The sequence below is a fragment of the Lacisediminimonas sp. genome (assembly GCF_030645335.1).
Classification (GTDB): Bacteria; Pseudomonadota; Gammaproteobacteria; order Burkholderiales; family Burkholderiaceae_D; genus Lacisediminimonas.
In genome coordinates, this window is the sequence record NZ_JAUSNH010000176.1 from 1 (window position 1) to 45,088 (window position 45,088).

Consider the following 45,088-nt stretch of genomic DNA (forward strand, 5'->3'; position numbering starts at 1 on the left):
GCGGCCACAAGCTCTCGGTGGGCATTTCCGACCCGACCAACACGCATGCGCTGGAACAGATCAAGTTCCAGACCGAAATGAGCGTGGAGCCGGTCATCCTCGAACATCCGGCGCTGGTCCAATTGATCGAGCGGCTTTCCCAGAGCGCCGAACAGAACCTGAAGGACCTGATCGGCGACGATCTCGATGGCATCGAATTTGGCGGCGACGACCTGCCGACGCCGGCCGCCGACGGGCCCGCCAGCGGCGAAATCGACGATGCCCCCGTCGTCAGGTTCCTGCAAAAAATCCTGACTGATGCGATCAACATGGGTGCGTCGGACCTGCATTTCGAACCCTTCGAAAAGTTTTACCGGATTCGCTTCCGGGTCGACGGCATCCTGAAGGAAATCGCCCAGCCGCCGCTGGCGATCAAGGAAAAGCTCGCTTCGCGCATCAAGGTGATTTCCAAGCTCGACATTTCCGAGAAACGGGTGCCGCAGGACGGCCGCATGAAGCTGGCCATCTCCAAGACCAAGTCGATCGATTTTCGCGTCAGCACGCTGCCGACCCTGTTCGGCGAAAAAATCGTCATGCGTATCCTTGACGCGACGCAGGCGCAAATGGGGATCGACGCGCTTGGCTACGACCCCGACCAGAAAGAAATCCTGATGGAGGCGATACAGCGCCCCTACGGCATGGTCCTGGTGACCGGGCCGACCGGTTCCGGCAAGACCGTATCGCTGTACACCTGCCTCAATATCCTGAACAAGCCCGGCATCAACATCTCGACCGCCGAAGATCCGGCCGAGATCAACCTGCCAGGCGTCAACCAGGTCAACGTCAATGACCGCGCCGGCCTGTCGTTTCCGGTCGCGCTGAAAGCCTTCCTGCGGCAGGATCCGGACATCATCATGGTGGGCGAGATTCGCGACCTGGAAACCGCGGACATCGCGATCAAGGCTGCCCAGACCGGCCACATGGTGTTTTCGACACTGCACACCAACGACGCACCGGCCACCATCACGCGGATGATGAACATGGGGGTGGCGCCATTCAACATCGCGTCCGCCATCATACTGATCACCGCGCAGCGGCTGGCGCGACGGCTGTGCCACTGCAAGCAACCGACCTCGATACCCGATGAAGCCTTGCTGTCCGCCGGCTTCCGCGAAGACGACCTCGACGGCAGCTGGACGCCCTACAAGCCGGTGGGCTGCGAGCGCTGCAGCGGCAGCGGCTACAAGGGCCGGGTCGGCATCTACCAGATCATGCCGATTTCCGAGGCGATTGAAACCATCATCCTCGCCCACGGCACTGCACTGCAGATTGAAGAACAAGCCAGGAAAGACGGCGTCAAGACACTGCGCGAAGCAGGCCTGGTCAAGGTCAAGCAAGGCATGACGAGCCTCGAAGAAGTGCTCGGCTGCACCAATGAATAGGGAGAACACGGATGGCTACAGCAGCCCGCGCCGGCCAGACCGCTGACCAGATGTTTTCGTGGGAAGGCAAGGACAAGGCCGGCAAGACCGTGCGCGGTGAATTGCGCGCCAGCGGCTCGGCCGTGGTCAGCGCCACGCTGCGCCGCCAGGGAATACTGGTCACCAAGGTCAAGAAGAAAAGCCTGCGCGGCGGCAAGAAAGTCAGTGACAAGGACATCACCCTGTTCACCCGCCAGTTGGCAACGATGATGAAAGCGGGCGTGCCGCTGCTGCAATCGTTCGACATCGTCTCCAAGGGCAATTCCAACGCCGCCGTCTCCAAGCTGATCCAGGACATCCGCGGCGATGTGGAAACCGGCACCAGCCTGAACCAGGCCTTCCGCAAATACCCGCTGTACTTCGATCCGCTGTTCTGCAACCTGGTCGCTGCCGGCGAGCAGGCCGGTATCCTTGAAGACTTGCTCGACCGCCTGGCCATCTACAAGGAAAAGACCCAGGCGATCAAGGGCAAGATCAAGTCCGCCCTGTTCTATCCGGTGTCGATCATGGGCGTTGCCGTGATCGTTACCGCCGTGATCATGATCTGGGTGGTGCCGGCGTTCAAGCAGGTGTTTGCGAGCTTTGGCGCAGACTTGCCGGCGCCGACGCTGTTCGTGATGACGCTGTCGGACTTCACCGTCAAATACTGGTACCTGATTTTCGGCAGCATGTTCGCCACGCTGTACCTGTTCTTCCAGGCCTGGCGACGCTCGGTTCCCGTGCAAAGGGCGATGGACCGCATCATGCTGAAGCTGCCGATTTTCGGCGACGTGATCCGCAAGGCCACCATTGCCCGCTGGACCCGCACGCTGGCGACCATGTTTGCAGCCGGCGTGCCGCTGGTGGAGTCGCTCGATTCAGTGGGCGGCGCATCGGGCAACAGCGTCTATGTCGACGCCACCAAGCGCATCCAGACCGATGTCGCAACCGGCACCAGCCTGACCACATCGATGCAATCGGCCAACGTCTTCCCCAATATGGTGATCCAGATGGTGTCGATCGGCGAGGAATCCGGCGCACTCGACTCGATGCTGAGCAAGGTGGCCGACTTTTACGAAGGCGAAGTCGATGACGCCGTCGAATCGCTGTCGAGCCTGATGGAACCGATCATCATGGTGATCCTGGGCGTGCTGATCGGCGGGCTGGTGGTGGCGATGTACTTGCCTATCTTCAAGCTGGGTTCGGTGGTTTGATGCAAGGCTGGGTGCTTCCCGGATAGCCGGCTCAACTTTGAGCCGGCAGATCTGCCGCGACGCACCGCCATTGCTGTAGGGCTTACTTCGCCCCCAGGCTGAAGTCCACCCGGCTCTGCGGCAGCTTGTCCTCCCCTGCCTTCACCTGCCGGGGAGCGACGATGTAAATCCGCTCCGATTCCACCGCTGTGGTCTTGACCAGGTAATCCTTCACGTCCAGTGCGCGACGATTGGCAAGCCCGCGCAAATCTTCTTCGTCCACCTTGATGTGGGCCAGCATCAGCGCCTCCATTTCCGCCACCGGCAGCTTCTTCGCCAGCCCGATCAGGTTGCGCGGCTTGCCGGGAATTTTTTCCTGGTCGTAGGCGGCGGCAAGATATTTCGGATACTCATCAGCGGCAATGTTTACCGCGTCCAGGGTCGGCGCGGATTCGCCTTGCCTGAGCAATTCCTTTTGCTTTTGCAGCTTCACCTTGCGCACCAACGCCAACTGCTTCAAGCCTGCGGCATCCTTGACCGGATCGGCACGGCCGGCGATGTCGAGCTTCAGGCTGGGGCGGTCGTTCAGGGCATTGGCCAGCGACTTCAATTTGGCTTCGCCCTTGGCGCCCAATGCGACGCTGCCAGCATCGAATTCCAGGTGACTCCCCTCATCCGCGCCACCGAACAGACCGGCAATCAGGCTGAAGGGGGCAGTGACCACCCGGACCAGCAAGTTGACGATCGCCTTGCCGATAACGCCGGCCATGCTGAACTGCGGATCATCCAGCGAACCGGAGACGGGCAATTCAAGTTCGATGTTGCCATTGCGGTCCTTGAGGAGGGCAACTGCAAACAAGACCGGCAATTTGGTTGCGGTCGGACTGTCGACGCGCTCGCCAAAGGTCAAGCGGTTTAAAACCAGCCGGTTCTCGGCGGTCAGCTTACGGTCTTTTACCTGGTATCTCACATCAAAAGAAAGCTTTCCTTTCTCAATACCGTAGCCCGCATACTTTGCCGCGTAGGGCGTCAGTGGCGACAGTTCAAAGTCCGCGAGCTTGGCTAATACATCCAGCGTCAGCTTGCCCGAAAGCGGGTCGATCTTGCCGGTGATGTCGAGCCGTCCCTGGTTATCCACGCTTCCCTTCAAGGCAATATCCGCCAGTGTGCCGGGCGCCGACGACAGTCCCGCCACTGACCCACTGAGCCCCGTGATTTGTGCGGAATAATTGGGCTGGATGAAGTTGTCGCGGAAGTTCACATTCCCGCCTTGAAGCAGCACTTGCCCAATATTAATCTGCGCAACAGGCCCCGGGCGCTCTGCCACCGCCACCGGCGCCATGGTCGTGCGCTTCTTGCTTGCCTGGACCGGTACCCCGTCCGTAGCCAGCGCGGCAGCACCCTTTCCCGCTGCCTCTTCCTCCCTGGCCACCACATCACTGAGATTGAAGCTGCCGTCCCGATTGATCACCAGGCGCGTATAGAAATCAGTCAGCGCAATTTCGTCGATACCGAGCCGCAATACCGGTTGTGTTGCCGCCTTTACCCGGTGCAGGCGCAGTGAGCGCCATTTCAATAGATCCTCCGAGCTCGCACGGTCGATGGTGGCCAGGTTGTCGATGCCGGCATCGCCCACAAAGCTGGCATTGAATCCACCACCCAGGGCCATACCCAGCTCAAGCGCGCCTTTGGCATTGACGGTGCCGTCGGTGACGGCCAGATGGACCTTGTCCGGGAGCCAGGCTTGCAGCGGAACCAGCGCCAGTCCCCGCAAGTCCAGCTTCAGATTGGCGGCAAGCGGCGCCAGCACCACAGCGCCGCTTGCCCGCAGCAGGCCCGTCTTGCCGAGCCTGGCCTGCAAATCGAGCTTTGCCCTGCTCGACTTACGGGTGGATATATTTTCCGAACGCAACCTGATGGCGTCAGCCGACAGCGTGGAAACCTTGCCATGCGCGGTGGATTGCAGGCGCGCAGAGTAGCTGTCCACAGCCAAATTTTTCACGCTGAATTGCCATGGGATGTTCCCGGCATTTTTTGCACTCGGCGCCGACTTCGAAGCCTTCAAAGCCTTGTCGCCGGCAACAGTCCTGGCTGGCCCGGCCCCGGCCGGACTGGCCGCCAGCTTTGCCAGGTCAACCTGGCCGTTTGCATCGACTGCGGCTTGCAGCGCGCCGTCCCTGGTCGTGAGTTGCTCCAGGCTGAAGCTGCGCTTGGCCAGATCGAGTTCGCCGCCATTGATGGACAAGGTGCCGATCTTCAGGAATTCCGACTTTTGATCGCGCTGGCGCAGACGCAATTGGTCGAGCTTGCCGGTCAGGCCGGACAAGGCTAGCTGCAATTCCCGGCCGGCGTCGATCCGGTAGCGCGTGGACAGGTCCACTGTCCCCTGCGCCAGCTCGACTGGCAACAGGCCGGCGTAATAGGGGCTGTAGCGTTTCAGGTCGAGGCGGCTCAGTTCGGCGCTGCCTTCGGCCGAGAATGGCGCGAGCTTCACTGTGCCGATATGCTTGAATCGTTCGCCTGCATCCGACGCGAACGATGCATCCACCGACAGGGCCTGGCCCGCTGTCGTGGAAAAATTCTTCACATTGAGGTCGAGTTCCTGCACGCGCGCCTTGAATGGCCTGGCCAATGCCTTGTCAACGAAATGCACCAGCCCGCCTGACAGCCTGATCTCGGCCGCCTCCACCGACAAAGCCGGCCCGTCCGCAGGACCGGCAGCCGGCGCCGGCGCGGCCGCCTTGGGCGAGCCGGGCAGCAACGTTGACAGGTTCAGGCTACCGTTTTTTTCGCGTGCGAGATGCAGCTCAGGGCTTTCCAGCGAGACAGTGCGCAGCAGGATCTTGCGCGAGGCCAGGTCAGCCGAAGCGAGATCCACCGACAAGCGCGGAAAGGCCAGCAAAGGCGTCTTGTCCATGGCCAGCAGGGACACGCCATTGAGCGTCGCCGTGCCGGACAGGCCGATCGCCGGCGCCTGCTGCGGCGACTGCTTGAGCGTGAGCGCCAGCCGCGCATCCAGCCTGCCGGAGGCAAGCTCGCCATTGAGTTTGGCGGGCAGGTATTTCAGGTAAGCGGGGATATCCACTTCCTTCAATTCGATCTGCGCAACGGTTTCGCTCGGGACGCCAAACGGCCTGGACTGCACTGTCACACGCAATTGCGCGCCGTTCACATTGGCCGCCATGACGGGTTCAACGCTGGCCTGCGTGTCACCCGGCAAATTGGACACGAAGGGCAAGCTGAAGTCGAGGTCGGCAACTGTATGCCGGGCATTCTGCAACTGGTCATCCAGCACCAGCCGGCCGCCGCGCAGACGGACGTTATTCAGCACAAACCGCGCCGGTGGCGAATCGGACGGCTTCTGCAATTGCGCCAGGATATCGGCAATATTGAGGCTGCCGTCGGGCTTGCGCACCAGGTTGACCTGCGGCCCGGTGACGATCAATTCCTCGATCACCGGGGCGCGTTCCCACAGCGAGCGCGCCTGCAGATTGACAGTCAGTTCCTCGACGCTGGCGAAATCACCCGTTCCTTCACGCTCACCAAGCCTGAAGCCTTGCACGCGCGCGACCAGGCTGATGGGATTGAAATGAATCGCGCGAATCGACACCGGCCGGTGCAAGGCGTTTGCCAGGCCGTTTTCAAGAAGCGGCTTGACGACTTGCGGCAGCAAAAGGAAACCGAGAGCCCACAGGACCAGCAGGACGATGACCGACCAAACAAACACCTTCTTGATGACAGGAAAGCGAGAAAGTATTGGCAGCGCCGGAAGCGTCAGAAGTCGCACGTTGTCGTTTATTTTGGTTCTGGCCAGGATGCTCGATCAGCGCTGGCTCGCAGTTCGTAGTTTGCACGATTATCGGCGAGTTGGGCATATTCGGGCGACGTGCCCTCAGCGCAGCAGTCAGCCGCTTGGGCCTTCTGCAATCCGGCGCCAGTAAGACGCATGCGCAGCGCTTGCCGGCGGCCATTGCGCCAGGAACGCCGCTTGCCATGCCGCATTGTCATAATCGATCGGTACGGTATCGATGAACAGGTGCTCCAGCCGCGCACTGTCAACCGACCTTCCGCCCTGGTAGCGGGTGGTGGCAATGCGCGTGAGCAGTCCGCAGCTTTCACCCGCAGAATTGGGCATGCCGGCTGCGCCATTATTGGCCACCAGGCAAGGGCGGCCCTGCCCGTCGACTGTGCCATGCAGCACCGGCAAACAGGTATGGCTACTGGCGAACATGCGCACGCCGGCGCGGTCGAACCAGGCCTGCACTTGCGGCGCATGGGAAGGCGCAGCCAGGCATTCCCGCGCAAAGCCCCATCCGGCCAGCGACTCGGCGTCGCCATGCACGACAGCCACGGCGACGCCGCCGACATCGATGCGCCGCCACATCGGCAATGCCGCCAGCCGCTGTTGCCAATGAGGAAAACCGGCAGCCGTCGCAGCCAGTTGCCTGATGATCGCGTTGGAGCGTTCGACCACCGCATCGTCCACCCAGTCGGGATAGCCGCAGCCGCAACCGGCCTGTTCGCCGCCTGGTAGCGGACCAAGCTCGGTCTCGACATTGCCGCGGAGGGCGTCGAACGCCAGTACCCGTTCATTGATGCGCGCAAACGATGCCGGCGCGACATTGAACCAGTTGAAGTCGCCATTGAAAACCAGATGCTTGCGGCCCGGCTCGGCAGCGAACATGTCCAATACCGACTCGAGCGCCTGCTCGTTGCCGTACAGGCCGCCGACCACGTACAGCGTGTCGGTGCTGGCCGATGCCGCCGCTGCAAACACCTCCGGCGCGTAGCGATAGGAGAGCGGGCAACTGCGTCCGGCACTCATGCGCGCTGCTCCAGCGGCAGGTCGAACCGGCTGAAGCGGGCCATCCAGCGGCCACTGTCGGGCTGCTTGCGATACAGCCATGCCAGGCAGTCGTCGTTCACCTCGCGCTGCGGCAAGTCGAACGCAATGCGGCCGTGCCGCACACCGATCACCCGCCCGGCCAGCGCCGGCAGCAAGCCAGGATCATGCACCACGCTCACCAGCGTCATGCCGTGCTGCGTCGCCAGCGAGGCCAGTAAGCTGGCAATTTCGGCCGCTGCCAGCGGATCAAGCGCAGCCGTCGGCTCATCGGCCAGGACCAGGCGCGGCGCCTGCATCAGCAGGCGCGCGATCGCCGTCTTCTGACGTTCGCCGCCGGATAGCTGGTCCGCGCGCACGCTGGACTTTCCCGGCAAGCCGACCGCCTGCAAGGCTGCTTCTCCGCGGGCAATCTCGGTACCGGGAAACAGGCGCGCCCAGCTGCGCCACGAAGGGTTGCGCGCCAGTGCGCCGAGCAGCACATTTTCCAGCGTGCTCAATCGCTGCACCAGGTGCAGCCCCTGGAAAACCTGGCCGACCTCGGTGCGCAGGCTGCGCAATTCGCGCCCGGCAAGCTGTTTGTCGATGACACGGCCAAGTACTTCCACCCGGCCGTCGGATGCCTGCATGATGCCGGTCATCAGCTTGAGCAAGGTCGACTTGCCGGCGCCATTGGGCCCCACCAGCGCAATGCGTTCTCCCTGCTGCACGCAGAGATCGATACCGTCCAGGATGCGGCGCGCGCCGATGCGCACCGTGACCTGTTGCAGGCGCACGGCCGGCTCGCTCATGACAGCACCCGCCGCACCCGGCGGCTCAAGCCGTCGAACGACCACACCAGCAGCACCACCACCAGCAACACCGTTGCCAGCCGGTCCCACTGGAACAGGGACACCGCCTCCGAAATCAACAGGCCGAGCCCGCCGGCGCCGATCATGCCGAGGATCGTCGAGTCGCGGATATTGAATTCCCACACATACAGATGACTGGAGACCAGTTGCGGCAGCACCGCCGGCCAGATCGCGGTAAAGAATACCTGCGCCGGATCGGCGCCGACCGCGCGCACGGCATCGACGGCGGCCATGTCCAGCGACTCGACCGCCTCGGCGTAGAGCTTGCCGTAGGTGCCCAGCGAGTGGGCTGCAATCGCCAGTATTCCTGCGGTCGGCCCAAGCCCGAAGATGCCCACGAAAATCAGGCCGAACACCAGCGTGTGAATGGAACGGGAGACATCGAGCAGCAATTTGACCGCAAACCGCACAAGCCGCGGCGCATGCAGGTTGCGGGCGCTGAGCACGCCCAGCGGCAGCGCCGCGATGGCGGCGATCAATGAACCCAATGTGCCGATCTTGATCGTGACCCAGGTCGCTTCCAGCAATCCCCACAGATAGGCTTGCTCTACCAATTGCCGGTTCTCCACCCGCAATACGGTGCCGTCGTCACTCTTGTATTCAAGCCGGGCATTGCCGAACCAGGCATCGAGAAAGCTGGGGTGCGCGAATTCAGCAAAGGTCTTTTGCAGGTTCGCCCACGGGTTGCGCCCAAACGACAAGTCGCCGGCCGACTGCAAACTCCACAGGCATGCCAGCACCAGCAAGCCATACACGGCGACCCAGGCCAGGAAGCGCAAGCGCGCGGCAGCAATCGGCATCATCTATCGTGGCCGCAGCTTTCCGGTGGCCAGGCCTGCATCGCGGATCGGCTTGTAAAAGGCGTCGTCCTTGTCGACGAAGCCGGTGTAGTGCGGCGGCAGCAAGGCGGGATTGCGCTTTTGCAGCGGCCCGACCTCACGCAGCGCCGCTTGCACCGCCAGCACGAATTTCCGGTCCTGCATCAGCGGCTTGCTGAGCGCGAACGCGTCGTTGGGCAATGGCGCAGATTGCCAGATCACCACCGAGCGCTCCGCCTTGATCAATCCGGCTTCAATCATCGCATTGCGATTGCGGTTGTAATCGGCGCCGGCGTCGAGCTGCCCGGCCGCGACCTGGGTTTCAATTGCCTGGTGCCGGGTGTACAGCACGCGGCTGAAGTATTTTTCCGGGTCGATTCCCTGCTGGACAAAGTAATGCAGCGGGATCAGGTAGCCCGACGTCGAACCCTTGTCGCCGAATGCAAATGTCCGCCCCTTCAAGTCCGCCATGGTCTTGATGCCGGACTCCGGATGGGTGACGATGATCGAAAAATATTCGGGCTTGCCGTCGTACAGGATGGTGGACACGACTTGCGCGCCGGATTCCTGGTTGGCCAGCACATAGCCCCAGGGCCCCAGGAGCGCCATGTCGGTTTCTCCGTTGGCGAGCGATTTTGCCAGCCCTTCCCAGCTATCGACCGTGCGCAGTTCTACCGGGCGGCCAAGCTTTTGCGCCAGGTATTGCGCCAGCGGACGATAAGTCGCGTCGTTTTTTTCCCGATCCGGCTGGAACAGGCCCACGCCGAACTTGAGTGCAGGCAGCGCAGGCGCAGCCGCCGCGCCAGCCAGCGCCGACATGCCAAGCACCAATGAAACCACTAACTTTTTCAGCATCATCGCTTCCCGTAGAACATGCCGGCTGGCCGGCGCACAGAATAATCCAAGCCGATTTTTGTTGCAGGCAGCGCCGCCAGCCAAGCGAGCCGCCGCCGGTGTCGCAGCGTCACTTCGGCGCCGGCAGGAATTCGATATCGCCATACCAGGCCAGCGCCGACTCACCGGTATTGTCGGTATCGGTGGCCAGTGCCACGGCCACCACGTCGGGCGCATCCTCGCCAAAGGCGGCGCGGAAATCGGCAGCGAGGTCGCGGGTTTCCGTGATCCACGTGCCGGCCTGCGCGGCGCCGCTGCGCACGACGATCATGCGCGCCCGATCGGTATAGGTATTGGCCTGGATCGTGCCGACTGGCTGGCGGTTGTCCCAGACATAATTGAGCGCAGCCGTCGGCAGCTCCTGGCCGTACAGCGCCGCACCGAGCTTGAGCTTGGCGCGGGTGCCAAACGACAGCTTCTCGACCGGATAATCGAACATCACATAAATGCGCGCCGCATAATCGTCCCCGGCCTTTTTTGTCATGTCGGCAGCCACCAGTGGCGCGGCAATCTTCCAGCGCCAGCGCAGCAGCGGCGTGCGCCTGATGTCCACCCGCAGCGCGTGGCTAAGCCCGGACATCGAGGCCCTGGCCTGTGCCATCAGCACGGTGCGCCCAGCATCTTGCGTGACGGTGTAAAGGGTATCGGGCGCATTCGGAGCGGGCCGCAGCGGCAGCCATCCCGTGACCGGTGCGCCTGGCGTCATTTTTGAAAACGCCGGCACTGCAGGCACCACCGGCGCGACCTGTGCAGCAGCCCGGAGGGCGGTGCCCGCCATCGCCATCGACAGCAGCAAGGCGATCACTGTTGAACGAGTCGCTTTCATTCGTGCGTCCCTCCCGCTGCGGCTGACGGTGCGGGCGCAGCAGCGCCGCCGCGGCGCCAGGCGTGATACCGGCCGACCCACTCCAGCAGCCGCTGCGGCGCATGGGCGCGCTTCCATTCGCCGGCAACATACTTGTTGGCCTCCGCCAGCGTCGGATAGGTATGGATGGTGCCCAATATCTTGTTCAGGCCCAGGCCATGCTTCATGGCCAGTACGTATTCGGCCAGCAGGTCGCCGGCATGCTCGCCGACGATGGTCACGCCGAGTATCTTGTCCTTGCCCGGCACGGTCAGCACCTTGATGAATCCCTCGGTCGTTCCATCGGCAATCGCGCGGTCCAGCTCGTGCAAGGCAAAGCGCGTCACTTCAACGCCGACCTGCTGCTCCCTGGCCTCGGTCTCCGACAGGCCGACCCGCGCCACCTCGGGCGAGGTGAACGTGCACCACGGGATTACGCTGTAGTCCACACGGAAACGCCGGAACTGGCCGAATAGCGCATTGACTGCCGCATACCAGGCCTGGTGCGCGGCGGTGTGCGTGAACTGATAGGGGCCAGCCACATCGCCGCAAGCATAAATATTGGGATACAGCGTCTGCAGGAAGCCATCGGTCTGGATGGTCTTGCGTGGGGTGAGCGCAATGCCGAGCTCTTCCAGGCCGTAGCCCTCGGTGCGCGCAACCCGGCCCACGGCGCACAGCAGCAAGTCAAATTCAATCGCGGCTTCGGTGCCATCGGCGTCATTGCGCACAACCAGGCGCTTGTTCTCACCATCGCGCTCGCAACGAATCGCCTCGTGCCCGGTCATCAGCACGATGTCATCGCGCTTCAGGGACTGCGCCACGAGTGAAGAGACATCGGGATCTTCGCGGCCGAGCACGCGCGGCGCTTTTTCGACCTGGGTGACGGCAACGCCAAAGCGGGCAAACGCCTGGGCCAGTTCGCAGCCGATCGGCCCGCCGCCCAGCACCACCATGCGGCGCGGCAATTCGCGCAGCGACCACAGCGTGTCCGACGTCAGGTAGCCGACCTCTTCAATTCCCGGGATCGGCGGCACGAAAGGGCGGGCGCCGGCAGCGATCACGATAGCGCGCGTACTCAGGCGACGCCCGTCTATCTCCACTTCCCAGGGCGACACGATTTTGGCGGTGCCCTGGACCACATCCACGCCCAGCTTGGTATAGCGCTCCACCGAATCATGCGGTTCGATGTCGCCTATCACGCGATGGATGCGCGCCATCACATCGGCAAAATCGAATACAAGATCGGCGCGGGCAATGCCCAGCGACTGCGCATCACGCGCCTGCCGCACGAAGTTGGCCGAACGGATCAATGCCTTGGAAGGCACGCAGCCGAAATTCAGGCAATCGCCGCCCATCTTGTGGCCTTCAACCAGCGTGACTTTCGCCTTCACCACGGCAGCGATATAGGATGTCACCAGGCCCGCCGCGCCCGCGCCGATCACGATCAGGTTGCGGTCGAAGCGCGCCGGCCTGGTCCACTTGCGATAAACCTGGCGCGCCTGTATCGCCTGCAGCAGCTTGCGCGCCAGCAGCGGGAACAGACCAAGCAGGACGAAAGAGCCAATCACGCCCGGCGACAGGATGCCGCGCGCACTGTCGATCTGCGCCAGTTGGGTGCCGGCATTGACGTAGGCCACCGTGCCGGCCAGCATGCCGACCTGGCTGACCCAATAGAAAGTCCAGGTCCGGATCGCGGTCAGGCCCATCAGCAGGTTGATCACGAAAAACGGGAACAGCGGCACCAGCCTGAGCGAAAACAAATAGAACGCGCCGTCGCGCACGATACCGGCGTCAATCGCCTCGAGCTTGCCGCGAAAGCGTTCCCGCACCCACGAGCGCAACAAATGGCGCGAGGTCAGGAACGCCAGCGTCGCACCGATCGACGCCGCAAACGACACGATCAGGGTGCCGGTCACCACGCCAAACAGTGCGCCGCCGGCCAGGGTCAGCACGCTGGCGCCGGGCAGCGACAGTGCCGTTGCAGCGATATAAATCAGCGTGTACAGGGCAATCGCCTGTGCCGGCTGGGTTTCGTAGTAATGCCGGAATGCCTGCTGGCTGCTCTTCAGGTAGGCCAGGTTCAGGTACTGGCCAAGATCGAAGAAAACATAGGCTGCAATTGCCGCCAGCAATAGCAGGAAAACGACTGTCTTCCTGGTTTTCATGAGGCCGCCATGACGTGATCCAAGGGTGGGCTGCCGGCGCGGTTCATGCCGCCAGTGCGCCACCGCAACTGCTGCCCTGCCCTGCCGTGCAGCCGTAGCAGTGGTCGGCAATCGCAATGGGCAAGCCTTCTACCGGTTGCGCCAGCAAATCGCGCAGGTGCGGCCGCGGATGCTGGCCCAGCCTGGCCGGCATGTGCAGCATCTGGTTGAAATCGCAGTCGTACAAATAGCCTTCCCAGTCCACGCTGATCATCGTGCGGCACATCACGCTGTCCAGGTTGACGGCGCGGAAATTGTCTTTCAGCAGCTTCATGTAACTGGCGAATTCGCCTTTTGACACCAGCATGCTGCCAAAGCGCTGGATCGGCATATTGGCCAATACATACAACTGCGTGAATTCGATGCCGAACTGTTCGGCCAGCTCGCGCTTGTAATCCGCCTCCAGTGCCTGCTGGCCTGGCGGCAGGGACGGGCCTTGCGGGTTATAGACCAGGCCCAGCGACAGCGCGCTGCCGGCTTGCCCGTATCCCAGCGCATTCAAGGCCCGCAGCGCCGCGATACTGCGCCCGAAAACACCGCCGCCGCGCTGGCGGTCGACGTTGTCCTGCGAATAGCACGGCAGCGAGGCCACGATTTCCACGCCCTGTCCGGCCAGGAATTGCGCCAGGTCCTCATGGCCGGGCTCGGACAGGATGGTCAGGTTGCAGCGGTCGATCACGCGCACGCCCAAGACGCGGGCCTGGGTCACCAGGTGCCGGAAATGCGGATTCATTTCGGGCGCACCGCCGGTCAGGTCCAGCGTCGTCAGGCGCCAGGTACGCAGCGCCTCGAGCACCAGTTCCACGGTTGGCGCATCCATCGCCTCGGTTCTGGTCGGACCGGCGTTGACATGGCAATGCTGGCAAGTCTGGTTGCATCGATAGCCAAGATTGACTTGCAGCGTATCCAGCGCCTTGCGCCGGATCGGCGGGAAATCGGTCTTGCGCAGCAGGTGCAGGGTTTCATGCATGGGCCAGCTCTCCGTGTGAAAACAGTATTTTCCATTAATCGGAGATTAGAGGGATTCCTTACAGTTGACCGGGAAATAATTTTCCCGGTCAATCCGTGACCCAGCTTGGTGCATTGCCCGAAATGGTGGGCTTGATATGGAACAGGAGCCCGGTTTCTTATGGCGGGACAATCTGGCGCCCAGGGACTCGCGCAAGCAATGCGCTGGACCATTGCGGTTCAGGCGGCCGAGCGCATGCCCTGTACGAAGGGCAAATCGCCTGGGGCGGACTGTGGCGCAGGCATCACGTGCAATGTCCGGGTCGGATAGGCGATCGACACTTGCGCCTGGCGCAGCTCGCGCAGGATCGTCAGGTGCACTGCCTGCTGGATATCCATGTGCTGGTTGAAATCCGGGCTGAGGACGAAATACACGACCTCATACAGCAAGGCGCTGTCGCCGAAACCCTTGAGGTGGGCGCGATCGAAGCGGGCCTCGTCTGGCATCGACTCGATCGCTGCCTTGACCATTGCCGGAATGCGCTCGATCTGCGGCATCGCGGTTTCATGCGCAATGCCAAACTCCAGCACCACCCGGCGTTCCTGCATGCGCTTGTAATTGCGGATCCGGTTCTTGAGCAGCTCGGCGTTGGAAAAGATGATCTGCTCGCCGCCGAGACTGCGCAAGCGCGTGGTCTTCATGCCGATATATTCCACCGTGCCCATGTAACTGTCGACCACGATGAAGTCGCCGATCACGAACGGCTTGTCCAGCGCGATTGATATGGAAGAAAAGACATCCCCCAGGATATTCTGCACCGCCAGCGCCACCGCAATGCCGCCGATGCCAAGGCTGGCCATCAAGGTCGTGACATTAAAGCCCAGGTTGTCCAGCACCACCAGCGTCGCCACCACCCACACCAGCATGCGGCCCGCCAGCCCGACCAGCATCAGGTGCGTGGCGCTGCCCGGATCGGTCTGCCGCTGCCGATCGAATGCACGCTGTACGGCAACTTCGATCAGGCGCGCTCCCCACATTGCACACTGCGTCACCAGTATCAGTATCCAGCCGTAATGCAGTCGCTTGTCCCAGGCACCGGGCAAATCGATGAAGCTCAGTCCGGCCAGCAGCGACACGCCAAACAGGAATGGCGGCCGGGTCGCGTCAAGTATCTGCCCGGGATAATTCAGGAACTGCAAATGGCCTCCGGCGGTCAGCCGGTGCAGTTGGCGCGCCACGAATGCCTTCAGCAGCAATAAAGCCATGAAGACGCATAGCGTGATGGCGCCGGCCAGGGTCGCATCGTAATGTATGTTTTCAAGAAATTTCAAAGACAATTCCTCCCACGGCGTAACGAGCGGTTTGGAGAATTCCCCGTGTACCGCTTGCTGCGGGTGGGGAGCGAAAGACCCATGAAGGTCAGTGGCGCAACGAGGCGCAATGCAGACGAAAAGCGAGATGGGCTACAGAGATGAAATCCCAGGATGGACTACCCGAGCACTATCCGCTGTCGTTGCTGCGGATGTGAAATGCAAACGGCTGGGCGTGGCTCGTGTCCTGCTTGTTGTCACAGCGTTAATCGGTGCCGGCCTTGCGCGGCAAGCGACAATGTCGTGCCATGCAGGAACAGCGGACCGCGAGAGCAATGATGCAGCAAAACATCGATCGGGACAATGTTTTTTGAATTCAATTGACGTCAATTGAATCACCATGTAAGCACTACGGCATCGGCATGCGCGCTCTCAATTGCAAGGCCGCCAATGCCGCATCGATATGTCCCACGCGAGAAAATCGGCAGCCACGGCGCCGCGCACTATCGCATGGCTGCGAGCTACGCTGGCGCAAAGCAATCGTTGGCGCTGCCATCGCGGCTACAATCACCAGTGCTCTGCGCAGTCCCGTCAGCAAGCAGAACACTGCGCGCTGCGCGTCCAGGCTGGTCGTGCATCTGAAAAACCATTCCCGAGGAACAATGAGCACGCAGTCATCGCCTCCGCCGCCCCCTGCCTCCTCCGATCCGAACTGGCACGCATTATCCATCGATGAAGTCGCCGCACTGCTGCGCACCCACACAGACCAGGGACTGAGCGCGGCAGAAGCAGCGCATCGCTTGCAGCAATCGGGGCCCAACACCTTGCCCCAACAGAAACGGCCGGGCCCGCTACGGCGCTTTCTTGCGCAGTTCCACAACATATTGATCTACATCCTGCTGCTTGCCGGCCTGATCACGGCGTTGCTCGGACATGTTGTCGACAGCGCCGTCATCGTCGTCGTGGTGCTGGTCAATGCGGTGATCGGATTCATCCAGGAAGGCAAGGCAGAGGACGCGCTGGCTGCGATCCGCAAGATGTTGTCGTCAAGGGCCACGGTGCTGCGCGATGCGCGCCAGTTCGACATACCGGCCGACGAGCTGGTGGCCGGCGACCTGGTGCTGCTGGCATCCGGCGACAAGGTGCCCGCCGACTTGCGATTGATCCAGGCGCCGGGCCTGCAAATCGACGAAGCCATACTCACCGGCGAATCGCTGACCGCCGACAAGCAAATCGACGCCGTGGCAGCGACATCCGGCCTGGGTGACCGTTTTTCGATGGCCTATTCCGGCACCGTGGTGACCCACGGCCGCGCGCTGGGCTGCGTCGTTGCTACCGGCGCGCGCACAGAGATCGGCCGCATCGGCCGGGTGGTCGGCAACATACAGGAAGTGCCGACGCCCTTGCTGCGCAAAATGGCGACTTTCGGCCAGGTGCTGACCTGGAGCATCGTCGGCGCCGGCATCCTGTTGTTTGCGTTTGGCGTGCTGGTGCATGGCTACCCGGCGCGCGACATGTTCATGGCGGTAGTCGGCCTGGCCGTGGCAGCGATACCGGAAGGTTTGCCGGCAATCGTGACGATTGCGCTGGCCATCGGCGTCAAGCGCATGGCGCGGCGCAATGCAATCGTGCGCAGGCTTCCTGCGGTGGAAGCGCTCGGTTCCGTCACCGTGATCTGCACGGACAAGACCGGCACGCTCACCCGCAATGAAATGACCGCACAACAAGTCCTCACTGCCGACACCAGCTTGCAGGTCACCGGCGCCGGTTATGAACCCAAGGGCGAATTCCTGCGCGATGGTCGCATGGCCGGCCCCGATGAAATTGCCTTGCTCGATCTGGTCTGCCGTGCCGCGTTACTCTGTAACGATGCCAGCCTGCGCGAGGAGGGCGCAAGCTGGCGGGTAACCGGCGACCCGACCGAAATCGCACTGCTGACGCTGGCCGTCAAGGCCGGGCTGGAGCAGGACGACGAGCGCCGTAGCCATCCGCGCGACGATGTCATTCCGTTCGAGTCTGAACACCGGTTCATGGCGACGCTGCATCACGATCACCAGGGCCGCAGCACCACATTCCTGAAAGGCGCACCCGAGCGCGTGCTTGCCTTGTGCAGCACGCAGGCTGTCGCCGGCGGCACGGCCGCACTCGTGTCCGGACAATGGCAGGCGCGGCTGGACCAGACCGCTGCGGCCGGCATGCGCCTGCTCGCCATTGCCATGCGGACCGAATCCGACCATCAGCGCGAACTGCTGTTCGCCGATGTGGAACGCGGCGGCTTCACGCTATTGGCCGTGCTCGGACTAAGCGACCCGCCGCGCGAAGAAGCGATCCGTTCGATCGCCGCGTGCCGCAAGGCCGGCATTCGCGTCAAGATGATCACCGGAGACCATCCTGTCACCGCCACGGCAATCGGCCAGCAGTTGGGGCTGGCCGATGATATCCGCAGCTTGCGCGGCGAAGACCTGGACGCCATGTCCGACAGCGAACTGCGGCAAGCCGCTGTCAGCACGGCGATTTTTGCGCGCGCCAGTCCGGAGCACAAGCTGCGCCTGGTACGCGCACTGCAGGACCAGGGCGAAGTGGTCGCCATGACCGGTGACGGCGTCAACGACTCGCCCGCGCTCAAGAGCGCAGACGTGGGCGTGGCAATGGGCGGCAAGGGCACCGAGGCGGCCAAGGACTCGGCCGAAATCGTGCTGGCTGATGACAACTTTGCGTCCATCGTGGCCGCCGTGGAAGAAGGCCGCACCGTCTATGACAATATCCGCAAGGCCATCATCTTCATCCTGCCCACCAACGGCGGCGAGGCCGGCATGGTCGTGCTGGCGATCCTGCTCGGCATGACGCTGCCGATTACGCCGGTGCAGATATTGTGGGTGAACATGGTCACTGAAATCACCTTGTCGCTGTCAATTGCGTTCGAGAAGCCCGAGGCCAATGTGATGTCGCGCCCGCCGCGCGATCCGCGCGAGCCGCTGCTGTCGGCCTTCCTGCTATGGCGCATCGCCTTCGTGTCCGTGCTGTTGATGGCCGGCTGCACCGGGCTTTTCCTGTGGGAAATCGACCAGGGGGAATCGCTCGAATTCGCGCGGTCTGTCGCCATCAATGCGCTGGTCACGGCGGAGATGCTGTACCTGCTCAATTGCCGGCATCTGCATCAATCCTGGTTCAGCCGCGAAGGTGTCTTTGGCAATCCTTACGTCTTGCTGGCAATCGGCGTGCTGGTTGTGTTGCAGTTGATTTTCACCTACCACCCGCAGATGCAGGCGCTGTTCGGCACCGCCGCCATCGATTGGGCGGCGTGGGGCAGGATCATGCTGTTTGCCATGCTGCTGAGCCTGGTGCTGGAAGCCGAGAAACTGATCATGCGGCGCTGGGCGCTGCGCGCCGTGTCAGCGGCCCGTACGCAGCCGGCATGACCTGGCGCAAACCCGATAGTGCACAAAGCCTTACTGTGCCGGGATGGGCCAACCAGACCATGCAGGCCAGCCATGACCGCCGCCCCGCCCTTTGGCAGCGTGCGCAGTTTTGCCGACCGCGCCGATGCCGGCCGGCAGTTGGCTGCGCAACTGATGCAATACCGCGGCCGGGCGCCGCTGATCCTCGCCATTCCGCGTGGCGCGCTGCCGATCGGGCAGATCCTGGCCGAGCAACTGCACGGCGATCTCGACGTGGTGCTGGTGCACAAGCTCAGCCTGCCCTATAACCCCGAATTTTCAATCGGCGCAATCGACGAGTCGGGGTGGACCTATCTGTCGCCCGGCTACGAAGACTTCGAGCGCGACACAGCACTGGTCCAGGCTAAGGCAGCCCAACTGTCTGCACTCAGGCAGCGGCGCCAGCGTTATTCACCACTGGCGCCGCCGCTCGATCCGCATGGCCGCATCGTGATCGTGGTCGATGACGGCCTGGCCACCGGCGCCACCATGATTGCGGCGCTGCACGCAGTCCGGGCCAAGCAACCGGCACAACTGATCTGCGCCGTGCCGGTCGCAGCAAAGGACAGCCTGGCGCTGGTCGAGCAATTCGCCGACGATGTCGTCTGCCTGCATGCGCCGGCCAATTTCCATGCGGTCAGCCAGTTTTACCTGCGCTTTGGCCAGGTTGAAGATGAACAGGCGGCTGCCATCCTGCAAGACGCTGCGGCCAGCCGGGCACAGAAGGCGCCGCCGATGCCACCGTCGCAATCACCTCCGCCATAGGCATCGAGCCGACGGGCGCCGGCAAGGGCGCACGCGATGTTGCCGCGCCCGCCATGCGCCACGCCAATCGCCGATGGCTAGTGATGCTGGCGCTGTCCGATCGCCTCTTTTTCAAGGAACAGCCGCCAGATCTTGCGCCAGGTTCGCCAGTCGTGGCCGCCTGCAACGGCAAACACCTGCGCCGGCGGCAAGGCGTCCGCCAGCAATCCATTTGCCTGCGCAAATTTGTCGCCCGTGCCATAGCCAAGATAGATGGGCGGCCGCGGTTCGCCGTGCGCCACATGTTGCTGGAGCCATTGCCACAGCCCGCGCACGAAATCATGGCCGGCAGCAGGCCCGGCGTCCCAGCGTGCCACGCCGCCGGCATCTGCAATTTCCGTTGCGATGGACTTCTCGCCGAGATACGGCGCCAGCAACACCAGGCCACTGACGCGTTCATGATGTAGCGCGGCATAGCAAGCAGCGCCGAAGCCGCCGAGCGAAACGCCGACCAGCCAGATCTCGTGGTAGCCCGCTTCAGTTGCCGCCGCCAGCACATCTTCGGTGATGCGCTCGAACAGCATGCGCGTGGCGTAATAGCCAAAATGGGCGTCAATGGCGACAGCGTCGGCCGCCACATGATGCCGCTGCAAGTCGTGGATGAAGCCCTGCCGCTCGAAGTCTTCCGCAAGGTCGCCAATGCCCGGCAGGAACACGATCAGTGCCTTGCTGTCGATGCGGCCCGGATACTCGATCTTCAGCACCGGTTGCGCCGCACTCAGCAAGCGGTCGCTGCCCGGGCGCAGCAAGGACAGCCGCGCACGCAGGCCGCGGTTCAAGCGGCGCAGGCGGTAGGAAAGCGTCGGAATCATTTCAGATGAGCCAAATGAAGGTCACTCCGGGATCTGGACGGTTTGTGCGCATTGCCTGTTGCCTGATATCTGTTGCCTGTGTTTGCGACCTGGCAGCCGGCTACCGTCACACAGCTTGCGCGGCAGAGCAGACAATGTTCACACATCGCCGCCGCTGCATGCGCGCCGCTGGCAAGAGCTTGAGCCCAGTCAAATGCACCCCGACATGATTGATGTCTAGTAAAAAGTCCGCGCTATTCGTACCGGCGCTGCCCGCAGCAACATCGAACCTGCCCCGACCATGCCCGCATCCGAGCCCCGCCCACAGGACCCGCCCAATGCGGCCAGGCAGCGCCTGGCGCACGTCCAGCAGGCGCTGCTCGCTTGCTACGCCTGGAGCATATTTGTCGTATTCATACTGGCATTCTTCATCGTCACGCTGCCGCTCGCACGGCCGCGCATGCCGCGCCGGCTGGCGCGATGGACGACGCGCCTTTTATGTCGGCTGGTCGGGATCCGGATCACCGGCATCGGCCTGGAACAGCTGCCGGCAACGCCGCACATGCTGTTGGTCAACCATGCCAGCTTCCTGGATCCGATCCTGCTGACGGCCTTGCTTCCCGCAGACCCGGGCTACACCTTCACCACACGCCAGGAATTGCGTGCCCAGACTTTGTTATGCCCCTTGTTGAACAGCGTAAGCACGCTGGTGCTTTACCCGTCTGGCGGTCGCTACGGCCTCAATATCGCGCTGATGAAACGCGCCTTGCGCCAGGGCCAGAACCTGGTGGTGTTCCCGGAAGGTCGATTTACCAGCAAGCCCGGCCTGCTGCCCTTCCATTCAGGCGCATTCGTAGTTGCCGCCGCAGCCCAGGTACCGGTCGTGGTGGCCGGCTTGCGCGGCACCCGTCGCGCACTCCCGATGGGACACTGGATGCTGCGCCGTACCCCCCTGTCGCTATGGATCGGACCGACCATCGAGCCCATGTCCGGCGACCCCGATGCGGCGCTCAGGATGCAAGTCGCCGCCCGCGCGGCAATGCTGCCCCTTTGCGCAGAAGGTGAGGCGAGCGATGCCGCCCCCCGCGCAGACCCGGAAGCAAAACCAGCTGCTTGATTGCAAGCTGCGGCCGGCCCGCACAGGAAAGCGTCATGTGCCACAGTGCAAGCCCCAGGTAATCCAGCGCCCGCCGCCGCCAGCGCGCCTGGTGCCGGTATTGCGGCTCGTCGAGATGCGCCACCGCCAGGCGCGCGCGGGTACAGGCGCGGCAGGCCTGGTAGAAATCGAGCAAGCGCGGCGAAATCCGGTCATGCCTCGCCCCTAAATAGCCCTGCAGCAGCGCCCGCGCCGCCGGCGCCGCATGCAGCCGTTCACATTCCAGCGCCAGGAAGCCGGCTTCGTCCGCGCTGTCTTGCACCCGCAGCGCCTGGGAGAAATCGAGCCGGTCAATGATCTGCACCGTATCGGTCAAGTAGACATGCTCGGCGCGCAAATCGCCATGTCCTTCGACAATCCTGCCGTCTGCGACCCGCGCCAGCAGGAGCGGCGCCAGGCGCCTGGCCTGCCGCCGCAACTGTTGGCCCAGTAGCGCCACGGCGACGCGCGACAGGCCGTAGCGCAAGCCGCGCAATTGCCGCACATCCAGCGCCAGCGCCGCCAGCAGGCGCGAGCGCAGCAGCGCAGAAGACACTGGCGCACTGGCGCAATGCAGATGGAATTGCGCAATCGACCGGCCCACGCGGCGCGCCTCGGCCGCACCGAATTGTCCGCTTGCGATCAGGGCTTCCAGGCTGCGATCGTCAGGCAGGCGCTGCATCTTGATCAACCAGTGCCGGGCCTCGCCCGCTGCCTGCCATTGCAACTCACCCGCTGCAGACTGGTAGATCGGCACCACACCAAGATAGACATCCGGTGCAATCGCCTGATTCAGCGCCAGCTCATTCTCGCTCTGCAAGCGCTGCTGCCGGGCATGTGCTGGCCATTCGCGATTGATCTTCTTGAGCTTCCAGGCATGCCGCGCAGTAAGGAACACCCATGAAGCATGGGTTTCCCTGATCCGCGGCAAGTCTCCCGGCGCATCCTGCGCCAGCAGCTTCGCAATCGATCGGACCAGCGGCGGAATGGACATGGTGAGGATGAAAGCTGGCCGGCACAGTGAAAGCCCCTGCAATCCATTCAATCGCAACAGAGCAAGGCTTGCATGATCAAGGTCAAGAGCCGCTGCGGCCCAGGACCGATCATGTTCAGGTACCGGTGCAAAGCGTCTGGCATATGGCCCGGCCGGCTTGCGTGGCGGCGCGCTACGTGCCGGCGATTCCTCACTGGCGCCAGAGTAGCCCGCGACGATTTCGAATGCGGCTTCAATCCTCCTGATCCCACCCACACAGATGTTCACGCCACCGCAGCCACCCCAGCCACGACAAGCACGGCAGCGCATGCCCGCGACAGCCGACCAGCGCGCCGGGCCGGCGCTGTTCGCATTCGGATGCGGCATGGCCTACGGTGAGCGCGTTGCCGCGTGCCTGGGCCTGGACTTGCTGCCCATCGAAGAGCGCGAATTTGCCGACGGCGAACACAAGTCGCGTCCGCTGGCCAGCGTGCGCGGGCGTGACGTCTATGTCGTGCATTCGCTGTACGCCGACTTCGACTACAGCGTCAACGACAAGCTGTGCCGCTTGCTGTTCTTCATTGGTGCACTCAAGGACGCAGCCGCGGCACGGGTGACGGCCGTGATTCCCTACCTGGCCTATGCCCGCAAGGACCAGAAAAGCAAATCGCGCGACCCGGTCACGACCCGCTACGTGGCCGGCTTGCTGGAAGCGGTCGGCACCGACGTCGTGGTGACGATCGACGTCCATAACGTGGCGGCATTCCAGAACGCGTTTCGCCATCGCACCGAGCATCTGTGCGCCGCACCCTTGATCGGGGCAGCACTCGTCCCGCAATTGTCCAGCCGCGACATCACGGTACTGGCGCCCGACACCGGCGCAGTCAAGCGCGCCGATCGCTTCCGGCGCCTGATGTCGGAAGCGGTCGGCCGCCAGGCCGGGGTTGCGTTCATGGAAAAATATCGCAGCGAAGGGCAGCTCGGGGGCGGCCAGCTGGTGGGCGACACCAGCGGCTGCGACGTCATCATCCTCGACGACCTGATCAGCAGCGGCAGCACCATTGCGCGCGCGGCATGCGCCAGCCACGAGGCCGGCGCCGCGCGCATCATCGCAGCCGCCACCCACGGCGTATTCCAGGCGCAAGCCTCGCAGGTGCTCGACCTGCCGCCGATGGATCGCCTGCTGGTGTGCGACACCGTGCCGGTACTGCGGCTGGACCAGGGCACGGTACGCAGCAAGCTCTCGCTGCTGGACTCGACGCCGCTGGTGGCCGAAGCCATCGCCCGCCTGCACGCAGACGGCTCGATCGTGGAGCTGACCGAAATCAATATTGCCGGCTGGCTGGCGATCCGTCAGGAACGCCTGGCCATCCAGGCCGATCATATGGCCCGAAGCATCGACGCACCCGCTACCGGCAGCACCGCCTTGCCCGTGCCGGCAGCAACCCAGGCGAGCGCGCATCCGCAGCAAACCTGATCCAGTACCAACAAGGAGAAAGCCTGATGCCTATCAGTGAATGCTGTATCCGCGATGTGATTTGCTGCAATGCCGAAGCCACGCTGCAAGAGGCCGCAGCACTGATGCGCAAACACCATGTCGGCGACCTGATAGTCATCGACAAGGATCCGGCGCAGCGCATACCGCTGGGCATCCTGACCGACCGCGACATCGTGATTGAAACCGTGGCCACCGGCCTGGATGTCGCCACCTTCACGGCCGGCGATGTGATGAGCGCACCGGTGGTGACTGTCCCGGAAGATGCCGGCTTTGTCGAAGCGCTGCGCGTCATGCGCAACCGCGGCGTACGCCGGCTGCCGGTGACCAATAGCGAAGGTACGCTGGTCGGCCTGGTTTCGGCCGACGACATCCTGCAATTGCTGGCGGAGGAAATGTCGATGCTGGCGCGCACCGCCGCGCAGCAACGCGATCATGAAAAAACCGCGCGCCGCTGAGCAGTCCGGTCGCAGACCAATCGCCGCAAGGCCTCACTCAGGGGACACGTCACCCCGAAATTGACGATACGCAGCCACAAAAAGGAAGGTTTGCCATGCAAAATCTCGCTCGCTTCAATCCGTTCACCGCCCTGCGCGCCAATCCGTTCGGACGGTTCGATGAACTGTTCGAAGGCCTTGAAAACACGCCGATGTTCCGGCCGATCGAGCCTACGCCGCGCATCAAGATGGACGTCGTCGAGACTGAAAACGCCTACACCGTGCATGCCGAAATGCCCGGCGTAAAAAAGGAAGATATCCGCGTTGCAATCGAAGGCAATACCGTTACCATCTCGGCCGAAGTAAAAGACGCCAAGGAGCGCAAGGAAGGCGACCGCGTCGTGCAATCGGAGCGCTACTACGGACGGGAATCGCGCTCATTCTCGCTCGGCCACGAAATCGACGAGGAAAAGGCAGACGCACACTTTGACAATGGCGTGCTGCAACTGACCTTGCCGATGCGTGCCGAATCGAAGTCGCGGCGCACGCTGGAGATCAAGTAAAAAGTTTGCGCCAATGGCTTGCGCCCGGCACGGAGCCGGGCGGATGCAGGACAGGACGCACTGCCGCAATGGATGACGCTAGCCTTGCTTGCGCAATGGTGCTGCGTCAAACGAAGCCTGGTACAGCGCCGCCACCATGTCAGCCTGCGCCACCAGGCCGACCAGCCGCTGGTTGCGATCGAGGATCGGTATCTGGTGCGCGCCGCCGTTGCACATCAACGGAATCAGCTCCGCGATCGGCTGGTCCTCATAGGCGACCACGGGGTCGGCCACCATGATCTGTCCGACCACTTCAGCCTTGTCCGAATGCATGCTAGCGCTGCGTTGCAGGATCGCGCGCAGCCGGTCCCGCAAACCATGCCCCGGCGCCTCGTCAGCGGCCAGCAGCATGTCATGCTGGTTGACCATGCCCTCCAGCCGATGAAAGCGGTTCACCACCGGCAATGCCTGCAATTCATGGTCGCGCAGCAGTGTCCATGCCTCGTGGATCTCGGTGCCGAATTCAACCGTCACCAGATCGCGCGACATGATGTCGCCGCAACTGATCGCGCCAAACTGGCGATGCCAGGCGTGCCGCTCCGTCTTTTGCAGTATCTCTTCCAGGTCGCCGCGACTGATGTCGAGCAAGTCCGTGTGCTCGCGCAGCACCGCGTCGAGATCCTCTGGCGTGATGCCCACGTGCGGGTCCGGGCGATGCGGTGCGACATGCTTGTCGGTCAGGTCGCTGACCGTGTGCGGATAACGCCGCCCGCACAAGCGGTTATAGCCAACTGCCGCCGCAATCAGCACCAGCGAATTGATTGCCACGGGCGCGAGCGCAAAGCCAAAGCCGGCCGTGGCCAAACCCGGCACACCCAGCGCTGTCAGCAGTGCTGCCGCGCCGCCCGGCGGATGCAGGCAACGCAGCCAGAACATGACGGCAATCGCTGCGCCAACGGCGACCATGCCCGCCACCATTGGCTCGTTGAATAGTTGCCCGCATGCGATGCCGACCAGGGCCGAAAGCGTGTTGCCGCCAAATACCGGCCACGGTTGCGCCAGCGGACTGGCCGGCAAGGCAAACAGGATCACGGCAGACGCGCCCAGCGGCGCGACGATGAATGGCAGACCGGCGGTTTCATCGATCAGCAAGCGGCACACCAGCGACGTGATGGCGATGCCGATCAGCGCACCCAGCGCGGAACGCGCTTTCTCGCGGTTGGAAATATCCTGGGCATGGAAAGCAAACTGACGAAACTGCTGGAACAAGCGCTGCATCATGGTACGGGCGGGCCGGAAAGGGCTCTGATTATTGCAGAGTTTTCCAATCCGATGACGACTTCATGTCGCGCCACTGGCCAGTTGCAACATTGAAATCAATTGATTCCAATGTTGCAAACGCTCGATTGCGCTCAGCGCGGGTTCGCATCGGCTGCCACCAGCAATTGCGCATAGCGCGCGCGCTGCTGCACTTCGCCGCCCAGGCGCGCCGCCAGCGCCATGGCTTTTTTCAGGTACAAGCCGATATTGTGTTCATCGGCAAAACCGATCGCGCCGTGAAACTGCACACACTCCTTGGTCACACGCAGTCCGGCCGCGGAAGCCCGTGCCTTGGCCGCCACGGCGGCGCGCGCACGCAAGTCCGGCCGGGTCGCCTTGCAGGCTTCATACACCAGCGCGCGCGCGGCCTGGATATCGACATGACAACTCGCTGCCCGGTGCTGCAGCGCCTGGAACGATCCGATCGGCGTGCCGAACTGCTGGCGCACCTTCATGTATTCAATGGTCTGCTGCAAGGCCTCGTCCATCACGCCCACCAGCGCGGCTGCATAGCTGATCAACAGGCTGTCATGGGCCAGTGCAAATGCAGCGCGCGCAGCAGGGCCCTCCGCAATCGTGACCGCCGCATCCCATGCCGGCTCCGTGATCTCCACATCCGACAGCATGCTGCCATCGACACAGGCGCCCGAGTGCAACGTGACCCCTGCCGCATCGATGGGCACGGCGCGGATGCAAAAACGCTTGCCACTGTCCTTGGCGACCAGCAAGGTGGCGCCGGGGTAGCAGTCCGGCACATTCTTCTGCAGCATCGGCGTCTTGCCGCGCGTGGCCGGGAATACCGGCACCGCCAGCCGCGCGCCGTCCATCAGCGCGGCCAGCATCGCATGGGCGGCACGGGCGGCCGGGCCGGCGCCGCCCGGATTGAGCGCATCGCCAGCACAAGCCGACAGCAAGGCCGCGCCCACCACATTGGCCAGCAAGGGCTCAGGAAGCAACATGCGCGAGGTCCCCTCCGCCAGTGCGGCAACGCAATCCAGTCCCAGCGCCAGGCCGCCATGTTCTTCGGCTACCGCCACCAGCGGCCAGCCCAGGCCGAGTATCTGCTGCCAGGTTCTGCTGTCGAGCTGGCCGGCCTTGTCGCGCATCGCGCGGGCCCGCAGCGGACCGCCCGATCCTTCGGCAAACTCGATCGCGCTGTCGAGGATCATGCGCGCGCTTTCCGTCAGTCCGGCATGGCTCATTCCTTTCTCCTCGCCGGTGCGCCGGCCATTGGCGGCAAGCCGATCACCTTGGCGGCAATCAGGTTGCGCTGTATTTCGTTGGTGCCGCCGTAGATCGTCAGCCGGCGCGACTGCAGGAACATTTCGGAGTAGTCCAGCAAGCCGTCTCCGGAGGGCGCGTGCCATAGCGACGCCGCTTCGCCTGCCACTTGCTGCAGCAGGTCGAGTATCGATTGCACGGTTTCGGTGGCGAGTATCTTCAGGTACGAGCTGTCGGCTGCGCCCCCCTGGTGCTGCGCCTCGGCCAGCGCCAGGTAGGACGCGGTCAGCGTCTCGGCTTCCATTTCCGCCTGCGCCAGCGCTTCGTCGTTGCGCGGGCAAGGCGGCGATGCACGCACCAGCCGCCGCAGGCGCTCCAGCGCCCTTTGCGCCAGCACCGGCGCGCCAATGCGCAAGCGCTCTTCACTCAGCAGCGCGGTCGCCACTGCCCAGCCGCGGTCAATTTCACCCACCACGTTTTCCATCGGCACCCGCACCGCGTCGAGAAACACTTCGCAAAATTCATCATCGCCAGCGATGGTGCGGATCGGACGGCGGCTGATACCGGGCGACTTCAGGTCGATCAGCACGAACGTGATGCCATGCTGGCGGGCCGCGCCGTCCGCGGTGCGCACCAGTGCGAACATCCAGTCGGCGTGATGGCCCCAGGTGGTCCAGATCTTGTGGCCGCTGATGACCAGTTCGTTGCCGTCGATGACGGCCCGGGTGCGCAGGCTGGCCAGGTCGGAACCAGAGCCGGGCTCCGAATAGCCCTGGCACCACACGGCGTCGCCGCAAAGGATTGCCGGCAGGTGCCGCGCCTGCTGTTGCGGCGTACCGCATTTGATCAGGATAGGGCCGATATGATTCAAGCCCTGGCCCGGGATGTCGGGCGAACCGGCGCGCGCCAGCTCTTCCATCAGGATCACTTCCTGCACTGGCGTGGCGGCCATGCCGCCGAACTCGCGCGGCCAGTGCGGCGCGATCCAGCCGCGCTGGTAAAGCTGCCGGTACCAGGGCATGCAATCGCGCGGCAAGGGCCGGAATGTCGTATGCCGCAAGTCCGACGGCACATTGGCGCTCAGCCAGCCGGCCACCTCGGTGCGGAAATTTTCCTCTTCGTCAGTCAGTGTTCTGAGCATGCGATTCTCAATGGTCGGTTGCGGCCTGCTATCTGGTCAATTCCCGCTTGCCAATTTCCTGTATGGATTGGCACCGACCGGGGCCAGCCGCGCTGGCCCGCAATCGCGCCGCACCTTGCTAGCCGGCGCCGCCCTGCGCCACCGCTTTCGACGCTGTCTCGCGCAAGGGCGCCTTGAGCACTTTGCCCAGCGCATTGCGCGGCAAGGCCTCGATAAAAAACACATGCTTGGGTTTCTTGTAGCCGGCGATCCGCTCGCGGCAATGCTCGATCAGCGTTGCCGCGTCGAGCTTGCTGTCCGGACGCAGTTCAATGAATGCCGCCACTGCCTCGCCAAAAATCTCGTCCGGCACGCCGACCACGGCAGCATCGAGCACGGCCGGATGTTCCAGCAGCACTTGCTCGACTTCCTTGGTGTAAATATTGAAGCCGCCGGACAGCACCATATCCTTCTTGCGGTCGACGATGTACATGTAGCCCTCGTCGTCCATGCGGGCCATGTCGCCGGTGCGGATCCAGCCATTGACGATGGTCTTGGCCGTTTCTTCGGGACGGCGGTAATAGCCGCGCATGGTCAGGAAATTGCCGGGTGCGCCGGTTCGCACCAGCAATTCGCCGGGCTCGCCCGCCGGCACACGATTGCCGTCGTCGTCGACGATCTTGACTTCCACCCCGAGCGTGACGCGACCGACCGAGGCCGGATGCGTGAATTGCTCAAGATGGTTCAGGCCGGTCACCGCGCCCACTTCAGTCATTGCGAAAAACGAATGCAGCTCGACCTTTGGCAGCAGGCCGATCAGCGTCTTCTTGAGGTCGACCGGAAAGGCTTCGCCGGTAACGATGATGTGGCGCAGGCTGTCGCAGCGATGCGCCGCTTGCTTCAGGTGCGGCATCAGCATGCGCGCCACCGTCGGCACCATGCCCAGCGCGCTGACCTGGTGCTGCTCGATCAGGGCAATCGCCTGTTCCGGATCAAAGCGCTCCATCACCACCAGCGTGCCGCCCAGGCAGATTGAATTCATCATGCGCGCCATGCCGGTGCGGTGCGCCAACGGCGTCGTCACCAGATAAATGTCGCTGCCACGAATGCCCCAGTCCATCGCATTCAGGTAGGCATGGTTGATGATGAAGTTGGCCATCGTGATGACTGCGCCCTTGGGCCGCCCGGTCGTGCCCGAGGTGTAGATCACCATGCAGTCCTCGCAGTTTTCGAGCGGGATTTCCGGCAGGTCTTCCGGCGCATGGGCGGCCAGCGTCGCGAACGGCACATGGCCAGGGCCTGGCGTGCCGGTCACCACCCAATGCATGTCCTTGAAGGCATCGGCAACCGGCGCCAGTGCGGCCAGGCTGCTGCTGTCGACGCACAGTACGTTGGCTTCGCTGTCGGCAGCGAAATAAGTCAGTTCCTTCGGCGTCAGGCGGGTATTTACCGGCACCAGCACCGCGCCCAGATGAAAGGTGGCGAACATCAACTGGACGAATTCAATCCCGTTGGGCAGGTAGGCCACGACCCGGTCGCCGGCGCGCACGCCCAGGCCGCGCAAGCCGGCGGCGACCCGCAATGCGCTTTCGTGCAGATCGACATAGTTGATCCGGCTGCCGTGGATGATAACGGCGGTCTTGTCGGGAGTGCGGCGCGCGTGGCCGGCAAGCAAAAGTTCAAGTCGCATGGTGGGTCCTGGTCGAATCGGGGGGCGGGGCAATCAATATGCTTGTCCGGCAGCGGTTGCCGGGACGGCGCAGGCGCACACGTCCCGACAGCCGGGAGCGTGGCGCCATGCCGCTTACTCGCCCTTGAACGAAGGCGGTCGCTTTTCCTTGAATGCCGTCAGGCCTTCGTTGCGGTCGTCGCTGAAGTACAGCATGAACGACACGTCGGCTTCCGCCGTCATGCCATCGGCCAGCGACATGTCCATGCCATGGTCGATCACGCTCTTGGTCATCATCACCGGCAGCGGTGCATTGCCGGCAATGGTGCGTGCGATGTCGCGCGCCTTGGTCAGCGCCTCGCCGGCCGGCACGACATGATTGACCAGGCGGTACTCTTTCGCCTCCTCGGGCGTGAAGCGACGACCGGTCCAGATCAGTTCCTTGGTCAGCGAGGGCCCGATCCGGCGCGTCAGCGTTTGCGTGCCGCCGCCGCCTGGCATCATGCCCAGCCGGATTTCCGGCAGGCCGAATTTCGCGTTTGCGCCGGCAATGATGATGTCGCCCACCAGCGCCAGTTCGAGGCCGCCGCCCAGTGCGAACCCTTCCACCGCCGTAATCACCGGCTTGGTGAAGGCGCTGACTTCGCGGAACAGCACATTGACCTTGCGGGTCCGCTTGCGCTTGCGGTAAAAATCGAAGTACTCGTTCGGTGCAATGGTGAACTCGCTGGTGTCGATGCCGGTGCAGAAGGCCTTGTCGTTGCCCTTCAGGATCACCGCACGCACGTCGCGGTCGCTTTCCGCCTCCGACATGGCGGCCATGATTTCCTCTGCCGTGGTGTCGCGCAGCGAATTGAGCTTTTCAGGGCGGTTGATGGTGATTTCCAGCCAGCCCTCAACGCGCTCGGCGATGATGTCCTTGTATTCCATGATGCTCCTTCCTCGATGTCGATGAATGCCTGCGTTTGAAACGTGTGATGACAGCTTCCCCTGCAGCGTGCAGCCGCATGCGGATATTCCCTGCAATGCTTTTTATCGATGGACCTGCGCTATTCGTCCGGACCAGCGCCGATTGCCGCTGCAATTTCGCCATGGATCTGCTTCATGCGCTCCGGATCGGCGCGATCTGCCGCCGACAACCGCAGCTCCAGTCGCACGCTTGCCGGCGCCGCCAGCACGAAGATGCGATCCGCCATTTCCAGTGCATCGTCGATCCGGTGGGTCACGAATACACAGGTCTTGTGGTACTGCCGCACGATCTGCGCAAAGTCGCGCCGCAGCACCTGGGACGTCACGTGGTCAAGCTGGCTGAACGATTCGTCAAGCAATAGCAGCTCCGGGTCCACCGCCAGCGCGCGCGCCAGCGATACCCGTTGCCGCATCCCGCCCGACAGTTCGTGCACGTATTTGTCCTGCGCATCGTGCAGGTTGACGCGACGCAGCCACTCCAGCGCCTTGGGCCGAATCTGGTCCTTGGGGAAATTCAGGATCTGCAGACCCAGCTCGACGTTCTCGACCGTGGTTCGCCAGGGCAGCAGGCGGTCGGTCTGGAAACTGACCGACAGCTTGCCGCGCAAATCCTGGAAATCCTTGGACGGATCTTTTCCCGCCACCCGGACCGCGCCCTCGTCGCAACTGATCGAGCCCATCAGCAGGCCCATGACCGTACTCTTGCCAGCGCCGGTACGGCCCAGCAAGGCGACGATTTCTCCCTGGTGCACTGTCATCGAAAGTCGATCGACCGCAACAAATTCGCCAAAGCGCTTGGAAACCTTGTCCAGTTCAAGCAATGCTGTTTCCGCCATGTCAGCGCACCTTCACATCAGTACGCCATTTCAGCAGGCGGCGCTCGGACACGGCGGCCAGCCACTGGATGACGAGATTCAACACGACCAGCAGGAATGTCCATGCCAGCACCTGGTCGATGCGGAACATGGACTGCGACAGGCTCATGCGCGACCCGATACCGACCGCCGAGGCCACCAGTTCGGCAAAAATCACCATCCGGATCGCATAGCCGATCACGGACTTGGTCGTCAGGAAAATGTAGGGCACGATATGCGGCACGATCAGGTAGCGCATCATCTGCAGGCGGGATGGACGGAAGCTCTCCATCATGTCCACCCAGTCTTTCGGGATCGCCCGCATGCCTTCATACACATTGAGTGCATAAAAGGGCAGCAGGATGACGGTCAGGATGAAGAAGATCCGGGTTTCCGGCTCCTTGAACCAGAACACCGCAACCAGCATCCACGATAGCGCCGGTATGCCGGTATCGATGATCACCAACGCCCGCAAATAATGGCCGAAGCGATCCGATACGCCCATGATCAGGCCGATCGTGACCCCGACAAACATCGAAAACACGATCGCGATCAACAAGCGGCCCAGCGTGATGGCAACGTGCGTCAGGTCGGTGCTCAGCAATTCCTGCAGCGACCTGGCGACGATCACCGGCGAGGGCATTACATAGTCCGGCACGAAGCGGCTGGCCACTTCCATGGCCAGCACCAGCAGCAGGCCCACCACGATCGAGGCCTTGAGGTCGCGCCCGCGTGGCGGCCCGACCGCCGCCTTGCCGGCCGGCGCCACCACGGCCGCGACCGTGGCTTCCGGTACTTTTACGCTCATGACGCGAAGAAGCCGTCGTCGATCGTACGCGGAAGCGCCTTGTTGCGGGCCAGGAATTCCGCTGCGGTGCGCACACTCTTGCGGCCCGCTTCGTCGGACATGGAGATATGCTTGAGCTGCAAGCGGCCCGATGAGATGGATGTGGCCAGCACGTCGGCTGGAATGCCCGACTTGGAACCGCCGATCTTGACCGCCTCGTCGACATTGCCGGTGATGCCGCGTATGCATTCGCGGAACATGTCGTCGATTTTCTTGGCCAGCGAGGGATCCTTGGCCAGCATGTCTTTCTTGACGGCGACGCCAAAGAACGGCAGGTCCAGGCCGGTCTTTTTCTTGTACTCCTCGCCGGCGTTGTACAGCACCCGCATGTCAGGCACGCGCTTCAAGGCGGCGCTGATGTTCGGCTCCCACGACAGGCCCGCTTCGGCGCGATTGGCCATCACCAGCGTGACGGCGGCGGCAGGATTGTCGACGTTCTGGATCTTGGTCTGCGCTTCGATATCGAAGCCCTGCAGTTCCTTGATGATGGCGCGCGTCATGCGGTAAGTACCGGTCGACTGTGGCGCGGCGAAGATCTTGCCCTCCATCTCCTTGATGGTCTTTGGACCATCCTTGGGGGTGAGGATGTTGATCATGTTGCCGGTCGTGATGGCGCACACCAGTTGCATCGGCACACCGGTCAGGTAGCGTGCGGCGAAGGTGTCCCAGCTGCCCATGCAGACGTCGAAATTGCCGGCCACGAAATCGTTGTAGTAGGTGCTGACTGCGGTATAGGAAGTCGGCTTGCCAAGGTCCAGGCCAAACTTCTTGTCGAGCCCCTTTGCCATCACGTATTCGGTGATCAGGATGGTAAAGCCGGGAGTCAGGTTGGCCCATTTCACACTGGCCAAGGGCTGTGCCATTGCCGGGCTGGACATGCTCATCGTCGCACCTGCCACACCAAGGGTCAGGCCGTGCGCAGCTGCAGCTTGCAGGAGCTGCCTCCTTTTAACGTCATGCATCAATGTCTCCTCTGCCCGGTAGGCAATTGTTTGTCTGGGCCTGGACGCGCCGGTACGGCTTGCCGCGTTGGCCGATCATGGACGTAGTTCTTGTGACTACCGATTCATGCTACTCGAATCCCTGTGCGTTCGGATAGAATTGATTCTGGAAATGTGCGTTCCAAAAATGGAACGCAGACGAATTTCCGCAGTGCGTCATAGCGTTCCGGCGGCATCCCGATGCCCATGGAGCAGCAAGGAGCGAGCTTGAACGAGAGACTCGACCTGAACAGCCTGGTGCTGTTCTACGAGGTTGTGAATGCGAAGTCGATCACGCGAGCCTCCGAGCTGCTGCGCATTCCCAAGTCCACCATCAGCCGCAGGCTCACTGTGCTGGAACAGCGACTGGGCGGCGTGCTGCTGCGCAAGGGCTATCGCCGGCTTTCCACCACCGAACTCGGCGCCACGCTGTATGAGCATTGCGCGCGCCTGGTCAGCGAAGTCGACCGCGCCGGCAAGGAAGCCACGGAGATGCAGGAGGAATTGCGCGGCACGCTGCGCATCAGCATTCCGATCGACTTCGGCATCTCGTGGCTGTCGCGGGCGATCGCCGATTTTGCACTGCGGTATCCGGACATTCATCTGGAAGTCGACGTCAATCACCGTTTCGTCACGCCGCGCGACGACCCCTATGACGTCACGATCCACCTCGGACGACTGAAAGAGTCGGGCCTGATCTACCGGCGGCTGGCCACCATTACCCGCGGCGTCTATGCCAACCCGGCCTACCTGGCGGCGCGCGGCGCACCGGAATCGATTGAAGATTTCCAGAAGCACGACTGCATCGTCACCGACCAGCAACGCCAGGATGGTGTGTGGAACATGATCAACCGCGGCAACAACGAGCGCCACCGGCTGGTGTCGGTGGAAGGCAGGATCGTGGTCAACAACATCGGCGTGGCACGCGAACTGGCAGTCAGCGGCATCGGGTTGGCCGTGCTGCCCAACGTAATGTGCAAGAACGACGTCAAGACCAACCGGCTGGTGCGCGTACTGACCAACTGGGAGAGCGCGCCGGTGCAGGCCAGCGCACTGATGCTGAGCCGCAAGGGCATATCCAACAAGGTACGGGCCTTCCTCGACTTCCTGTCGGACCGGCTGTCTGCAGACTCGGCCTGAGCGACCGCGCTTGGCTCCGCAGCTGCGGCCAACAATCGCACGGCCGCATCGGCAATCGAACCGAGGCTGTCATTCCGCGAACTTGCAACCCAACAATCCTTGTTGCGCACTACTGGCCAATTTAAGTTCCGGCCGGCTGCTGCGCACCCGTTGCCCTTGCGAGAAGGAGATCGAAGCACATGAAGGACCGAGGAAATCCCCCGTCAAGATTGCCGGGTTTGGACATGCCAATACCTTTAGGGCGAAGGACGACATCGGCGCTTGCGTCGGTGTTTGCGAAGCCGACCGGATCAAGCCGCCCCACCAGCAAGCCACGGCAGCAGGCTTGCAAGGCATGAAAATACGCTACGCCAACACCAACGATGTACCCACGCTGGCAATCCTGGGCCGCCGCATCCACGCCGAAACCCGCTTCGCGGCCTTTGACTACAGCACCCTCCGGGTCACTGAAAACCTGTACGACATCATTGAGCTGGGCCAGAACGAACGCGGAACGAATTGCCTGCTCATTGCCGAAGATGAGCGCGGCAGCATCGCCGGCGTACTTATCGGCGTCATAGAACGGCACCTTTTTTCCGACTTGCCGGTTGCCAGCGTGATGGTCTATTACGTATTCCCCGAAAAGCGAATGAGCGGCGCGGGCTTCAAGCTGATCAGCGCATTTCGCCGATGGGCGGAGAACCGCTCCGCGTTCGAGATTTGCGTGGGGATCAACAGCGCCACCCAGCTCGAACGCAGTGACCGCCTGCTGACCCGGATCGGGTTTGAGCGTACTGGCGGGAATTACAGCCTGCAAAGCGGGGGCAAGAAGCGGTGTCAGCAGCCGATGTCGCAGGAGGGGTGAGTCCGCCAGATGGCGCCGGCAGAACTGGTGATGATGCTGGTCGAATCAGCAACAGCAGGGAAGACCTGTGGTCGCCGCTGGCCGGCAAGGAGGAGCACTGGACGCTTGACGCCACTATCTCCTAGTGCAAATATAGGACATTAAGGTCTAATATTTGCTCATCAGATACCATGCACTATTCACTAAAAGATCGAATGAAGGCAAGCATTCGCCGCTCACCGAAGCGCGTATTCCTTCGCGCGGACCTTTCTCTCGGCGGACAACCAAGACAGGTCTCCAGAGTACTTCGTGAACTAGAGGCAGAGCACGTTTTGAACCGGGCCGGGCAAGGTGTCTATTTGAGAGCTGCAGAGTCCGCCCCTGTTGAAGAACTTCTCGCGGAAGTTAAAACGCGCCTTGGAAAACGCGTTAATCGCCTCGTCACGCTGGGAAACATCACGATCCAGGTTGGTGTGACTGCGGCAAGCAACCGCAATGCCCAGGCAGAACTGGACGTGTTCAAACTTCGCTTGGCGCAAAAGGTGATCGAAAAAATTGATATCAAAACGATCCGTCGCTGCGGCCTGGAGAACCTGGCGCGCTGGAAGCAGAACGATGTCTGGTGCTCCGCTTACGATGAATGGCGATCGCTTTTGGAGGCTGGTAGCGATGAAGAAATTATCGTTGCCATGACAGGGGAAGACGAAGATTCGAACCGGCTAAGGCAATCTCCGCCGTACGTTGGCTTGCTGGACAGACGACTCGTGGAGCAGTTACGTGAAGCGATCTAACCTTGAACATCTGCTTCGCGCTGCTGGCGACATCGTCAAGGACACGCAGTTTCTCGTGTTGGGTTCTCAGGCGATATTAGGAAAATATCCCGATGCCCCCGACGAGCTATTGTGGTCCATGGAAGTCGATCTCGTTGCGAAGAACAAGCCGGAACTGACCGAGCAGCTTAATAGTATCGGCGAAGACTCGGAGTTCCATCGTTTGTTCGGGTATTACGCCGATCCAATAACCGAGAAAACGGCCATTCTTCCCAGGGGCTGGAAAAGCCGGCTGATCAATGTAAACAGTCCGCAAACTAACGGCGTCACCGGTCTGTGTCTTGATCCGCACGACCTGTTTGTGGCCAAAGTTGCGGCCTACCGTCCCAAAGACATCGATTACGTTCGGGTGATGATCGCCCACGGAATGGTGGGCAAAGATCGCGCGCTTGAGTTGGCTGCAACCGTTTCGAATCCGGAAGACGACTTGAAATTGACCGCCCGAATCATTGAACGGATTACCGGATTGTTTGCCGGCGTCGACCAAACAAAGACCGTCCAGATCAATGAGGTATCAGGCCGGTACACCGGGAAAATAATCAGCACGACCGAGACCGTCGCGCAGCAAGAGATAGAAATGGGTCGGGTGGTATTTCACCAAGCATCGAAAATTGATGCGCGCCCAAGACTCGGAAAGACATACACCATCGAATACAAAGATGGTCGCGGGTACGTCAGTGACAAGGATGTCGACAGAGGGCCTTCGCGATAAGCGCTTAAGGCGCGCAGCGAATGTCAACGCCGGAAAGCCGCGATACCACCACGGCACCGCCACACAAGCGCCGCCACAGCTCCTAATGCAATTGCACCGCCTCCCCGCTGCGGTCAAACGGGATGAAACTGGCATGTTCGCCGCGACGGATTGATTCCACCATGGTCTGGAGCGGCGCTTCGGCGGCTTCGCTGGTCATGGCGCGCGACAGCGGGATGCCGGCGGCAAATACCAGCCGCCAGTCCTTGGCGAATTGCGCGGATTCTTCCAGCAATGCGGCAAACGACGTCACTTCCTCCGGCAATTTGTCGACGCACATCAGCGGTACCAGCACCCCGCCCTGCCCTTGCGCAAATTCCTCGCGCTGCGCTGGCGTGCTGTCCTCCGGCAATTCGGCGCCGGTAAAGACCAGCAGCAGGCGTTGTGGCTCGGCTTGCGACCGGGCCGCGGATAACAAATCGTCAAAGCTAGTGATGTCCATGGATGGGTCAACCTGGTGAAGTATGAGAAGTGGAAGGCGGCGTCGGGTCTGTGCCTGGGCCTGATCCCGGGCCCGACATCGATGCCGGGGCTGATAGTTGCTCCGGTGCTGGCGCACTCGGCTGCTGGTCCGGCCTTGCGCTGCCGGCGACGGAACTGACGAAATCGCGCGGCACGGGACGCACGCGCGCCCGCCTGGCCGACTGCACGGTGCCGATGCTGACAAAACACAAGGGGTGCTCACCGTCGGCCAACTGGAAAAGCTGGCGCAGGTGGCTGGACTTCAAGGCTTTGCCGCTGGTCAGCGCCGAGCCATACCCAAGCGCCGTGGCCATCAATAACATGTTCTGCACTGCGCAACCGGTGGCGATGGTGCGCTCGGCCAGGTCGATGCCGGCGTCGCCGGTGCGCTCGTCCACCACGACCAGCAACAGGAAGGGCGAGCGATATGCCTTTTCTTTTGCTTGCACCACCTGTTCCGGTGTCGCGGCCGGGTCGCGCTGCTGCAGCGCATTGGCGAATGCTTCTGCCAGCAGGTCGCGTTGTGCGGGCGGCACCACGATGAAGCGCCACGGCAGTAGCCGGCCATGGTCCGGCGCGGTGGCCGCCGCTTCGAATATGGCGGCCAGCTCGTCGCCGCCAGGCCCCGGCGCAAGCAGACGCCGGGGCAGGATGGTCTGGCGCCCACGCATCACCGTGCCGAGCAGCTCCGCCAGGTCATGGGCTGGTGTATCGGCGTTGGTGGCCGTGGCATGCGCCGGGCCCTCGTGCTGATCCGGTACCTGGCGCTCTCCCATGAAGCGCTGCCGGGCACTGCTCATCCGCAGGTGCCCAGGTAGCCGCACTGCGTGCAGTAGTCGCAGCCATCCTTGCGGATCACGGCATGGGCGCCGCATTCGCTGCATTTGCGTCCCGCCATCACCGTTTGCGCTTGCGCCTGTACCTCCAGGGCTGCATCGGGCGCAACCTGGCCGGCGCGCTGGCCGGAGCGCTGGGCAATGATGTTCTGCACCGCGTAGGCGATGGCGGCGACTTCGGAGTCGTGCCACAGCGGCGCGCGATTGCCGTCGGCTTTCTGGATCGTGCCCAGCCTGACCGGTCCGCGGTCCCATGCCACCTTGCGCATGTCCGACAATGCGCGGTCGAGGAAGCCGCCGCGCGCTGCCAGCGACAGCAAGCGCATGCTGGAGGTGATCCATTGCTGCGATTCGCCGCTTTGCCCGACCGGCATGAAGAATTCTATGGCGCGCTCCAGCATGCCGCCGCCAGCTGCCGGCACCGGCAGGAACGACACCACGATGTACAAGGTCTTGCGCCCTTCCTGCGTCCAGTAGTCGACTTTTTCGGCGACGGCCGACAATGCACCCTTGGGACGGCTTTCAATCACGCTGCGCATCGGGTCAGGCGCTGCGCCGGCGTCGAGCGCGTCGCCGGCAAGCTCGGCAGCCGATGGACCGGCATCCAGTACCGACCCGAGGATGGCGTTGGGGCGGTAGGTCGCCAGTCCTTTCAACTGCGCGCGCCAGGCTTGCAGGTACAAGTCCTTGAAGTCGTCATAGGCGTAGTCGACCGGGATATTCACGGTCTTGGATATCGCGGTGTCGACGAAGGGCTGCACCGCCTGCATCATGGCGATGTGGGCTTGTGCCGACATGTCGAGTGCGGAGACAAAATAAGCGGGCAGCTGGCTGACGTCGCCACCGAGCTCGCGGTACAGCCGCCAGGCGTGGTCTTCGACTGCATACTCGGCCGTGCTGCCATCGGCCTCGCGTTTCTTGCGCCGGTACATCCACGAAAACGCCGGCTCGATGCCGTTGGAGGCATTGTCGGCGAACGCCAGGCTGACGGTGCCGGTGGGTGCAATCGACAGCAGGTGGCTGTTGCGGATGCCGTGGCTGCGGATCGATTGCTGCAAGTGATCCGGCAAGCGGCTGGCAAAGGTGCCGGGAGCCAGGTAGCAGTCGGCGTCGAACTTTGGAAATGCGCCTTTCTCGATGGCCAGCTCGATCGAGGCGGCATAGGCGGCGTCGCGCATGCAGGTGGCGATGCGCGCTGCCATCTCGCGTCCTTCGGGGGCGTCGTAGCGCAGGCACAGCATGGTCAGCACATTGCCCATGCCGGTAAAGCCCACGCCGATGCGGCGCTTGGCGGCCGATTCTGCCCGCTGTTGCGGCAGCGGCCAGAACGTCAGGTCCAGTACATTGTCGAGCGCGCGCACCTGGATCGCGACACAGGCGGCAAAGGCGTCGAAGTCGAATGCCGGTGCGCCGCCAAAGCCGAACGGCTGCCGCACAAAGCGCGGCAGGATGACGGGGCCCAGGTCGCAGCAGCCATAGGGCGGCAAGGGTTGCTCGCCACGCGGGTTGGTGGCGGCAATCGACTCGCAATAGCGCAGGTTGTTGTCCTGGTTGATGGGGTCGAGGAACAGGATGCCCGGTTCGGCGAAGTCATAGGCAGACCGCATCACCGCGTCCCACAGCTCGCGCGCCGGGATCGACTGGTAGACCCACATGCCGTCAGCGCGCTGGAGCGCACCCTTGTCGATCAAGGTCGCGCCGGGACGGGCGCGGTGCACCAGTTCCCAAGGTGCGTCGGCAAGCAGCGCATGCATGAATGTGTCGGGAACACCGACCGAGACGTTGAAGTTGTTCCAGCGCCCCGGCGTGCGCTTGGCGGTGATGAATTCGAATACGTCCGGATGGTCTATCCGCAACACGCCCATTTGCGCGCCGCGCCGGGCGCCGGCGCTTTCCACGGTCGAGCAGGACTGGTCGAACACATTGATGTAGCTGCACGGCCCGGACGCCATGGACGCCGTGCCCTTGACCTCGGCGCCGCGCGGGCGGATGCGCGAAAAGTCATAGCCGACGCCGCCGCCGCGGCGCATGGTTTCAGCCGCTTCGCGCAGCGCTTCGTAAATGCCGGGATAGCCTTCGTCGTCGACACCCTGGATGCAGTCGCCCACCGGTTGCACGAAGCAATTGATCAGCGTGGCCTGGATGGCGGTGCCGGCCGCGCTCATGATGCGCCCGGCGCCAATTGCACCGGCATAAAGGTTTTTCAGGAACACTGCTTCGTAATGGTCGCGCTGCGGTTCTGCCTCCACCGACGCCAGCGCACGCGCCACGCGGGCATACAGGTCTTGCAGTCCGGTCTCGCCGGGCTTCAGGTATTTTTCGCGCAGCACGTCTTCGCTGATCGGCTGCGCCGACGAGGCTTGCAGCGGCGGGGCCGAGGCTTCGCGCTTCATGGCCGGCACCCTTTGTCGGGGCGGGTTGGTGCAAGTGCTGCCGTCGTCGCCGGCTCAGTCCAAAGCAGGTGTGCCATCGTTTTCAATATAAAGTTGATAAGGGCCGGTGCCGCTATTGGTCGCGGTCGATGCGGGCACGAAGTTTCCTGATTGTGCATCGAAGACGTGTACCTCGCCATCCTCAATTACATAATGCCAGCCATGCAAGGTCAGCTTGCCGGCAGTCACTTCGCGGCGCACCATCGGGTAGCCCATCAGGCGCTCGAGTTGCAGCACCACAGCACGCTCTTCAGTGCGGCGCAAGGCTTCTCGGCCAGGCTGCACCGGCAACAGCGCTTCGTTGGCCAGTTGCAACCAGTTGCGCAGGGCGACCGCTTCTTCGGGTACGCCTTCATAGGCGGCGCGGATCGCGCCGCAGTGGCTATGCCCGCAGACGATGATGCGCTCCACCTTCAGGCTCAGGACGGCAAATTCAATGGCGGCAGTGGTGCCGTGCAAGCCGCCCCATTGCCGGGTGTCATGCACCAGGCCATCGCCATGAACATGGCCATGGTCGCCGCCACACTGCGCGCCGTCAAGATTGTGCGGATCGCGGATGATGCCGTCGTAAGGGGGAATGAACGCGCCGACATTGCGTACGATGAACAAATCGCCCGGGCCGGCGCCAGTGAGCAGGTAAGGCACCAGCCGCGAATCCGAGCAGCCGATGAACAGGGTCTTGGGATGCTGGCCTTCGGCAACCAGCTGCTGGAACTGCTCCCGGTGCAAGGGAAAGTAATCAGAGCGGAAACGGCGCAAGCGCAACAGCAGCTCGTCGCCGTCTCCGGCCTGCCCGGTCATTGGACCAGGGGCGAATCGGCCCCCTCCAGCTCCACGCCCGTGATGCTGGCCTGGCCAACCAGCAAACGCATGTACTGATGCAAGGCGCGCGAGCGCGAATGCAGCGCCAGGTGCGCGCCGACACGATCCTGCACCTGCTCGAATGGGGCTTGCTTGCCCAGGCACTTGTCGAGCACATCGATGATATGGAAGCCGAAACGGCTGTGCATCAGGCGCGGGTGCAGGCCCAGCCCAAGCGCCGCGCCATTGGCCTGGAACAGCGCCGTGGCCAGCTCCGGCGCCAGGTCGTCCGGCGACAGCCAGCCCAGGTCGCCGCCTTGTGCGCCGCTCGGACAGTTCGACAATTCCGCCGCCAGTGCGGCAAAGCGGGTGGCGGCAACGCCCTTGTGGGACAGGTCGGACAGGGTTTTTTCAGCGCGCTGCGACAAGGCCTGGACATTGACGCCGGGCGTCACGGCAAAAAGGATGTGCCGCACATGCATGGCCTGGCCATTGACGAAGCGGGCCTTGTTGGCCTCGTAATACCGCAAGCATTCTTCTGGCCCGGGCGACGGCGTCGTTACTGCCTGGTCGACCATCGATTCGACCAGTTGGCGCTGTGCGTCATCCAGCCAGCGCGTGCCGGTTTCGGCCAGCACGCCGGTCCTGACCGCTTCCTGCCGCAGCAATTCCGCGTAGGCCAGTTCGCGCAGCGCATCGGGGCCGGGGCGGGCGCCTGGTGCATGCAAGGCAATGCCGTTGACACTGGCAATCGGCTGCTCGGCGCCGGCGAGCGTGGCCGTGGCGGTGGCCGTAGCCGGTGCGCTCACTGCCGCCGTGGCGGCGGGCACGACCCTTGTGGCCGTGGTGAAGGTCGGGCCCGTTGCGGCCGCCGGCGTCGTTGCAGCCGCAGCGGCATTGGCACTGCAAGCGCAGCCACCGCCGCTCTTGCCGCCACCGCAGCCGCTGTTCAGGATGTCCTGTTTCATGATTGTCGGCCTCGCGCTTCAGACGGCACGACCGCGGGACTCGCCGGCTGCTGCATGGAGCGCGGCGTTCCTTGCTGGTGGCCGGCTGGAACTTGGGCGCGCATGCCGAGCTTGCGGCTGCGCACCAGTTGGTACGGTCGCACCACATAGGCCAGCGTGCCAAAGCCGCTCCAGACATGCACCAGCCGGGTGAATGGAAACACCAGGAACAGCGTCATGCCAAGGAACATGTGCAGCTTGAATATCAGGCCGGCGCCGGCCAGCATTTCCACCGCCCCGCTGCGGAAGGTGACGATGCGCTGCGCCCACTCGGCCAGCCGCATCATCATGCTGCCATCCAGATGCTGGGCCGACAGCGGGATGGTGGCCAGACCGAGTGCAAGCTGCAGCCACAACAGCACCAGCAGCATGATGTCGCTGGGACGGGAGTTGATGCGGATGCGCGGATCGGTCAGCCGCCGGTGCAGCAGCATGGACACGCCTATGAAGCCGAGTACGCCAAATATCCCGCCGGACACCATCGCCACCACTTGCTTCTGGCCGGCGGTAATGATGGACTCGTACAGGAAATGCGGCATCAGCATGCCCACGGTGTGCCCGAAGAACAGGAACAGCACGCCGATGTGGAACAGGTTGCTGCCCCAGCGCAACTGGCCGGCGCGCAGCATTTGCGACGAATCGCTCTTCCAGCTGTACTGGTCGCGATCAAATCGCAACAGGCTGCCCAGCAGGAAGACGGAGAGGCAGATATACGGGTAGAGCCCGAACAGGAAGTGGTCGAGAGCGCTCATGCTGTCACTCCTTTGGCGGTCGGATTTTTGCGGACGATATGGATCGGTTGCGGATCGCCCGGACGGGCCTGGCCGCGGGTGCTGCAACCGTCGAAAGCGACCGGCTCGGCCCATGCCTCATCCATCGGCTCGTCGGCTTGTATCGGCACGGCCTGCACTTTTTCGCCGGCCAGCTCCAGCACCGCTGCGATCACTGCCGCATAGGCGCTGCCCCGTTGCAGCAGGGCGCTGAAGATGGCCGACAGGATGTGCGACATCTCGCCCAGGAAGGCACGCGCGATGCGATCCGGCTGGGTGGAGGCAAATTCCAGCACCACGCAAAGATGGTCGGGCAATTCTTCCGGCGCCAGCAGCAGGCCTGCCTTTTCATAGGTCTGCACCAGGTCGACCATGGCCGGGCCACGGTCGCGCGAGTCGCCGTGCACATGCTCGAACATGTGCAGCGAGGTAGCCCGGCCGCGGTCGAACGTCTCGACATAGCGTGCTTCGACTTCCAGCGGATCGAGCCGCAGCAGCTCGGCGGCCAGCGCGTGCAATTCAGTGCGCCGCGCTGCCGGCACCAGCGCTTCGGCATCGATTACGTCCAGCAACTGCGCCAGCTGGCTGCGCAGTGCCTGGTCCGGATAGGACAGCAGCAGCGCCAGTGCACGCAGCGAATAAGGATGATGTTTCATGCTTGCGCTCCTGTTGCTCAAAGCATCGATTGGATGGGAATGGTGCGGCGCTTTTCGCCGCCGAACAGGCTGGTCTCGGTACTGCCTTCAGAGCAGCCATTGCCGAACGAGAAGCCGCAGCCGCCGCGCAAGTCGAAGGCGTTTTCGGCGTACTCGCGATGCGAGGTCGGGATCACGAAGCGATCTTCATAATTGGCAATCGCCATGATCTGGTACATCTCCTCGACCTGGGCCACCGTAATGCCGGCCTGTTGCAGCACCTCCAGGTTCTGTATCTGGTCGACATGCTTGCCACGCTGGTAGGCGCGCATGGCCAGCATTCGCTCCAGCGCGCGCACCACCGGCGCCGGGTCGCCTGCGGTCAGCAGGTTGGCCAGGTACTGGACGGGGATGCGCATCTGCGCAATGTCAGGCAGCTCGCCGTTGATGCCGATGTGGCCGGCATTGGCGGCCGACGTGATGGGCGACAGCGGCGGCACGTACCACACCATCGGCAGCGTGCGGTATTCCGGATGCAGCGGCAAGGCCACTTTCCATTCCACCGCCATCTTGTACACCGGGCTGTTGCGCGCACCGTCCATCCAAGCGTCGGGAATGCCGTCGGCGCGGGCTTGGGCAATCACTTTCGGATCGTTCGG

Annotated in this window: 38 protein-coding genes and 1 pseudogene; 12 read left to right on the plus strand and 27 right to left on the minus strand. The window is 63.0% G+C overall.

The annotated features are described in order from the left end of the window. Both pilB and Q7T64_RS12195 read left to right on the plus strand, forming a co-directional pair. The coding region (gene pilB, locus Q7T64_RS12190; RefSeq protein WP_304795950.1) for a type IV-A pilus assembly ATPase PilB at window positions 1–1,421 on the plus strand (1,421 nt) is incomplete at its 5' end. Between the two features lie 11 nt (window positions 1,422–1,432). Then, on the plus strand, window positions 1,433–2,653 hold the full coding sequence (locus Q7T64_RS12195; RefSeq protein WP_304795952.1) for a type II secretion system F family protein: 1,221 nt from the start codon (window positions 1,433–1,435) through the stop codon (window positions 2,651–2,653). 82 nt (window positions 2,654–2,735) lie between these two features. Here the strand turns inward: Q7T64_RS12195 and Q7T64_RS12200 are convergent, their stop codons facing one another. The 9 genes from Q7T64_RS12200 to Q7T64_RS12240 all read right to left on the minus strand — a co-directional run bounded on the left by Q7T64_RS12200 (window position 2,736) and on the right by Q7T64_RS12240 (window position 15,369). Then, a complete protein-coding gene (locus Q7T64_RS12200; RefSeq protein WP_304795954.1) occupies window positions 2,736–6,359 on the minus strand; it encodes a DUF748 domain-containing protein in 3,624 nt (1,207 codons plus the stop codon). 177 nt (window positions 6,360–6,536) lie between these two features. Next, complete coding sequence (locus Q7T64_RS12205; protein WP_304795956.1) at window positions 6,537–7,457, minus strand: hypothetical protein; 921 nt, start codon at window positions 7,455–7,457, stop codon at window positions 6,537–6,539. Next, window positions 7,454–8,266, minus strand: a complete 813-nt coding sequence (locus tag Q7T64_RS12210) for a phosphonate ABC transporter ATP-binding protein (RefSeq protein WP_304795958.1) — start codon at window positions 8,264–8,266, stop codon at window positions 7,454–7,456. The genes Q7T64_RS12205 and Q7T64_RS12210 overlap by 4 nt, the downstream gene beginning before the upstream one ends. Further along, window positions 8,263–9,129 carry a phosphonate ABC transporter, permease protein PhnE gene (gene phnE, locus Q7T64_RS12215; RefSeq protein ID WP_304795960.1) on the minus strand — a complete coding sequence of 289 codons (867 nt, stop codon included), beginning with the start codon at window positions 9,127–9,129 and terminating at the stop codon, window positions 8,263–8,265. The genes Q7T64_RS12210 and phnE overlap by 4 nt, the downstream gene beginning before the upstream one ends. Beyond that, window positions 9,130–9,999, minus strand: coding sequence for a phosphate/phosphite/phosphonate ABC transporter substrate-binding protein (locus tag Q7T64_RS12220; RefSeq protein WP_304795963.1), 870 nt, complete (start codon window positions 9,997–9,999; stop codon window positions 9,130–9,132). A gap of 109 nt (window positions 10,000–10,108) precedes the next feature. Beyond that, entirely contained in the window at window positions 10,109–10,864 is a 756-nt protein-coding gene (locus tag Q7T64_RS12225; RefSeq protein WP_304795965.1) for a DUF3047 domain-containing protein, read from the minus strand. After that, window positions 10,861–13,050 (minus strand): FAD-dependent oxidoreductase, encoded by a 2,190-nt coding sequence (locus Q7T64_RS12230; RefSeq protein ID WP_304795967.1) that lies wholly within the window; start codon window positions 13,048–13,050, stop codon window positions 10,861–10,863. The genes Q7T64_RS12225 and Q7T64_RS12230 overlap by 4 nt, the downstream gene beginning before the upstream one ends. Before the next feature lie 43 nt (window positions 13,051–13,093). Continuing rightward, on the minus strand, window positions 13,094–14,059 hold the full coding sequence (gene arsS, locus Q7T64_RS12235; RefSeq protein ID WP_304795969.1) for an arsenosugar biosynthesis radical SAM (seleno)protein ArsS: 966 nt from the start codon (window positions 14,057–14,059) through the stop codon (window positions 13,094–13,096). Window positions 14,060–14,277: 218 nt separating this feature from the next. Next, window positions 14,278–15,369 carry a mechanosensitive ion channel family protein gene (locus tag Q7T64_RS12240; protein WP_304795971.1) on the minus strand — a complete coding sequence of 364 codons (1,092 nt, stop codon included), beginning with the start codon at window positions 15,367–15,369 and terminating at the stop codon, window positions 14,278–14,280. Between the two features lie 641 nt (window positions 15,370–16,010). Between Q7T64_RS12240 and Q7T64_RS12245 the strand changes: the two genes are divergently transcribed. Further along, window positions 16,011–18,767, plus strand: coding sequence for a cation-transporting P-type ATPase (locus tag Q7T64_RS12245; protein ID WP_304795974.1), 2,757 nt, complete (start codon window positions 16,011–16,013; stop codon window positions 18,765–18,767). A gap of 72 nt (window positions 18,768–18,839) precedes the next feature. Continuing rightward, window positions 18,840–19,550 carry a phosphoribosyltransferase gene (locus tag Q7T64_RS12250; RefSeq protein ID WP_304795976.1) on the plus strand — a complete coding sequence of 237 codons (711 nt, stop codon included), beginning with the start codon at window positions 18,840–18,842 and terminating at the stop codon, window positions 19,548–19,550. Window positions 19,551–19,627: 77 nt separating this feature from the next. Here the strand turns inward: Q7T64_RS12250 and Q7T64_RS12255 are convergent, their stop codons facing one another. Further along, window positions 19,628–20,401, minus strand: coding sequence for an alpha/beta fold hydrolase (locus tag Q7T64_RS12255; RefSeq protein ID WP_304795978.1), 774 nt, complete (start codon window positions 20,399–20,401; stop codon window positions 19,628–19,630). 280 nt (window positions 20,402–20,681) lie between these two features. Between Q7T64_RS12255 and Q7T64_RS12260 the strand changes: the two genes are divergently transcribed. Continuing rightward, window positions 20,682–21,497 carry a 1-acyl-sn-glycerol-3-phosphate acyltransferase gene (locus Q7T64_RS12260; RefSeq protein ID WP_304795980.1) on the plus strand — a complete coding sequence of 272 codons (816 nt, stop codon included), beginning with the start codon at window positions 20,682–20,684 and terminating at the stop codon, window positions 21,495–21,497. Here Q7T64_RS12260 and Q7T64_RS12265 read toward each other — a convergent pair. Continuing rightward, on the minus strand, window positions 21,391–22,509 hold the full coding sequence (locus Q7T64_RS12265; protein WP_304795982.1) for a hypothetical protein: 1,119 nt from the start codon (window positions 22,507–22,509) through the stop codon (window positions 21,391–21,393). The two genes, Q7T64_RS12260 and Q7T64_RS12265, sit on opposite strands and share 107 nt — an antisense overlap. 307 nt (window positions 22,510–22,816) lie before the next feature. On the opposite strand from Q7T64_RS12265, the gene Q7T64_RS12270 reads away from it, so the two are divergent. From Q7T64_RS12270 to Q7T64_RS12280, 3 genes are all read left to right on the plus strand, one after another. After that, entirely contained in the window at window positions 22,817–23,965 is a 1,149-nt protein-coding gene (locus tag Q7T64_RS12270) for a ribose-phosphate pyrophosphokinase (protein ID WP_304795984.1), read from the plus strand. A 26-nt stretch (window positions 23,966–23,991) separates the two neighbouring features. Beyond that, the gene (locus Q7T64_RS12275; RefSeq protein WP_304795986.1) at window positions 23,992–24,441 is read left to right on the plus strand and encodes a CBS domain-containing protein; all 450 of its coding nucleotides are present in this window, start codon (window positions 23,992–23,994) and stop codon (window positions 24,439–24,441) included. 95 nt (window positions 24,442–24,536) lie between these two features. Then, on the plus strand, window positions 24,537–24,983 hold the full coding sequence (locus Q7T64_RS12280) for an Hsp20/alpha crystallin family protein (protein ID WP_304795988.1): 447 nt from the start codon (window positions 24,537–24,539) through the stop codon (window positions 24,981–24,983). Between the two features lie 78 nt (window positions 24,984–25,061). Here Q7T64_RS12280 and Q7T64_RS12285 read toward each other — a convergent pair whose 3' ends face one another. The 8 genes from Q7T64_RS12285 to Q7T64_RS12320 all read right to left on the minus strand — a co-directional run bounded on the left by Q7T64_RS12285 (window position 25,062) and on the right by Q7T64_RS12320 (window position 33,846). Beyond that, complete coding sequence (locus tag Q7T64_RS12285; protein WP_304795990.1) at window positions 25,062–26,243, minus strand: HPP family protein; 1,182 nt, start codon at window positions 26,241–26,243, stop codon at window positions 25,062–25,064. Window positions 26,244–26,374: 131 nt separating this feature from the next. Next, the gene (locus Q7T64_RS12290; RefSeq protein ID WP_304795992.1) at window positions 26,375–27,484 is read right to left on the minus strand and encodes an acyl-CoA dehydrogenase; all 1,110 of its coding nucleotides are present in this window, start codon (window positions 27,482–27,484) and stop codon (window positions 26,375–26,377) included. Then, window positions 27,481–28,644, minus strand: coding sequence for an acyl-CoA dehydrogenase family protein (locus Q7T64_RS12295; protein WP_304795994.1), 1,164 nt, complete (start codon window positions 28,642–28,644; stop codon window positions 27,481–27,483). The genes Q7T64_RS12290 and Q7T64_RS12295 overlap by 4 nt, the downstream gene beginning before the upstream one ends. A 118-nt stretch (window positions 28,645–28,762) precedes the next feature. Continuing rightward, a complete protein-coding gene (locus tag Q7T64_RS12300; RefSeq protein WP_304795996.1) occupies window positions 28,763–30,313 on the minus strand; it encodes a class I adenylate-forming enzyme family protein in 1,551 nt (516 codons plus the stop codon). Between the two features lie 114 nt (window positions 30,314–30,427). Beyond that, a complete protein-coding gene (locus Q7T64_RS12305; protein ID WP_304795998.1) occupies window positions 30,428–31,222 on the minus strand; it encodes an enoyl-CoA hydratase/isomerase family protein in 795 nt (264 codons plus the stop codon). A 119-nt stretch (window positions 31,223–31,341) separates the two neighbouring features. Then, window positions 31,342–32,097 carry an ABC transporter ATP-binding protein gene (locus Q7T64_RS12310; RefSeq protein WP_304796000.1) on the minus strand — a complete coding sequence of 252 codons (756 nt, stop codon included), beginning with the start codon at window positions 32,095–32,097 and terminating at the stop codon, window positions 31,342–31,344. Window position 32,098: 1 nt separating this feature from the next. Next, window positions 32,099–32,923 (minus strand): ABC transporter permease, encoded by an 825-nt coding sequence (locus Q7T64_RS12315; RefSeq protein ID WP_304796002.1) that lies wholly within the window; start codon window positions 32,921–32,923, stop codon window positions 32,099–32,101. Next, on the minus strand, window positions 32,920–33,846 hold the full coding sequence (locus Q7T64_RS12320) for an ABC transporter substrate-binding protein (RefSeq protein WP_304796004.1): 927 nt from the start codon (window positions 33,844–33,846) through the stop codon (window positions 32,920–32,922). Before Q7T64_RS12320 ends, Q7T64_RS12315 begins: the two co-directional genes overlap by 4 nt. Before the next feature lie 324 nt (window positions 33,847–34,170). Here Q7T64_RS12320 and Q7T64_RS12325 point away from each other — a divergent pair, with 324 nt between their 5' ends. The 4 genes from Q7T64_RS12325 to Q7T64_RS12340 all read left to right on the plus strand — a co-directional run bounded on the left by Q7T64_RS12325 (window position 34,171) and on the right by Q7T64_RS12340 (window position 37,447). Further along, window positions 34,171–35,082 carry a LysR family transcriptional regulator gene (locus Q7T64_RS12325; RefSeq protein ID WP_304796007.1) on the plus strand — a complete coding sequence of 304 codons (912 nt, stop codon included), beginning with the start codon at window positions 34,171–34,173 and terminating at the stop codon, window positions 35,080–35,082. A 334-nt stretch (window positions 35,083–35,416) separates the two neighbouring features. Then, entirely contained in the window at window positions 35,417–35,926 is a 510-nt protein-coding gene (locus tag Q7T64_RS12330; protein WP_304796008.1) for a GNAT family N-acetyltransferase, read from the plus strand. A 194-nt stretch (window positions 35,927–36,120) separates the two neighbouring features. Then, on the plus strand, window positions 36,121–36,696 hold the full coding sequence (locus Q7T64_RS12335; RefSeq protein WP_304796011.1) for a hypothetical protein: 576 nt from the start codon (window positions 36,121–36,123) through the stop codon (window positions 36,694–36,696). Next, window positions 36,683–37,447, plus strand: a complete 765-nt coding sequence (locus tag Q7T64_RS12340; RefSeq protein WP_304796013.1) for a DUF6036 family nucleotidyltransferase — start codon at window positions 36,683–36,685, stop codon at window positions 37,445–37,447. Before Q7T64_RS12335 ends, Q7T64_RS12340 begins: the two co-directional genes overlap by 14 nt. Before the next feature lie 82 nt (window positions 37,448–37,529). Here the strand turns inward: Q7T64_RS12340 and Q7T64_RS12345 are convergent, their stop codons facing one another. The 8 genes and pseudogenes from Q7T64_RS12345 to narH form a co-directional block, all read right to left on the minus strand. Then, complete coding sequence (locus Q7T64_RS12345; RefSeq protein ID WP_304796015.1) at window positions 37,530–37,928, minus strand: ribonucleotide reductase subunit alpha; 399 nt, start codon at window positions 37,926–37,928, stop codon at window positions 37,530–37,532. 7 nt (window positions 37,929–37,935) lie between these two features. After that, window positions 37,936–38,748 (minus strand): nitroreductase family protein, encoded by an 813-nt coding sequence (locus Q7T64_RS12350; RefSeq protein ID WP_370653317.1) that lies wholly within the window; start codon window positions 38,746–38,748, stop codon window positions 37,936–37,938. Then, window positions 38,745–41,177 (minus strand): adenosylcobalamin-dependent ribonucleoside-diphosphate reductase, encoded by a 2,433-nt coding sequence (locus tag Q7T64_RS12355; RefSeq protein WP_304796017.1) that lies wholly within the window; start codon window positions 41,175–41,177, stop codon window positions 38,745–38,747. The genes Q7T64_RS12350 and Q7T64_RS12355 overlap by 4 nt, the downstream gene beginning before the upstream one ends. Before the next feature lie 54 nt (window positions 41,178–41,231). After that, the gene (locus Q7T64_RS12360) at window positions 41,232–42,017 is read right to left on the minus strand and encodes a carbonic anhydrase (RefSeq protein WP_304796019.1); all 786 of its coding nucleotides are present in this window, start codon (window positions 42,015–42,017) and stop codon (window positions 41,232–41,234) included. After that, the gene (locus tag Q7T64_RS12365; RefSeq protein ID WP_304796021.1) at window positions 42,014–42,985 is read right to left on the minus strand and encodes a peptidylprolyl isomerase; all 972 of its coding nucleotides are present in this window, start codon (window positions 42,983–42,985) and stop codon (window positions 42,014–42,016) included. The genes Q7T64_RS12360 and Q7T64_RS12365 overlap by 4 nt, the downstream gene beginning before the upstream one ends. After that, on the minus strand, window positions 42,982–43,776 hold the full coding sequence (gene narI / locus Q7T64_RS12370; protein WP_304796023.1) for a respiratory nitrate reductase subunit gamma: 795 nt from the start codon (window positions 43,774–43,776) through the stop codon (window positions 42,982–42,984). Before narI ends, Q7T64_RS12365 begins: the two co-directional genes overlap by 4 nt. Next, entirely contained in the window at window positions 43,773–44,450 is a 678-nt protein-coding gene (narJ, locus tag Q7T64_RS12375) for a nitrate reductase molybdenum cofactor assembly chaperone (protein ID WP_304796026.1), read from the minus strand. The genes narI and narJ overlap by 4 nt, the downstream gene beginning before the upstream one ends. Window positions 44,451–44,467: 17 nt before the next feature. After that, window positions 44,468–45,088 (minus strand): annotated as a pseudogene (gene narH / locus Q7T64_RS12380) (nitrate reductase subunit beta); the annotation flags it as partial.

Coding starts and splice junctions, on each gene's coding strand:
- Q7T64_RS12345 (WP_304796015.1), bottom strand. CDS start 37,928: ATGGACATCACTAGCTTTGACGATTTGTTATCCGCGGCCCGGTCGCAA.
- Q7T64_RS12250 (WP_304795976.1), top strand. CDS start 18,840: ATGACCGCCGCCCCGCCCTTTGGCAGCGTGCGCAGTTTTGCCGACCGC.
- Q7T64_RS12350 (WP_370653317.1), bottom strand. CDS start 38,748: ATGAGCAGTGCCCGGCAGCGCTTCATGGGAGAGCGCCAGGTACCGGAT.
- Q7T64_RS12310 (WP_304796000.1), bottom strand. CDS start 32,097: ATGGCGGAAACAGCATTGCTTGAACTGGACAAGGTTTCCAAGCGCTTT.
- Q7T64_RS12330 (WP_304796008.1), top strand. CDS start 35,417: ATGAAAATACGCTACGCCAACACCAACGATGTACCCACGCTGGCAATC.
- Q7T64_RS12260 (WP_304795980.1), top strand. CDS start 20,682: ATGCCCGCATCCGAGCCCCGCCCACAGGACCCGCCCAATGCGGCCAGG.
- narJ (WP_304796026.1), bottom strand. CDS start 44,450: ATGAAACATCATCCTTATTCGCTGCGTGCACTGGCGCTGCTGCTGTCC.
- Q7T64_RS12365 (WP_304796021.1), bottom strand. CDS start 42,985: ATGAAACAGGACATCCTGAACAGCGGCTGCGGTGGCGGCAAGAGCGGC.
- Q7T64_RS12290 (WP_304795992.1), bottom strand. CDS start 27,484: ATGAGCCATGCCGGACTGACGGAAAGCGCGCGCATGATCCTCGACAGC.
- Q7T64_RS12205 (WP_304795956.1), bottom strand. CDS start 7,457: ATGAGTGCCGGACGCAGTTGCCCGCTCTCCTATCGCTACGCGCCGGAG.
- Q7T64_RS12315 (WP_304796002.1), bottom strand. CDS start 32,923: ATGAGCGTAAAAGTACCGGAAGCCACGGTCGCGGCCGTGGTGGCGCCG.
- Q7T64_RS12195 (WP_304795952.1), top strand. CDS start 1,433: ATGGCTACAGCAGCCCGCGCCGGCCAGACCGCTGACCAGATGTTTTCG.
- Q7T64_RS12225 (WP_304795965.1), bottom strand. CDS start 10,864: ATGAAAGCGACTCGTTCAACAGTGATCGCCTTGCTGCTGTCGATGGCG.
- Q7T64_RS12295 (WP_304795994.1), bottom strand. CDS start 28,644: ATGCTCAGAACACTGACTGACGAAGAGGAAAATTTCCGCACCGAGGTG.
- Q7T64_RS12280 (WP_304795988.1), top strand. CDS start 24,537: ATGCAAAATCTCGCTCGCTTCAATCCGTTCACCGCCCTGCGCGCCAAT.
- arsS (WP_304795969.1), bottom strand. CDS start 14,059: ATGCATGAAACCCTGCACCTGCTGCGCAAGACCGATTTCCCGCCGATC.
- narI (WP_304796023.1), bottom strand. CDS start 43,776: ATGAGCGCTCTCGACCACTTCCTGTTCGGGCTCTACCCGTATATCTGC.
- phnE (WP_304795960.1), bottom strand. CDS start 9,129: ATGATGCCGATTGCTGCCGCGCGCTTGCGCTTCCTGGCCTGGGTCGCC.
- Q7T64_RS12285 (WP_304795990.1), bottom strand. CDS start 26,243: ATGATGCAGCGCTTGTTCCAGCAGTTTCGTCAGTTTGCTTTCCATGCC.
- Q7T64_RS12300 (WP_304795996.1), bottom strand. CDS start 30,313: ATGCGACTTGAACTTTTGCTTGCCGGCCACGCGCGCCGCACTCCCGAC.
- Q7T64_RS12265 (WP_304795982.1), bottom strand. CDS start 22,509: ATGTCCATTCCGCCGCTGGTCCGATCGATTGCGAAGCTGCTGGCGCAG.
- Q7T64_RS12275 (WP_304795986.1), top strand. CDS start 23,992: ATGCCTATCAGTGAATGCTGTATCCGCGATGTGATTTGCTGCAATGCC.
- Q7T64_RS12270 (WP_304795984.1), top strand. CDS start 22,817: ATGCCCGCGACAGCCGACCAGCGCGCCGGGCCGGCGCTGTTCGCATTC.
- Q7T64_RS12255 (WP_304795978.1), bottom strand. CDS start 20,401: ATGATTCCGACGCTTTCCTACCGCCTGCGCCGCTTGAACCGCGGCCTG.
- Q7T64_RS12355 (WP_304796017.1), bottom strand. CDS start 41,177: ATGAAGCGCGAAGCCTCGGCCCCGCCGCTGCAAGCCTCGTCGGCGCAG.
- Q7T64_RS12245 (WP_304795974.1), top strand. CDS start 16,011: ATGAGCACGCAGTCATCGCCTCCGCCGCCCCCTGCCTCCTCCGATCCG.
- Q7T64_RS12320 (WP_304796004.1), bottom strand. CDS start 33,846: ATGAGCATGTCCAGCCCGGCAATGGCACAGCCCTTGGCCAGTGTGAAA.
- Q7T64_RS12305 (WP_304795998.1), bottom strand. CDS start 31,222: ATGGAATACAAGGACATCATCGCCGAGCGCGTTGAGGGCTGGCTGGAA.
- Q7T64_RS12220 (WP_304795963.1), bottom strand. CDS start 9,999: ATGCTGAAAAAGTTAGTGGTTTCATTGGTGCTTGGCATGTCGGCGCTG.
- Q7T64_RS12230 (WP_304795967.1), bottom strand. CDS start 13,050: ATGAAAACCAGGAAGACAGTCGTTTTCCTGCTATTGCTGGCGGCAATT.
- Q7T64_RS12335 (WP_304796011.1), top strand. CDS start 36,121: ATGAAGGCAAGCATTCGCCGCTCACCGAAGCGCGTATTCCTTCGCGCG.
- Q7T64_RS12360 (WP_304796019.1), bottom strand. CDS start 42,017: ATGACCGGGCAGGCCGGAGACGGCGACGAGCTGCTGTTGCGCTTGCGC.
- Q7T64_RS12210 (WP_304795958.1), bottom strand. CDS start 8,266: ATGAGCGAGCCGGCCGTGCGCCTGCAACAGGTCACGGTGCGCATCGGC.